The sequence below is a fragment of the Erwinia sp. OLFS4 genome (assembly GCF_002752165.1).
Lineage (GTDB): Bacteria > Pseudomonadota > Gammaproteobacteria > Enterobacterales > Enterobacteriaceae > Izhakiella.
The window spans coordinates 1-57,671 of the sequence record NZ_MOMB01000047.1 but is presented as its reverse complement, the minus strand read 5'-3'; the positions used below and the strand labels follow the sequence as shown (position 1 = coordinate 57,671).

Genomic DNA, 57,671 nt, shown 5'->3' with positions numbered 1-57,671 from the left:
GTTTATGCTGCCACATTTGCAAAAACGCGTCGATTTTGTCTCGGTGGGTACCAACGATCTGACGCAATACTTACTGGCGGTTGATCGTAATAACACCCGCGTAGCCAGTCTTTATGATTGTCTGCACCCTTCGGTACTGCGCGCACTGCATATGATTGCCCTGGAAGCAAAACGTGCTGATATTGAGCTGTGCTTGTGTGGCGAAATGGCTGGCGATCCGATGGGAGTGGTATTGCTGATAGGGATGGGTTATTACCATCTCAGTATGAATGGTCGCAACATTCCCCGGGTGAAATATTTGCTGCGTCATATTGATGCGCAGGAGGCGCAGCAACTGGCAGAACGCGGCCTGCAGGCTCAGCTGACCTCAGAGGTGCGTAAACTGGTGTCAGGGTTTATGGAGAGCAAAGGGCTGGGCGGACTGGTTCGTGGCGGGCGTTGATTGCTCGCGCCGCGAGGAGAAACTTTATCATGGCCTGACCACGGCTGTGTTACTATCGGCGGCTAACTTAACCCGCTGCTGTCTGCCGGACAACCCGGTTATAGTCTGTGAATAACGCTGATGTTGATAATGGTGAACGATGAATAACGGTTATCTGACCTTCCCGCAATTTGATCCGATTATTTTTTCCATCGGGCCGGTTTCGCTTCACTGGTACGGTCTGATGTATCTGGTGGGGTTTGTTTTTGCAATGTGGCTGGCGGTCCGGCGGGCGAATAAACCGGGCAGTGGCTGGAAAAAGGAAGAGGTGGAAAATCTGCTGTATGCCGGTTTTCTCGGGGTTTTTCTCGGTGGCCGCATCGGTTATGTGCTGTTTTATAATCTGCCGCTTTTCCTTGAAAATCCGCTTTATCTGTTCAAAGTCTGGGACGGCGGGATGTCGTTTCACGGTGGCCTGATAGGTGTGATTTGCGTGATGCTGTGGTTTGCCCGTCGCACCAAACGGACTTTTTTCCAGGTGGCAGATTTTATTGCGCCGCTGATCCCTTTCGGCCTCGGAGCCGGCCGGCTGGGTAACTTTATTAATGGTGAACTCTGGGGGCGTGTTGAACCCGGTCTGCCGTGGGCGATGCTGTTTCCCGGTTCGCGTAGTGAAGATCTGGTGCTGGCCGCCGGTAACGCTCAGTACCGGGCGCTGATGGCCAGTGATACCTACGGCGTGCTGCCACGGCATCCTTCACAGCTTTATGAACTGATCCTCGAAGGCGTGGTGCTTTTCATCATTCTCAACTTGTTTATTCGCAAACCGCGTCCGGTGGGGAGCGTTTCCGGCCTGTTCCTGATTTGCTATGGCTGTTTTCGTTTTATCGTCGAGTTTTTCCGCCAGCCGGACCAGCAGCTGGGTTTATTTCTCGACAACTATATCTCGATGGGGCAGCTGCTCTCTTTACCGATGATTCTGGCGGGCCTGATTATTTTTATCTGGGCTTATCGCCAGCGGCCTGCGGCACAGCTGGGTGAACAAAAATGAAACAGTATCTGGCCTTAATGCAACACGTCCTGGACCAGGGTACAGAGAAAAGCGATCGTACCGGTACCGGTACCCTGTCGGTTTTCGGTTATCAGATGCGCTTTAATCTGCGCGAGGGTTTTCCGCTGGTGACCACCAAGAAATGCCATATCCGTTCAATCATTCACGAGCTGTTGTGGTTTCTCAACGGCGATACCAATATCGGTTATCTGAAAGACAACAAGGTTTCCATCTGGGATGAATGGGCGGATGAGAACGGCGATCTTGGTCCGGTTTACGGCAAACAGTGGCGTAGCTGGAGTGCGCCGGACGGCCAGCAAATTGATCAGCTGAGCAAGGTGCTTGAGCAACTTCGTCGCGATCCGGATTCACGGCGTATGATCGTTTCTGCCTGGAATGTCGGCGAACTGGATCATATGGCACTGGCGCCCTGCCACGCCTTTTTCCAGTTTTATGTTGCCGAAGGCCGCTTATCCTGTCAGCTTTATCAGCGTTCCTGCGATATCTTCCTCGGGTTACCGTTTAATATTGCCAGCTATGCATTACTGGTGCATATGGTGGCCCAGCAGTGCAATCTCGAAGTCGGTGATTTTGTCTGGACCGGCGGGGATACTCATCTTTACAGCAACCATCTTGAGCAGGCCCGGTTACAGCTTAGTCGCCAGCCACGCGGGCTGCCGCAGTTGCGCATCAAGCGTAAACCCGCATCATTGTTTGATTACCAGTTTGATGATTTTGCGATTGAAGGTTATGACCCCCATCCGGCGATAAAAGCACCGGTTGCCATATAATAAGGGCTGGCTGCCATTGCAGTAAAAACCCCGGCTGATAGCCGGGGTTGTGAGATGCCTGGGCAATCTTCCCATGTGTGGCAGAGTGACTGCAATCAGATAAAGCTGTCATCATAGAAATTGTTGTCATCACCGCCGGCAAAGTCGTTATCGTTATTGCTATCAAAACCGTTAAAATCGCTGCCATCATAGCCGGTATTCTGCCAGTCTGCGCCCGGCTGCTGGTCAGAAAACGGGCTATCTGCTGCATCAAAATCCTGCTGCGGTAACGAAGGTTCATTGATGATATTGACGATTTCCTGCGGCTGTGAGTGATGGAACATGCTGGTCAGCATGTCGGCCATCACTACCCCGCCGGCAACGCCAACCGCAGTTTGCAGCGCACCGCCCAGAAAGCCGGTGCCGCGTGGTGCGGCCGGTGCCGCCTGCGGCGCTGGGTTATAGCCGGCTTGCTGCGGGGAATTTCCCCATGCCGGCTGCGCAGCGGCGGTATTCTGCCGGTTTCCACCACCAAATAAGCCTGACAGAAAACTGCCGCTGCTTTGCTGTGGCTGAGACTGGCGCGCCTGTGCCAACTGTGATTCCAGTTCGGCAACGCGGCTGTTCAGCTGCTTCATTGCGGCCTCCTGAATAAGAAGCGCCTGTGCCATATAATAGGGCGCTGCCGGAACCTGCTGAGCCTGCTGCTGAATCAGCTGCTCTGCCGCCGCATCGCGTGGGGCTGATTGTGCCGCAGCTTGTTTCAGACGGGTAAAAAGGCTTTCAATTAACTGCTGTTCATTGCTTTGCATATAAACCTCCGGATCAGGCAGTAGGCAATCTATTTTCAGTATGGCGTGCGGAAAGTAAATTGTCGGCGCGTAAGCAAATGTTGCATGGGCGCCGTCAGCGGTAAAATGCGATTGTAAAGCAAATGAAACAGATATTGCCTTTTGTTTTAAAAAGACTTTTTATAATCTTTGTCCGGAATTGTAAAAAAAACGTTACTGGTGGAGATGCGTCACAAATCCCGGTATCATGCGACGCTCCTCTGGCGGCTGTCACCGCGCGATTGTGTTGAAATACAGGAAGTCACTAACATGGCCTCACCCATTTATCTTATCGGCGCCCGTGGTAGCGGTAAGACAACGACAGGGCAGGCGCTGGCTCAGGCGCTGGGTTACGCTTTTGTCGATACCGACCATTATCTGCAACAGATCACGCAGCGAAGCGTGGCCGATATTGTTGCGGCGGAAGGATGGCAGGGGTTTCGCCGCCGGGAGAGTGAATCGCTGATCGCTGTCACCGCCCCCGACACGGTGATTGCCACCGGTGGCGGTATGGTGCTGGCCGATGGTAACCGCTGTTTCATGCAGCAACAGGGAACGGTAATTTATCTGCGCGCGGCAGCCGGTACTCTGGCGGCACGCCTGCAGGTTGTGCCGCAGGCCGATCAGCGTCCGACCCTGACCGGCCGGCCTGTCAGTGAAGAAATTGAGCAGGTGCTGGCCGAGCGTGAAGCACTGTATCATCATGCAGCACACCATGTGATTGATGCCAGCCAGCCACTGGATAACGTGGTGCGTCAGATTCTCGATTCACTGTCTCCGGCCTGCACAGGCTGAAGTCTGGTAGCGGCCGGTGATGCCGGGAAAAGTAGTGCCACAAAATGAAAAAGTCAGCCATTGTCTATACTTCTTTTCTGTGCCGCCAAAACATCGCGCTTTTGGTGTGGCAAACAGACAGAAAATAACCTGGAGGAGAGACTTATGCCTGGCAGACCCCCTTTACCCTCGTGAAGCGCGTATCGTACCGGTAGAAAAAGGGCCACCGGGCAAAACGGTTACCTGGTATGAGCTGCGTGCCGATCACCCGAAACCGGATGCCCTGATCAGCGAACATCCTTCACAGCAGGAAGCGCAGGATGCTAAAGCGCGTTATGAGGACGCCGATAAAAATTAGCCTGTGTACTGGCAGGGACGCCAGCCCGAGGAGGCAATTGCCGCAGCAGGTGGGAGCGTCTTGCCATAGCAGACTGACGAGTGCGCGGCTACCAGCCGCAAAGGGGAAAAACGGGCCGCGCTAGTCACGATAAGCGTTTTTTAAATCGCTATAATTATTTTAGCGATGAAATATTTTTATAATTTTCCTGTTTTAGATTTTTTAATTTTCATTATTGCTATTTATCAGGATAAAAATCTGAAGTTTAGCTGGACACTTTTTTTGTAAATCATACCAGGATGACATCGCGTACACTGCCTGCAGTTGTTTCGCGTCTTTTAACCCGGTTGGCTGCATCCGATTATGGAATCCTGGAAAGTTAACCTCATTTCCATCTGGTTTGGCTGTTTTTTCACCGGTCTGGCAATCAGCCAGATAATCCCCTTTTTGCCTTTGTATATTGAACAGCTGGGCGTTACCGATCCTCAGGCGTTGCCGCTGTGGTCCGGGCTGATTTTTAGCGTTACCTTCATTGTTTCGGCCATTGTTTCACCACTGTGGGGCAGCATGGCTGACAGCCGGGGACGTAAGCTGATGCTGTTGCGCGCGGCCCTGGGCATGGGGGTGGTGATTTTTCTGCAGGCCTTCGTCAATCACGTCTGGCAGCTTTTGGCGCTGCGCGCCTTAATGGGGCTTACGTCCGGTTATATCCCTAATGCCATGGCACTGGTTGCCTCTCAGGTGCCGCGCGATCGCAGTAACTGGGCGCTCAGTACCGTCTCTACCGGTCAGATTTGTGGCGTGATCATAGGCCCGCTGCTAGGGGGGCTGCTGGCTGACTGGGTCGGGTTGCGGGCCGTATTTATCGTGACGTCGGCGCTGCTGATGATCACCTTCCTCGTCACGCTTCTCCTGATTAAAGAGAATAACTTCCGTCCGTTAAAGAAAGGCGAAAAGCTCAGCGGGCGCGCGCTGTTTCGGTCATTAAGTAATCCGGCACTGATGATGAGTTTATTCTTCAGTACCCTGGTGATTCAGCTATGTAATGGTTCGGTCAGCCCGGTACTGACGCTGTTTGTGCGCCAGCTGGAGCCTGATGTCGACAATATTGCGTTTGTCAGCGGGGTAATCGCTGCTGTCCCTGGTGTGGCGGCGCTGCTTTCAGCTTCCCGGCTGGGGCGGGTTGGTGACAGAATTGGCGCGCAGCGTATTCTGATTACCGCGATGGTAATAACGGTTGTGTTGTTCATGGCGATGTCACAGGTGAAGAGTGCCTGGCAACTGGGGATACTGCGTTTTCTGCTTGGCTTCGCTGACGGCGCGATGATGCCCGCCGTCCAGGCACTGTTGCTGCGTTTTTCCAGCGATAAAGTGACCGGACGTATCTTTGGCTATAACCAGTCATTTATGTATCTCGGCAATGTGGTGGGGCCGCTGATAGGGTCGGCGGTTTCTGCTGTGGGCGGTTTTCGCTGGGTATTTCTTGCGACGGCAGTGGTGGTGCTGATAAACCTTATTCAGCTGGTGATAAGCTGGCGCCGGCGTAGGCCAGCGCCATTACGCGCCGATTAATCCTGCGGACGTTTGAGGGTGACGCAATAGTGGTAATGTGGCGCGCTTAACTGGAAATCGGCGTGCACTGAAGGACTCCAGGAATCATCGCCGCCAAGTCCCATATGATAGCCGTCGATATGTAGCCAGCAGCCTGGTTCCTCGCTGAGCAGGTGACGATGGCTGACCTCTCTTAAGTGTTCGAGACTGAAACGACTAAGGGAAAAATGAAAGGCCCCGTCAATCTGCCAGCCGGCAAAGCTAAGTTGCTGAACGTCACAGCGCAGACCGTTTTCGCAAGGAAAAACGTAAGGGGTATACAGATCGGACAGCGGCCGCTGCCAGCGCGAAAAGCGGGCGGCCAGTTTTCGGTCCGGATAGTTTTCTTCCGGACCAAATCCCAGCCAGCTGACAGACGGGGCCGTCTCCCTTAGCTGGCAGCGCAGACCAATACGAGCCGGCGGCGGCTGGTCGGTGGACCGGCTGATATCCACCTCAATCCGGACGCTTCCCTGGCCGTCAATAAACCAGCGTTTACGGCTCAGAAAGCATGTTTTTCCGGCAGATTGCCAGAGCTGGCTGGTGTGAATCTGCACGCCGTGACAGGTTTGTTCGCTGTCAATGTGCAGCAGCTGGCACTGCAGTGCGTTATAGCCCGCCATTTTCCAGCGTTCCACCCAGGCATTAGGGTCAATGTTTTCTACTTCGCTGATACCAATATCATTATCAATTGGTGCACGGACAAAGCAGTCGCGTAGTGCAGTGAGTAGCTGCGGTTGGTCATGGTGGAACCACTGCAGCAGATCGCCACTCTGACGACAGAAATGCCAGCGTTGTCCGGCGGCTTCAACCACCAGTAGCTCGGGATGGCGGCTCAGCACTGGCGCCAGAGTCAGCGCTGAGGGCGACTCATCCGCAATTGACAGCGGCGCGGGCAGCTGCCATTGATCCCAGGCTACACAGTGGCCGGCATCGGACCAGTCGGTGGCGGCAGGCTGAATAATCTGCACCTGTAACCACATTCCGTGCTTAACGGGCGGCAGGTCTGTCAGGGTCAGAGTACAGGTTTGCTGGGGGGCCAGATCCAGGGCTATGGTGCCACAGGTAACCGCTTCTCCATGGTGTTCAATCTGCCAGTGCAGTAATTCGTTATCACTCTGTCTGAACAGGAATTCACTGGTAATACGGATAGTCAGGGGGACAGTGCTGACCAGCGTAAACTGAAAGAATTGCTGGGCACGCTGTGCTTCATACAGTACCGGATGCGGTGAGCGGTCGGCAAACAGCAGGCCATTCATGCAAAACTGACGATCGTTCGGCGTGTCACCAAAGTCACCGCCGTAGGCCTGCCAGCCGGTGCCAGTACTGTCGTAACGAGTCAGGCTTTGATCGACCCAGTCCCAGATAAAACCACCTTGTAAGCGCGGAAAGGCGCGGAACGCTTGCCAGTAACGCTCAAATCCGCCGAGGCTGTTACCCATTGCATGGGCGTATTCACATAAGATCAGCGGGCGGGTTTCTCCGGGTAAACCGATCCACTTTTTTATCGCCCATTTAGGCACGGCTTCAAAAGGTTGATCCTGATCCACCCTGGCGTACATGGGACAGATAATATCACTGGCGGCACTATCGCCCCCGCCGCCTTCATATTGCACCGGGCGGCTGGGATCCTGGCTTTTTACCCAGCGATAAAGCGCATCATGATGACTGCCGTGACCCGACTCATTGCCCAGTGACCAGATAATAATACAGGGGTGATTGCGGTCGCGTTGTACCATCCGGGTGACCCGTTCACTGAATGCGGGCAGCCACTGCGGATCATCAGCCAGGCGGCCCATGGGTTGCATTCCATGGGTTTCAATATTGGCCTCATCCACCACATAAAGTCCGTAGCGGTCACAAAGTTTGTACCAGAGTGGATGGTTAGGATAGTGTGAGCAACGTACGGCATTAAAGTTATGCTGCTTCATCAGGCGGATATCCGCCACCATGGTTGCCTCGTCCATCACCTGGCCGTGTTGCGGATGATGTTCATGGCGATTCACGCCGCGAATCAGCAGCGGCTGACCGTTGAGTTTCAGCAGGCCATGTTCAATCGTTATCTGGCGAAAACCGACATCATAGGCTTCGGCTTCAATCAGCTGCTGGCGCTCATCCAGCAGTGCGATCACCGCGCGATAGAGCGTCGGGGTTTCAGCACTCCACAGATGAGGGCAGCTGACCGGCAGGGAGAGCGTGGTTCTGTCGTCGTAACGTCCGCGTTCGTCAATAATGGCACTCCCCAGCGGTTGCTGAAGGCTGGCAATCGGTGTTTCCTGATGCCAGAGGGTGACCTTAATCTGCCAGTCTGCGGGGGCAGGGGCTGAGCAACAGGCCAGTACCCGCAGCTGTGCGCTGCTCATTTCCGCACTGAGTACGGTGTCAATTTCGATATGACTCAGGTGCAGCGCAGGTTTATGGAGTAGCGTGACATCGCGAAAAATACCGCTCATGCGCCACATATCCTGATCTTCCAGATAACTGCCATCACACCAGCGTAATACCATTACCGCCAGGCGATTAGTGCCGGCCTGCAGCCAGGGACTGAGGTCGAATTCAGCAGGTAGCCGGCTGTCCTGTGAATAACCAATAAAATGGCCACTACACCACAGATAAAAAGCGGCATTCACACCATCAAAAATAACGCGTGTCTGACCGGAGATTCGCCAGCTGTCTGGCAGGATAAATTCGCGGCTGTAACACCCGGTTGGATTGAGCGCCGGAACCCGGGGCGGGTTTACGGCAAAAGGATAGCGGACATTACTGTAAATGGGCTGGTCATATCCGTACAGCTGCCAGTTGCCCGGCACCTCAATCAGCTGCGCTTGTTGTTGATCTTTCACTGGCCATTCATCAGCAACCGCCTCTGGACGCGGATACCATAAAAAGTGCCATTTACCATTAAGCGTGTACCGGCGGTCGCTGACCTCATCCCGCAGTGCCTGTGTTTCATCACGCCAGCTGGAAAACGGGGGGTGGCTGGCCAGGCGGCCAATATGTAAAACGCCTGGGTTTTCCCAGTCGCGACGGGCAAGACACTGTTGCAGGGTCAGGCTAGGGGAAACCGCCATAGGCATATCCTCATGATGTGTTGCGCTAACATTGCAGCGAACGCCTGATACAGTAAAGTTAATTCCGTAGCTGCCGGCCGTTATTTTGCGATCAACTGACAGTTTGCCTGCGGTTTTATCGCAGGAAAATGTTAAGCGTGGTTACCTTTAATGAATGGTGCGCAATCTCAGCGTATTCTGCATTGTCGCCTTTGATAGCGCTCCTTACACTCAGCGCAGGTTCTCCCGTTGAAGGTCATTGATATGCGTAAGACAGTACAAGCAGTAATTCTGGTAGCGCTGGTGACAGCGCTAAGCGGCTGCCTTTTCCCACCTCCGGGCGGCGGTGGCGGTGGCGGCGGACCGGGTGGACCGGGTGGCGGTCCCCATGGTTTCTTTATGGGCCCGCGCTGACGGCGCTTTGATTACAGCGTCCTCAGCCAGCGTATCCGTGCCGGTACTCCCGAAGCGAGTCGGCAATGGGCAAACCGGGCAGTATGTTGCCCCGCTGCAATCAGCGGGGCTATTTTTTGGCCGGTCTGTGCCGGCATGAATACTGCGCTCACCAGCATTTTTTCACTCACTTACTTGCAAAATTGACGATTCCAGCCTGGAATTAACGGTGCTTTATCTCAATTACAGGAAAACATGTGATGAAAACGAAGTTACTGGCAATGGTGGCGTTGTGTGCGCTGATGGCTGCAGGCAGCGCAGGGGCAGCAGAGAAAACTGCTCAGCAGCAAAAAATGACCCAATGTAATGCCACGGCGGCGAAACAATCGTTAAAAGGGGATGCACGTAAAAGTTTTATGAGCAACTGCCTGAAAAAAGACAGCAATACGGCGGGTATGACGCCTCAGCAAATGAAAATGAAAAACTGTAATGCAGAAGCAGGGCAAAAAGCGCTGAAAGGTGACGCCCGTAAAACCTTTATGAGCAGCTGCCTGAAAAAAAGTTAATTTTATCCTGTGGCCTGCTGTCCGGCAGGCCCGGTTTGTGTTTCGTAACCAGATAATCTCTTCCTGTCGCCTTATTCTCTGATACGGGCGCCCGGTAAAGTACGGTCGGTTAAAGTGTGTTGGCAACTCTGCGCTGCCGCCAGCGGTGATCCGCGACGATTCCGTGCTGTAACCCTCTTTGCTGAGTTGGCTGAACGCGTTTTTACCTGCGGTGATATGGCGCTGGGCACAGGCTGTCAATCATTGGGTTGGCGCCATCTTATTCGCTGCCGCCCGTTCAGCGAATCATGAGTATGATCCTGCCGCTGTGATTAACCGCACTTTTAAATCGCGCAATGCCTATGTGATGCCGGACAGCCGCTTAAAAAACGCAATCGTACGCGGTATTACTGGCTCAGACTCGCGATTACTGGCGTCATTTTTACCTTGATCATTCGCCCCGGCGTTTTTCTGTAAAAGTCACTTTTCCGCCGGATAACCGGCAACTGAACCGGTAAATCCAGCGTAGCGAAAGGGCATTTTGGGGCGATCCATTATCAGATTAATCGCTTTTTTTCGTTAATCGTTGCGAATACCCCTATTAATGCCAGGCTTAATGGTGAGCAAACGCGGCTGACCGCTGCCCCGCCGGTAATCAGGAAACAGGAGTGACATTGTGAGTTTTCAACAGGTGATGGCCTTGAATGCCCTGCCGGAAGGCCAGCCAGTCAAACAACAGCTGGGTAAAACCGCCTTTATTTTGTTACGTGATGGCGACCACGTGAGCGCTTTTCAGGACAAATGTCCCCATGCCGGGGCGCCAATGGATGAGGGGGCGGTATGCGAGGGTAAACTCATTTGTCCGTGGCACAAAGCCATGTTCAACAGCCGCAGCGGTAAGCTGCTGGAACCGCTGGCATTGAGCGATCTGCAACGTTATCCGGTGCAGCTTGAAGCAGGACAGATTGCGGTGGATACTGCGGCAATAACGCAAAGCGATCAGCTGACTGCACCCGGTGAGCAACCGGTCTGGGTTATTCTTGGCGCCGGTGCGGCTGGCAGTGCCGCCGCCTGGACCTTACGCAACGAGGGGTTTGACGGCAAACTGATCCTGATTGATAAAGAGCAGCAGGCCCCCTATGACCGAACCGCGCTGACCAAGTTTGTTCCTGCCGGTAAAATGACACTGGATGAGGTGCCATCACCGCTGGCGCCTGATTTTTCGCGTTTTGTTGAGCGCCGTTTTGCGCAGGTAGTCCGGCTGGATGCCAGACAAAAAACGCTGTGGTTCAGTGACCAGCAATCGCTAAAATTTGACCGTCTGCTGATTGCCAGCGGCGGCTGTCCGCTACGTCCCGATATACCAGGAATCGGCCTGTCTGGCGTACATGTATTACGCAGTATTGATCAGGCGGCAGCGTTACTGCGCGAGGTGGAAAAGACTCAGCATCTGGTAATTATCGGCAACAGTTTTATTGGCATGGAGCTGGCATCTGCATTACGAAACCAGGGTATCCGGGTACAGATTATCGCCCGGGATGCGTTGCCATTTAAAAAAGTATTTGGCGAAACGATTGCCGGCTATTTTTATGATCTGCATAAACAAAATGGCGTCGGCTTTGTCACCGGAGAGGTAGTTGCCCTTGACGGCGACGATCAACAGCTCAGGGCCGTACGCCTGGCAAACGGTAAAACCATTGAAGCGAAGACCCTGTTGATAGCCACCGGCGTCGTACCGGCCTGTGGCTTTGTGCATGATTTGCCACAGCAGTATGACGGTAGCCTGCTGGCTGACCATTTTCTGCAAGTTGCGCCCGACATTTGGGCGGTGGGTGATTGTGTCAGTTGGGCTGATTCACAGGGAACAAAACACATTGAACACTGGCGGGTTGCTCAGCAACAGGGGCGGATTGCGGCGCTTAATATGCTCGGACATCAGCAGGTTTTTGATCGGGTGCCGTTCTTCTGGACGACACAATTCGGTACGCGCTATGAATATCTTGGTCACGGTGGCGACTGGGATGAATACCAATTGTTTGGTTGTTTGCAGGATAAGGACTTTATCGCTCTTTACGGGCGACAGGGACGGTTGCGTGCGCTGGCCTCGTGCGGACGCTACCGGCTGACGGCGGAAATGATTCAGCGTATGCAGCGTCCGATGACGATGGCGGAAGCCAAAGCACAGGTTTTATCATGCTAACGCCCGCGGGTTACGCGGGTATTGGCAGTCTAACCGCCCTGACTGCGGCTCATCGCTTGCGATTTGGCCATGCAACTTTGCATCGCTTCAATAATGGCTGAACGGAAGCCTTTTTCTTCCAGGACTCTGACGGCTTCAATGGTGGTACCGCCGGGGGAGCAGACCATATCTTTCAGTTCTGCCGGATGTTTATCGCTTGCCAGTACCATCTCTGCCGCGCCTTTAACCGCCTGAGCGGCGAACTGGTAGGCCTGGACGCGCGGTAACCCACCGAGTACCGCACCATCCGCCATGGCTTCAATCAGCATAAAGAGATAGGCCGGGGCGGAGCCACTGGCCGCGACCACCGCATGAATTTGGTATTCGGGGACCACGGCAGCTTTACCAAAACTGCTGAATATCTCCTGTACCTGCTGCATTTCATGCTGACTGACATGGGCGTTTGGCGTCAGGGAGGTCATCCCTTCCCCTACCAGCGCCGGCGTATTAGGCATGGCTCGCACGATTTTACGCCTGTCGCCCAGGACCGATGTCAGAGTGGCAATGGTGATACCGGCCGCAATAGAAACAAACAATGCATCGGGTTTCATTGCCGGTGCCAGATCGCTTATTACAGGCAGCATCACATTTGGTTTTACCGCGCCGATCAGAATGTCCGCTTCCGCTGCTAGCTGGGCGGCGTTTTCTGCTGGCGTAATGCCAAACTGCTGGTGCATTTGTTGGTTGGTGGTGGCTTTGTGGTCAAACACCAGAATCTGTTGAGCCGCCATCCGGCCGCTATTGACCAGACCGGCGATAATCGCCTTTGACATATTGCCACAGCCAATAAAACCGATTTTCTTTTCCACAGCCAGGTTCCCTGTCATATTCAGTATTGTCAGACAGCTTACGTCATTCTGCGCTGGATGCCAGCGTTGGCTACACTTAGACAACCGCACAGGGGAGTGACCATGAAGCAAAACCAGCCCGATGAACAGCGCAGCCGTACGTTTCCGGTAAAAGAGAATATGTCCTGGCAACGCCTTGAATGGCGGATACAGCGGCTCGGGGCGGCATGGTTGTTTATTATGGTGATTGCCGGTGCCTGCGGGCTGTTCTCTAAAGGGTGGCTGAGTCACCAGACGCTGATTTCAGCTGATGGCCGCCTGCAGGTGGAATATGAGCGTTTTGGTCTGTTTGACAGTGATATGACGATGACCATCCGCGAACGTCAGCGTGGGCGCGGGCCGTTAGTCATCACCTTAAGTAGCCAGGCGATGGATAACTTTCAGTTGCAGACGTTGCAACCCCAGCCGCTGCGGGCTGTTAGTTCACAGCACCAGATGACGCTAAGCTGGTCACGTGACAGTCTGCAAAATGGGGCATCGGTATGGCTGGGCTTGCAACCGCAAAAGCCCGGACGTTATCCCGTGACGATAAGCACGCCTGAAGGTTCCCGCTTACAGTTCACTCAGTGGATTTATCCTTAGGAGCAGCGATGGAAACGGTACTACGCGCGGCCAGCATCTACCTTGTGCTGATGATTGTTCTGAAGATAGCCGGTCGGCGCACCCTGCTGGAAATGACGTCATTTGATTTAGTCCTGTTGCTGATTATCAGTGAAGCTACCCAGCAGGCGCTGCTCGGCGATGATTTTTCCGTGACCGGTGCGTCATTGACGATTATTACCCTGATCACTATTGATATTGCTTTTGGCCGGCTGAAAGACTGGTTTCCTCGTCTGGAGTTACTTATCGATGGCAGCGCCCTGATTCTGGTTGAACACGGTAAGCTGTTACCGCAACGCGCGCGGCGGGCAGGCATTAGCGCGGAGGATATTCTGCATACGGCCCGTAGCACCCAGGGACTGGAACGACTGGATCAGATTAAATTTGCCATTCTGGAAAAGAACGGCAAAATCTCCATTATTCCCACCCGTACGCAGTAAAGGAAAAGTCATGTCGATCTGGGTTGATGCTGACGCCTGTCCGAAAGTTATCAAAGAGGTATTGTACCGCGCAGCAGAACGTGAACAGGTTATGGTGACGTTTGTCGCTAATCAGCCTCTGACGGTACCGGCCTCGCGTTTTTTGCGCACTCTGCGCGTGGCATCCGGTTTTGACGTGGCCGACAATGAAATTGTTCGTCGGGTTGAAACCGGCGATCTGGTCATCACTGCCGATATTCCACTGGCCGCCGAGGTACTGGAGAAAGGCGCGGTGGCACTGAATCCACGTGGTGAGCGTTATAGTGAAGCCACCATTCGCGAGCGTCTGACGATGCGTGATTTTATGGATACCCTGCGCGCCAGCGGCATTCAGACTGGCGGTCCGGCTTCACTCAGTCAGCGCGATCGTCAGCTGTTTGCCGCCGGCCTTGATAACTGGCTGCGCCAGCGGCGCTAAGTTATGGCGTCAGTGGGTAGCAGTCAAAGTGGTCGCTAAGCAGTGGATAACGTGCGGCGTCAGGTAGTTCAAAATGCCACCATTCGGTGGCCAGACCGACAAAACCGGCACCGAACATAATGGCATTCAGCAGCAGCCGGTTGCGTTGGGCCTTGACCGGCACGTCGCCATGATAGGCATGGGACAGCGCGCGCATGTCATCAAAGCCGGCACCCATATCCAGCGCGTTGCCGCTGTCATCAAGCAGCGTGAGATCCACCGCTGTGCCGCGGCTATGGTTTGAGCCGGTTTCAACCGGCATTACAAACTGTGGATTGGGGCAGGCACGCCAGAGATGAAGCTGTGCCAGCTGGGGGCGATAGACGTCATAGACCAGCAGAGTAAACCCCGCCAGACTGGCTATTTCGGCGCTGCGGGCTAATTTTTCCGCAGCCAGCGGGTGCAGTAACGGGCAGGGATTACGGTATATGGGCTTGCCGGTAATATTATCGTGGCTGGCATATTTCAGTTCAATACGGGCCGTGGGCACGTACTGACGGATGTCGACCAGCTGGGTTTCATGCAACATGGTTTTTCCTGTGATGGTGTGGTGCAGGGTGTGAAGCGCACCGGACTGTTGCTATACAAATGCGGTCATTCTGTTTTGTGGCAGCCGCCAAAAAACAGACCGTTATCATCGGGCTGTCCACACATCGCCGGCAGAGTGTCCTTACGTTATACGCTGTTTCAGGCTATTGTCCCACTGACAGAGGGAAAAATTCCGCGTTTAGCGACGCAGCCCGGCGCGACGGTTGCCTTTTTCATCGCGGGCCACTCTCCCTGCGGCCATCCTCATAAAAACCAACTTTCCTGCTGGGCTTCTGCTGCCGGGCTGCCATTATCGTGCCATGAAAAAATTCACCAGCGGCGGATTCTCTCTGCCGGAAATGATGATTGTGGTGCTGATAACCAGCGTACTGGCAAGCGGCGGGATGCAAGGATGGCAACGCTGGCAACAGCAGTGGCATTTGCAGGATAGCGCCAGCCAGTTGCGTCATTTTTTGCTGCAGTTACGTGATGCCGCGGGCTGGTACAATGCTGATGCGATTATCCACGTGCAAGCCGGTGCCGGCTGGTGCCTGCAAAGCGTCCGCCGCCATGATTTTTCCAGCGAGCTGCGATTATGCGCCCCGTGGCGGGACGTCCATCTGCAGGCGGTTTCTGCCGGCGTCGGTTTTTATGGGCGGCGTGATGTTGCCCGTCCGGGAAGTTTCACCCTGCACAATGCCGCCGGTGCCCTGCGTGTTGTGGTGGCATCGCGCGGGCGTATCCGGATTTGTCCGCTAAACGATGGCAGGTGCAGCGGATAATGCAACGGGGCTATACCCTGTCTGAAATGCTGATAGTGATGGCGCTGCTGGCGCTCATATTGCCGATTGCTGGCCGCATTATGTCTGCGCTGACGGCCGCTAACCTGCAACAGGCGGTGCGGGCACAGCTGCACGATGATGCCTATCATCTGGCATTTTCGCTGGAAAAAGCCATTCGTCGGGCAGGTTATTGCCATGGGGAATGCCGCGGGGCCGGATTACGTATTGGCCCGGCACATTGTCTGCTGGTCCGCTGGGATGAGAACAGTCGCGGCCGCTGGCAACCACCTCCATCCGCCAGCAGTGACTATTATGGCTATCGCCTGCGCGACGGCAATCTGGAAACGCAGCGTGGGGTCGCAGACTGCGATGGCCGCGGTTGGGAAAAAATGAATGATCCGCAGCATGTGCGTATCACTGTATTTACGCTGCGCTTATCCGGTGAACGATTGTGGTTCAGACTTGTTATGCAGTCGCTGCGCTGGCCGGCGCTGAAGGTTGAGATTATCAGAGGGATAACCCGGGAGAACCGTGATGTGGCAACAACAGGGCAGTAGTGCACTCAGTATGGTCATGTTACTGCTGCTGGCAACGGTAATGGTGATGCAAAGCAATCTGCAACAGCTTAGCGCCGGTTGGTTCAGCGTTGCCACAGAACACCGCTTTATTCATCAGCAGGCCGATGCCAGTTCAGCGCTGGCATGGGGAATCAGACGACAATGGCAAACCGGGCCTGACTGGCATTGCCAGACCTTTCGCCGCTATCGCTGGCGAGCCTGTCTGCTGATGATCGGCAAAGATGAAGGCATCATGCGCGGGGATGGCGGCCCGGGAACGCTCAGTCTCTGGCGCTGGGTCGACGTCCGGCAGGGGCAATTGCGGCCACAGCCTCGTGGCTGGATTGATTACTGCCCGCTGGCCGATCACTGTACGCCATGAGCCAGCTTCAGCGTGGGTTTACCTTGCCAGAAGTGTTACTGGCATTGTTGCTGATGACGATGACGCTTTGCCTGTTACTGCGCAGTCAGCTGATGATTACCCAGGGATTTAGCTGGCAGTGGCAGCAGCGGGAACAGTGGCAGGCATTGCGTCAGCGGCTGCAAGGCCCGCTGGCTGAGTCTGGCCGGATTGAACTTCAACGCCGACCTGTTGCGCAAGGCTGCCAGCTTTATCTGGCGACAACCCACTGGCAGCAAAAAGAAATGCGCCTTAAGCAGCTGATTTGTACCCATGTCACACCCTGAGCAGTAAATAGATATCGTGCTTCTCTGCCTCGCCTGCCACCGATATACTTCAGACAACAACGAACGGAAGGTGGGGGGGGAAATGGGGGAAAACATTGTCTGGTGGGCGTGGATTATTGTCGGTGGATTATTTTTGCTGGTGGAGCTAACGACAACCACCTTTTTTGGTTTATGGATGGCGATAGCCGCGCTGGTGCCTGCGTTGACCGCATTAATCTGGCCTCATTTCTCTCTGCAATGGCAGCTGACGCTCTGGATCGTTGCCATGTTGCTTTGCGGCTGGTTGTGGTCACGATATAACCGCAAATACCTCTCCCCCGTGGCACAGGAGGATTCGCTAGCGGGACAGATTGGCGTCCTGGCGCGCGAGTGTTCTGCAAGTCGTCCGGGACTTTTGCTTTTACAAAAACCGGTTATGGGTGCCAGTGAATGGCGCTGTATTTCCGATGAACCGCTACCGGCTGATACGCGGGTGGTGGTGGTTGCACAGCCTGAACCTTATCTGGTGCGTGTTGAACGCACACAATCAATACATCAAAAAACTGGAGGTGCGTAATGCAAACCGGATTATTTGCCATCGTCATTTTATTAATTGTGGTGCTGGTAACGCTGTTTAAATGCGTGCGCATTGTGCCACAAGGGCAGCAGTGGATCGTCGAACGTCTCGGGAAGTATCGTGTCACATTAAATGCCGGACTGAATATCCTCATTCCTTATATAGATAATGTTGCCTATAAACTGTCCACCAAAGATCAAATGTTTGATATCCCGACCCAGGAAGTGATTACCCGTGATAACGCCGTTGTCAGCGTCAACGCCATTTGTTTTGTAAAAATCGCCGATCCGCAGAAGGCGGCTTATGGCGTAGAAAATTTTGAAATTGCTACGGTGAATCTCGGTATGACTTCACTGCGTGCGACAATTGGTAAAATGGACCTGGATGAAAGTCTCTCTTCACGGGATGTTATTAAAGGCGAACTGCTGATGGCAATGGCTGACCAAATGACGGACTGGGGGCTGATTATGCGCTCAATCGAGATTCAGGACATTAATCCTTCCGCCTCAATGCAGGTCGCCATGGAACAGCAGGCTGCGGCCGAGCGTGAAAGAAAAGCCATTGAAACCCGCGCAGCCGGTAACAAACGCGCGGCAATCCTCGAAGCAGAGGGGGTGAAACAGTCAACAATCCTGAAAGCGGAAGCTGAACAGGAGGCTGCAACCCGTCAGGCCGCCGCAGCGATATCACTGGCTGAAGGCACCAGACAAGCCAACCAGCTGCTGGCTGACAGCGTCAGCATAGCAGGGGGACAATCTGCACTGAATTATCAGCTCGCTGCACGCTATGTTGATGCACTTTCGGCGTTATCCACCAGCAATAACAGCAAAATTATTGCTATGCCAGCCGACCTGGCAGCCTCAATAGGCGGATTGGTTAACGCGGGTGCTGCTCTGGGCAGTGGTTCAGAGCTGGCGGCGCAGCCGCCCCGGCATCAATAAGTTAATCCGGGAAAAAGCATGTTTACCGTTTACCATTCTAATCAGCTTGATGTGCTGAAAACGCTGATTGCCAGAATCATGGCTGCCCGACCGCTGGCGGATGTGCTGGCGGACGAAGTTGTGCTGGTACAAAGTCCGGGTATGGCTCAGTGGTTACAGATGTCGCTGGCGGAAGAGCTGGATATTGCGGCAAACATGACTTTTCCTCTGCCAGCGACCTTTATCTGGGATCTGTTTACCCGTGTCCTGCCTGATATTCCCCCCGAGAGCGCTTTTAGCAAGTCAGGCATGAGCTGGAAACTGATGACGATTTTGCCAGAAATGCTGACAGACCCGGCATTCAGTCAGTTACAGCATTACCTGCAAGACGATAATGACCAGCGCAAACTGTTTCAGCTGGCACAACGGGTCGCTGATTTATTTGACCAGTATCTGGTTTATCGTCCGGACTGGCTTAACCTCTGGGAAAAAGGGCAGCAGGTAAGCACACTGACGGATCAGAACCAGTCGTGGCAGGCTTGCCTGTGGCGCCGGCTGGTAGCTTATACCGCCGAACTGGGACAGTCAGGCTGGCACCGGGCTAATTTGTATCAGCGCTTTATCCAGCGGCTGGCCGCCGATGCTCCACGGCCAGCGGGATTGCCCGACAGGGTATTTATCTGCGGTATTTCTGCACTGCCGCCGGTTTATCTGCAGGCGCTGCAGGCGCTGGGCAATCACATCGATGTTCACCTGATGTTTACCCACCCTTGCCGCCATTACTGGGGCGACATTCAGGATTATGCTTTTTTGTCGCGCCTGCAGCAGCGACATCGCCGTCACTACCTGACTCAGCAGCCGCTACCGCAGTTCCGCCATCCGCAATCAGCCGCCACGTTGTTTAATGAGGCCGGTGAACAAAACCTGAGTAATCCGTTGCTGGCGTCCTGGGGAAAACATGGTCGGGATAATCTGTATCTGCTGGCCGCTCTGGACGCCAACGAGGTCTCCGCTTTCGTTGATATTGACGCCACAGACTTACTGAGCCATTTGCACCACGACCTGCTGGAACTGGAAGATAAAGCCGTGATTGGTATGGATGCTGACTCGCTGAAGAACAGTGCAAACAAACGCATTTTACAGCCAGATGACAACTCCTTTTCGCTGCATGTTTGTCACAGTCCGCAGCGGGAAGTTGAGGTACTACAGGATTATCTGCTGCAGCTGCTGGACAGCGACCCGTCGCTTACGCCGCGGGACATTATCGTCATGGTGGCCGACATCGATAGCTATGCACCCTTTATTCAGGCTGTGTTTGGCAATGCCCCTGGCACGCGCTATCTGCCTTTTGCTATCTCCGACCGGCGTGCGCGGCATGCCCATCCCATTATTCCGGCGTTTCTGACGCTACTGAGCCTGGCAGACAGCCGCTTTTGCAGCGAAGAAATTCTGGCCTTACTGGAGGTTCCGGCGCTGGCGGCACGCTTTTCTATTGAGGAAGCGGATCGGCGGCGTTTACGTTTGTGGGTGGAAGAGTCGGGGATCCGCTGGGGACTTGATGATAGCAGCGTTGCCGATTTGCAGCTGCCGCCAGGGGGGCATCATACCTGGCAGTCAGGCCTGATGCGTATGTTGTTAGGTTATGCCATGGAGAGTGAAACCGGCCAGTGGCAGGGGGTATTGCCTTATGATGAATCCAGTGGACTGGTGGCGGAACTGGCGGGAAATCTGGCCTGTTTACTGGAGACGCTCAGCCTGTGGCGCGCGCGGCTGAAAGAGGCACGTTCACTGAGCGACTGGCTGCCGTTATGTCATGCGCTGCTGGCCGATTTCTTTGTGGCGGAGAGCGACAGTGAAGCGGCGCTGACGCTGATTGAAGCACAATGGCAGCAGGTGGTGACTTGTGGCCTGCAGGCTGGTTTTTCCACGGAGATAACCATAACGCTGCTGCGTGATGATATTACCAACCGGCTGGATAACGAACGTATCAGCCAGCGTTTTCTGGCCGGGCCAATCAACTTTTGTACTCTGATGCCGATGCGTTCCATTCCGTTCAGGGTGGTCTGTTTATTAGGCATGAACGACGGTGTTTATCCGCGTAATTTGCCGGCGCTGGGCTTTGACCTGATGAGCCAGCAGAGCCGGCGAGGCGATCGTAGCCGTCGTGATGACGACCGCTACTTGTTTCTTGAAGCGTTGTTTTCAGCACGTCAGCGGCTTTATATCAGCTATATCGGTCGGGCGATTCAGGATAACAGTGAGCGCCTGCCGTCAGTGTTGCTTAGTGAACTGATGGAGTATATTGCGCAAAGTTTTGTGCTGGCAGGCGATAGCGAGCTGGAGCCGGATGTCAGCGCTCGCAGGGTTAAACAACATCTGCAATATTTGCACGGACGAACGCCTTTTGCTCTGCAAAATTTCCTGCCAGATAGTCGCTGGCGCAGCTATGCCAGCGAGTGGCTTCCCGCAGCAACCGGCAGCGGAGCCGCCCATCCGCCCTTTATCCAGCCGCTGTCTGCGTTCACGCCTGACAGCGTGGTACTGGAAAATTTCCTGCGTTTCTGGCGCCATCCGGTGCGGGCGTTTTTTAATCAGCGGTTGGGCGTCAGTTTTTTTCTGGAAGAAACTCGCTTGCCTGATGCCGAACCTTTTACTCTCGACAGTTTGAGCCGTTACCAGCTTAATACCGCGTTGCTGAATACCCTGGTCAGAGAAGGGGATGCCAGTCAGTTGCTGTCGCGTTACCGGGCGGCGGGTCAGCTGCCATACGGGGCCTTTGGTGAATTGATCTGGCAGCAACAGCTCGAAGAAATGCAGCCGCTGGCGGAACGGATAACAAACCAGCTGCAACCGGTTTCACAACAGGAAATTATCCTGACGTTCGGGCAGATCCAGCTGAATGGCTGGCTGAGCCAGATTCAGCCCGATGGTCTGTTACGCTGGCGCCCAGGGGTGCTGAATATCAGCGACGGGTTACAGCTCTGGCTGGAACATCTGGCGTGGTGTGCCAGTGGCGGTGACGGCGTAAGCCGTATGCTGGGACGCAATGATAGCCAGTGGTATTTTGCCCCGGTTGCGGCCGCGCGCGCACATCAGCTGTTAGCGCATTATATGAGCGGTTATTTGTCCGGCATGCAGCAGCCCCTGCTGTTGGCGCGCTCAGCGGGCGTCTGGCTGGAAGCGCTGTTCGATAGCCAGACCGCAACGTTGAATCGTGCTGAAGTCAGCCTGGAACGGGCGCGTGGTAAATTTATGCAAAGCTGGCAGGGTGGGTTTCAGACGCCGGGTGAAGGCAGTGACGTTTATCTGCAACGACTGATGCGCACGCTTGATGAAGCCCATTTTACTGAGATGGTGCGACAGGCCGAAATCTGGTTGTTACCGTTATTGGAAGCGCGTATTGACCCACCGGGAAGCGCAAGCTCTGCCGGTCGGCCAGGCGAAGCTTAAGGAGACGTCATGCGCAGGTATCGCCGGTGGCTGGATCCTTTACTACTGACGCCGCGTCAGTTTACTGATGATTTCCACCAGCGGGTGATTGCACCACAAGGCCGGCCAGGTTTGACACAAATAGTCAGTTATCTGCAGCAGCCACTTGTAAGCAAAGGTCATGATCATGATTGAATCTAAGCCACAACGGCTGGATCCCTTTCGGCTGCCGTTACATGCAGAGCGACTTATTGAGGCCTCTGCCGGTACCGGAAAAACCTTTACCATCGGCGTTCTTTATCTGCGGCTGCTGTTAGGTTTGGGCGGCGAGGCTGCCTATTCCCGTCCGCTGGCGGTAGATGAAATTCTGGTGGTGACCTTTACCGAGGCGGCGACCGCCGAGCTGCGGGGACGTATTCGTGAGAATATTCATCAGCTGCGGCTGGCCTGTGTACGTGGCCACAGTGACAATCCGGTACTGGCAACGCTGCTTGCGGCGCTGCCGTCTCCTGAGGCAGCGGCCGACTGGCTGCTGGCGGCTGAGCGTCAGATGGACGAAGCGGCAATTTTTACCATTCACGGTTTTTGTCAGCGCATGCTGAACCTGAATGCGTTTGAATCCGGTATGCCATTTGAACAAACGCTGCTTGAAGATGAACAGCTGCTGCGCCGGCAGGCCACCGCCGATTTCTGGCGGCGCCACTGTTATTCACTTCCCCTGCCGGTTGCCCGGGCAGTAGCCGAAATCTGGCGCGGACCCGATCAGCTGCTTGCCACTCTCTCACCCTGGCTGGGAGGGGAAGCTCCGCGCTTTAAAACCGCGCCGGATGCGGCAGAAACCCTTAGTGGCCGTCATGCCAGGATTATTGCGCGTATTGATGCAATGAAAGCATTATGGCGGGCACAGGGGGCAAACGTGGCGGCGCTGATAGGTGCCTCCGGGGTGGATAAACGCAGTTACAGTAACCGCTATCTGCCGGAATGGCTGAAAAAAATTGACTTGTGGGCCGCAACGACCACTGAAAATTATGAGGTAGTCAAAGAGCTGGAGCGCTTTAGCCAGCGCGTGCTGGAAGAGAAGACCAAAAAAGGTGACGTACCGCGTCATGGGTTGTTTACTGCAATAGATGATTTTCTTGCGCAGCCTCGCTCGTTGCGCGATTTGCTGATTGCGCTGGCGCTGAAAGAGGTGCGACAAACTATTCGTCAGGAGAAGCGGCAGCGTGCACAGCTAGGTTTTGACGATCTGTTAAGCCGGCTGGATGATGCGCTGTGTAGTGAGTCAGGAGACAGTCTGGCTCAGGCAATTCGCCAGCGCTTTCCGGTGGCTCTGATTGACGAGTTTCAGGATACCGATCCTCAGCAGTATCGTATTTTCCACCGGTTGTACGCTGGCAGACAGGACAATGCCTTATTGTTGATTGGCGATCCAAAGCAGGCGATTTATGCCTTTCGTGGTGCCGATATTTTCACCTATATGAAAGCACGTGCTGAAGTGAAAGCACACTATACCCTTGAAACAAACTGGCGCTCATCTCCGGCAATGGTCAGCAGTGTAAACCGGCTGTTTGCCAGCGTGTCTCAGCCGTTCTTATTTCAGCAGATCCCCTTTATTCCGGTGCAGCCGGCAGCGGCCAATCAGGCACTGCGCTTGATGCTGGCTGGCAAAGAGCAGCCGGCGCTGCGTTTCTGGTTACAGCCCGGTGAGGGGGTAAGTCGTCGCGATTACCTCGATTATATGGCCGGATTGTGCGCCGCTGATATTTGTCGCTGGCTGCAGGCCGGACAACAGGGCGAAGCGCTGCTGGTGGCTGACGGCAATCAGCGACCGGTGCAGGCTTCGGACATTACGGTGCTGGTGCGCAGCCGTCATGAAGCCGTACTGATACGTGATGCGCTGGCGGATTTTGCTATTCCATCGGTATATCTTTCGAACCGGGAGAGCGTATTTGCCACGCCTGAAGCCAGGGAGATACTCTGGTTGCTGCAGGCAGTGCTGGCGCCGGAGCACGAACGGACGCTACGCAGCGCGCTGGCAACATCGCTGTTTGGTTTTGATGCACCGACGCTGGATGCGCTGGCGCAGAATGAACAGCAGTGGGATGCGCTGGTGGATGAGTTCAGTGAATACCGTGAATGCTGGCTAAGCCGCGGCGTGCTACCGATGCTGCGTGACTGGATGATGCGCCGATCAATTGCTGAAAATCTGCTGGCATCTGAAGCCGGAGAACGCCGGCTAACAGACGTGATGCATCTGGGGGAATTATTACAGGAAGCCTCGGCTTCACTTGACAGTGAACACGCGCTGGTGCGCTGGCTGGCGCAGTCAGTTGCGGAACCAGACAGTAATGCGGCCAGTCAGCAGATGAGGCTGGAGAGCGATCGCCATCTGGTGCAAATCGTTACTGTCCATAAATCAAAAGGACTGGAGTATCCGCTGGTCTGGCTGCCATTTATCGCCGGCTTCAGAGAGAGTGAACAGGGGCTTTATCACGACCGTCAGAGCTATGAACCGCTGCTTGATCTGCAGGATGATGCCGCCAGTCTGGCACTGGCGGATCAGGAAAGGCTGGCAGAGGATTTACGTCTGCTTTATGTGGCGCTGACCCGTGCAAAATGGCATTGCAGCATCGGCGTGGCGGCGCTGATAAAAGGCCAGCGTAAGAAAGAGGGGGTAAGCGATCTGCATAAAGGTGCGCTTGGCTGGCTGTTGCAACGCGGTGAGGCACTGGATGCGGCGGGGTTGCGTCGTGCCCTGGAAGCACTTTGTCACCACGAGATCGCCTTAGCGACGTTGGCGCAGGATGAACCCGTTTGCTGGCAGCCGGCAAACCAACCGATCGGCCGGCTTAGCAGCCTGCATTTTAGCCGGGTGCTGTCCGATCGCTGGCGGGTGACCAGTTATTCTGGTTTACAACAGCATGGTCAGACGCCGGCGCTGGATTTGTTGCCCCATCTCGACATTGATGCCGCAGGCGAAGGGGGGGAAATGGCGCAACCCGTACTCTCACCCCACAGTTTTCCCCGCGGCGCGGCACCGGGAACTTTCCTGCATAGCCTGTTTGAGCAGCTCGATTTCACCCAGCCAGTTGATGCTGACTGGCTGGCGCAGGCCATACAGACAGCAGGATATCAGCCGCACTGGTTGCCGGTGATACAGCAGTGGATGGAGACCGTATTACAGGCTCCGCTGATGGATAATGGGTTGCGTCTGCAGCAGCTTGATAAGGCCAGTAAACGCGCAGAAATGGCTTTTTATCTGCCAATCAATCGCCTGCTGAATGCGGCAACGCTGGACAGGCTGATACGACGTTTCGATCCCCTGTCACAGCAGACGCCACCGCTGCATTTTCATCAGGTACAGGGAATGCTGAAAGGATTTATCGATCTGGTATTTTGCTGGCAGGGACGCTATTACCTGCTGGATTATAAATCTAACTGGCTGGGGGAAGATGCGGCGGCTTACACCCGCGAGGCGATGGAAGAAGCGATGTGCAGTCATCGTTACGATTTACAGTACCAGCTGTATAGCCTGGCCCTTCATCGCTACCTGCGTCAGCGAATCAAAGATTATGACTATGAAGCGCACTTCGGCGGGGTCATCTACCTGTTTCTGCGCGGAGTGGATGGTAGTGGTAATGGCATTTTTACTACCCGCCCGGATGTCAGGCTGCTGGCCGAACTGGACCGCTGCTTTGCCGGTAGCGAAGAGGAAACGCTATGAAACATCACGCCATGAGTTTGTTACTGCAACAGGCTTGTGAACAGGGGATGTTGCGCCCGCTGGACCTGCAATTTGCGCGCTATATTGGTGGTGAGGATCCGCAGCTCATGCTGGCTGCCGCATGGGTCAGCGCGGAAGCTGGTGCCGGCCATGTCTGTCTGCCACTGGCACGTATGACCCCCGGCTATCTGTTTACCCGTCGCGATCCTGAACTTACGCAGGCGCTCTGGCAGGCGGCCGCTGCGCCTGAAAACTGGCTGATGCTGTTACATTGTCAGGCGGTCAGCGAGGGGCAGCTGGCGACACCGCTGGTACTCAGCCAGCAGCGGCTTTATCTCAACCGCTTGTGGCGCGCAGAGGGGCAGGTAGCCGCCTTTCTCTCTGACGGACCGATACCGTTGGCATTCCCCGCTGAACGTATACGCCAGGTACTTGATCACCATTTTGGCCAGCAGCCGCACAATGGACAAAAGATTGCGGCGGCAGTGGCACTGACGCGTCGGGTGGCGATTATTTCCGGTGGTCCTGGAACCGGAAAGACCACCACGGTTGCAAAGCTGCTGGCGGCGCTGATTCAGCTTTCCCCGACGCCGTTACGTATTCAGCTGGCGGCCCCTACCGGCAAAGCAGCGGCACGTCTGACCGAATCGTTGGGTAACGCCCTGAGCGCGCTGGACCTCAGCGCGCGGCAAAAGCAAGGTTTTCCTCAGGAGGCGACTACGCTGCATCGTCTGCTGGGCGCCAGACCTGACAGTCAGCGGATGTATCATAATGCAGAGAATCCGCTGCACCTGGATGTGCTGGTGGTTGATGAAGCCTCGATGGTGGACCTGCCAATGATGGCGAATCTGATCGCTGCATTGCCCGGCGAGGCGCGAGTGATCCTGCTGGGTGACCGTGACCAGCTGGCATCGGTGGAAGCCGGTGCGGTGTTGGGGGATATTTGTAGCTGTGCCGTGCAGGGATACAGCCCGCCGCGCGCCCGTGAGCTACAGGCCCTGACCGGTTGTGAACTGCATGGCAGGGATGTTGCTGACGCCGTTGCATTACGTGACAGCCTCTGTTTGCTGAGTGAAAGTTACCGTTTTGATCGCCATTCAGGCATTGGTCAACTGGCTCTGGCAGTGAATCGGGGGGATATCAACCAGGCAGAAGCGGTCTGGCATCATGGCTATGCGGATATCAGTCTGCAGCCGCTGACCACTCAGCCGCACTATCAGCGAATGCTGGATGATGCGATAACCGGCTATCGCGCTTATCTGACGGCGTTGCAAAGCGGCGCGACGCCGGAGAGCGTGCTGCGTCAGTTCAGTGATTATCAAATACTCTGTGCGCTGCGGGAAGGACCGTTTGGTGTTGAGGGACTCAATGAGCGTATTGCTCAGGTTTTGCAGCGTGCCGGATTAATTCAACGGCCAGCAGGAAATCGCTGGTTTGCCGGCCGGCCAGTTATGGTGGCCCGCAACGACAGCGCGCTGGGTTTATATAATGGGGATGTTGGTATTGCCATGGCCGATGAACAGGGGCAGCTGAAAGTATTTTTTATGCTGCCGGATGGCAGTGTTAAAGCGGTTCAGCCTGGCCGCCTGCCGCCTCATGAAACCGCCTGGGCGATGACGGTGCATAAATCCCAGGGGTCGGAATTTGCTCATACTGCGCTGGTGTTACCAGGCCAGGTGTTGCCGGTTCTGAGCCGTGAGCTGGTTTACACTGCGATTACCCGGGCCAGGCAGCGTCTGTCGCTGTATGCCGACAGCCAGGTCTTACAGGCGGCGATCCGTTCGCCGACTGAACGGCGCAGCGGGCTGATTGCGCGCTTAACCTGAGCGGCGGGCCGTCGGCTAAGGCACGGCCCGCCGGCGGTTAATTGAGATCGGCCATCAGCACTTTTGATTTACGCTGGAAGTTATAGAGCTTTTTCTTTGATTCCGGTAGCTGTTCAATATCAACCGGCGTGAAGCCTCGCTCCTGGAACCAGTGAATACTGCGGGTGGTGAGGACGAACAGCTTTTGCAGTCCCAGTTGTCGTGCCTGTAGCGCGATACGCTCCAGCAGGGCCTCACCGCGCGACGAGCTGCGGTAGTCCGGGTGTACGGCAACGCAGGCCATTTCACCAATTTTCTCTTCGGGAAAAGGGTAAAGGGCGGCGCAGCCAATAGTCAGGTTATCGCGTTCGATAATCGTGAATTTATCAATCTCCATTTCCAGCTGTTCACGCGATCGGCGCACCAGAATGCCCTGTTCTTCAAGCGGACGAATCAGCGCCAGAATGCCACCAATATCGTGAATGGTCGCGCGCCGAATCCGTTCAGCACTTTCCATGACAATCTGTGTGCCGATACCATCACGGGAAAACAGCTCCTGCACCAGCGCACCGTCTTCCTGGTAACTGATGAGATGGCAACGCCGGACCCCACTGCGACAGGCGTTGATAGCCCCGCGCAGGAAGCGTACGGTGCCGGATAAATAGTCGCCACTGTTCTCACGCTGGTCCAGATAAGTCTGCGCATCGTTGGGAAAAAGCTCAGAAACAATGTTGCCTTCTGCATTGCTAACCCCCTGGATGGCGCAGAAACCAATCATTTTTTCAGCACGTAATTTTATCGCCAGCTGGGTCGCCACTTCTTCTGAGGTCAGGTTAAAGCTTTCGCCGGTCACCGATACCGCGACCGGCCCGAGCAGGACGATGGCTCCGCCATCAAGCTGGCGGTGAATCGCGTCTTCGTCAATACGCCGGATGCGGCCGCTGTGGCAGTAATCGACGCCATCATCCACCCCAAGAGGCTGGGCAATAATAAAATTGCCGCTGACCACGTCAATATGTGCGCCCTGCAGTGGCGAGTTGCTCAGGCTCATTGATAGCCGGGCGGTAATATCCAGCTGTAGCCGTCCGGCTGCCTGTTTTACCAGTTCCAGCGACTGGGCATCGGTGACCCGAATATGTTTATGATAGACCGGTTCAAGGCCGTGACTGGCCAGGTTTGCATCTATCTGCGGGCGGGCGCCATACACCAGCACCAGACGGATACCCAGACTGTGAATTAAACCTATGTCATTGACAATATTGGCAAAATTTTCATGCTCGATAGCTTCTCCACCCAGCATAATGACAAAGGTTTTACCCCGGTGGGCATTGACGTAGGGGACGGTATGGCGGAAACCATGGACCAGCTCTGTACTACGTTCCTTCACGATGAACCCTCATGAGTGCATTTTTATTCGTAAAAAATGTATTTTTATTCTTTTGTTGTTGCTGTGCAAGCGGAATCCCGGCGCCGGAGGACAGTCAACCTGTGTAAATGTGCTAATCTGTTGCATTTTATCGCTTTTTTTAGGGTGACACCGACGGATGGATTGGTTAAAGTTTTGCCCCAAAACATTTATTGGCTTAATTTTATACAACACAGCAAAGCGGAGCTGCATGTCTCATTCTGATTTTAATCTGAGCCGCCGTCGCTTGTTACAAGGTGCCGGTGCCGTCTGGTTGCTGAGCGTCAGCAAGGTCGGACTGGCAGCTGGCAGCCACGTTGTGGCAGTACGTATCTGGCCTTCTACTACCTATTCACGCGTGACGATTGAGTCCAGTACGCCTCTTAAGTATAAACAGTTTGCGCTGACAAACCCTGACAGACTGGTAATAGATATTGAAAATATTCAGCTTAATCAGGTGATGAAAGGGGTCGGTGAATTAGTCCGCGGTGACGATCCCTATATCAAAAATGCCCGTGTCGGTCAGTTTGATACCAGTACGGTGCGACTGGTGCTGGAGTTAAAGCAAAACGTCTCACCGCATCTGTTCACGCTGGCACCGGTGGCCGGAATTAAAAATCGTCTGGTGCTGGATCTGTATCCGGTGAAACCTATCCCGGACGATCCGCTGCTGGCGTTACTGGAAGATTACAATAACGGCAGGCTGGAGCAGGATCAGCCGCCGGAAGCGCCGTTGCCGGGTAAAGCGGGGAAAGATCGGCCGATTGTCATCATGATTGATCCAGGCCATGGCGGGGAAGATCCGGGCGCACACGGTAAAATGAAAACCCGGGAAAAAGATATTGTGCTGAAAATGGCACATTTTCTGAAGGCGCTGATCGATAAAGAACCGAACATGCGGGCGCACATGACGCGCAGTGATGATGTATTTATTCCGTTAAAAGTGCGGGTGGCAAAAGCGCGTCGGGTGCGGGCCGATCTGTTTGTTTCCATTCATGCCGATGCTTTTACCAGCCGGGCGGCCCGCGGATCATCGGTGTTTGCGCTCTCTACCCACGGTGCAACCAGCGCGGCGGCGCGGTTTCTGGCGCATACGCAAAACGAATCGGATTTAATTGGCGGTGTCAGTAAGAGTGGCGATCGTTACCTTGATCATGCCATGTTTGATATGGTGCAACGCCAGACCATCAGCGACAGTCTGAAATTTGGCAAGGAAGTGTTGTCGCGCATGGGCAGGATTAATCATTTACATAAACGCACCATTGATCAGGCCGGATTTGCCGTGCTGAAGGCACCGGATATTCCGTCAATTCTGGTAGAAACGGCGTTTATCAGTAATGTTGAAGAAGAGCGGAAATTGCGGACTTTACGCTATCAGCGCCAGGTAGCGCGCGCGATTCTCGCCGGCATCAAGGCCTATTTCGCTAGCGGAGCGGTGCTCGCCAGTCATCGCTAACGTTGCCAGCTCTGCAGCAGAACCACGCCGGATAACCGGCATACAGCAGGCATAAAAAAAAACCCGAAAGGGTGTTATGTAATGTGGTTGCGGGGGCCGGATTTGAACCGACGACCTTCGGGTTATGAGCCCGACGAGCTACCAGGCTGCTCCACCCCGCGTCCGTCTACTGCCTGTTGTGACCCGTTTGCGCATGGCGCCGGGTGTGCGAAGTGTTTGTGCATCGCGATTGATTGGTTGCGGGGGCCGGATTTGAACCGACGACCTTCGGGTTATGAGCCCGACGAGCTACCAGGCTGCTCCACCCCGCGTCCGTGGATGCGCACTATACGCTGCCATGAATTGTATGCAACCCTTTTTTTGCCGGAAATCGCTGACTGTCGCTTTGTTGAACAATTATGCACTTGTCGTTGGTCACTCTGTGGCTTTCTGTCTCTGCCACATTTCTTTCTGTCGATGCCTTTGTTATCTTTCGTTGAAAATCAGCATGGGGTGGCGGCGGTAAATGAAAGGATTGGCCATTAAATATTATCTGATAGTGATACTTGCCATATTGCTGGCGGCCTGCTCTTCCAGGCCAACCGATCGCGGCCAGCAATATATTGATGGTAAACTCGACCAGCCTTTTGCTCTGGTGAATCAGCCGAATGCAAAAGGTAGTCCGGTTAATGCAAGAGACTTTTCCGATCAGCTGGTTGAGATTCAGTATGCTTCTCCTTCCATGTATAACCGTCAGCAGGCCACTTATAGCGCGATTAAAAGCTGGCTGATGGCCGGTGGTGATACCCGTCAGCTAAGTCAGTATGGTCTCAACGCCTTCCAGATGGAGGGGATGGATAATTATGGTAACGTCCAGTTCACCGGCTACTACACCCCGGTGATACAAGCGCGCTATACGCGTCAGGGCGAGTTTCAGTATCCGCTTTACCGCATGCCAGCAAAACATAACCGTCGGCTGCCAAGCCGGGCAGAAATTTACCGCGGTGCGCTGAGCGACAAGTATGTCGTCGCTTACAGCAACTCATTGATGGATAATTTTATTATGGACGTGCAGGGGAGCGGTTATGTCGATTATGGTGATGGCAGACCGCTGACCTTCTTTGGCTATGGCGGTAAAAATGGTCATAGTTATCGCAGTATTGGCAAGGTGTTGATCGATCGTGGAGAAGTCAAACGCGAAGATATGTCGATGCAGGCGATCCGTGACTGGGGCGAGCGCCATTCTGAGGCGGAAGTTCGTGAACTGCTGGAACAAAATGCGTCTTTTGTTTTTTTCAAGCCGGAACCCTTTACGCCGGTACGCGGTGCCAGTGCGGTGCCGCTGGTGGCGAAAGCATCGGTGGCGGCAGATCGGGCGCTGATCCCGCCGGGTACCGCGCTGCTGGCTGAGATTCCTTTGCTCGACGACAAGGGAAAATTCAGCGGCAAATATGAAATGCGCGTGATGGTTTCACTGGACGTTGGCGGTGCGATTAAAGGCCAGCATTTTGATATTTATCAGGGCATCGGCCAGCAGGCGGCCCATCTTGCCGGTTGGTATAATCATTATGGACGGGTTTGGCTGCTGCGTGCGGCGCCAGGTTCTGGTTTATTCACCCAGAACCTCACGGTGGCTAACGGCCGGGGTTAAGCGCTAACAATGGCGTGGCTTCGTGCTGCGCCTTATATCCTTTTGTTTTTCGAGGTAGTCATGATTTTGCTTTCCGACGCCTGGCTGCAACGCTTTGGCGGGATCGCCCGATTGTACGGTCAGCCGGCGCTCAGGCTGTTTGCCGGGGCGCATATCTGCGTGGTGGGAATTGGCGGCGTCGGCAGCTGGGCTGCTGAAGCGCTGGCTCGTACCGGCATTGGTGCCATTACGCTGATCGACCTGGATGACGTGTGCATGACGAATACCAATCGCCAGATTCATGCGCTGAAAGAGAATATTGGTAAATCGAAAGTTGCCGTTATGGCTGAACGTCTGCTGGCAATTAACCCAGAGTGCCGGGTGACCGGCATCGACGATTTCATTACGCCCGACAACACCGCCGCCATGATGGCTGGTGGCTTTGATTATGTGATTGATGCCATTGATAGCGTGCGGCCGAAAGCCGCGCTGATTGCCTGGTGCCGACGGAATAAAATCCCGTTAATTACTGTTGGTGCAGCCGGAGGTCAAATCGACCCGACTCAGATTCAGGTGGCCGATCTGGCAAAAACGATACAGGACCCGCTGGCCGCGAAACTGCGTGAAAGGCTGAAACAGCACTACGGCGTCAGAAAAAACAGTAAGGGCCGGCTGGGGATAGATTGTGTTTTTTCCAGCGAAGCCCTGCGGTATCCGCAGGCAGACGGCAGCGTGTGTGCTTCCCGGGCTACGGCGGAGGGCGTAAAGAAAATGGATTGTGAATCCGGCTTCGGCGCGGCGGTGATGGTTACCGCAACGTTTGCTTTTGTTGCGGTGTCGCATTTGCTGAAAAAGTTACAGGCGAAAGCCGGCAGGATGCAGGTGCCGCCGGCGTGATCAGCGCGGGTCGGCTGCACGCCTGACGGCATCCGCCAGTGCGTTCAGTCCTGCACTGCGCGACGCGCTCAGTTGCTGACTTAATCCCAGCCGGGCAAACAGTGCCAGCGGATCGCTGCGGCGCAGGGTGTCTGGCTGCTGGCCTTCAATAGCGGTCAGCAGCACCGCCAGCAGTCCACGCACGATACGTCCTTCACTGTCGCCGTAAAAATGCAGTGTGCCATTATCAGTTTGCTGCCAGCCCAGCCAGACGCGGTTCTCACAGCCCGCAAGTTCAATAGCGGGCTGTTTCAGTGCCTCATCCAGCGCCGGCAGCTGCTTACCGAGTAAAATCAGCTGACGGTAACGATCTTCCCAGTGCTGAAAAGCGCTGAACTGATCTTGCAGTGCTCCGGCGGTGATCTGTGTACCAAATGGATGTGGTGCCAGTAGGATTTTATTCATCAGGCCTCTCCCAGCAGTCTGACTGCCAGACGCAAAGCGTCGACCAGTGCTGTGACGTCCTGCTGGTTATTATAAGGTGCAAACGATGCCCGCAGGGTCCCGCTAACGCCAAGCGCCTGCATCAGCGGTTGAGCACAGTGCTGTCCGGCACGCAGCGCAATGCTGTTTTCTGCCAGCAACGTGACGACATCCTGGTGGTGCAGTCCGGCGAGTTCAAACGACAGCAGGCTGGTATTGCCGCTACGAAAGCTGCGAAAGCCGGGCAGTGAGGCCAGCTGCTGTTCAGCGCTGTCCGCCAGCTGGCAGCTCCAGCGTTCAGCCGCCACCATATCAATTTCTGCCAGCCAGTCAAATATGACGCTCAGGCCAATCACGCCGGCAACGTTCGGCGTACCCGCTTCAAAACGCCATGGAACGGGTTGGGGGGTGAAGCCATCAAAATCCACCTGCGTGAGCATTTTGCCACCGCCATGCCAGGGAGACATCGCGTCCAGCAGTTCCGGTTTGCCATACAGCACCCCGGTGCCCATTGGTCCATAGAATTTGTGGCCGGAAAACGCATAGAAATCGATATCCAGTGCCTGAACGTCGGTGAGGTGATGGACAATGCCCTGGGCCCCATCAATCATCACGCGGGCACCGACCTGATGCGCCAGGTCAATTGCCTGCGCCAGCGCCGGACACCCGCCGGTAACATTGGACATCTGCCCTAATGCCAGCAGGCGTGTTTTGCTGTTAAGTCGCTGTGGCAGCTGTGTCAGGTCAGGCAGCCGGTCGCTACCCAGCGGTAATTTCACCAGGCGCGCACCCTGACTCTGTGCCAGCATGAGCCAGGGCACCAGATTTGCGTGGTGTTCCGCTTCCGACACCACGATTTCATCACCTGCTTTTAATCGTGGTCGCAACCAGCTCTGTGCCACCAGATTGATGGCTTCGGTGGTGCCGCGCGTCCAGATAATCTGGTGAGAATGCGCGGCGTTAATCCAGCGGGCCACCTGTTCTCTTGCCCGTTCGTAACGGGCAGTAAGAGCCTGGGCCGCTGCGTAATGGCTGCGATGAACCGTCCCGGCGCTGAGGGAATAAAAGCGGGCGCTGGCATCAATCAGACACCGGGGTTTTAAGGTTGTCGCAGCGCTATCAAGATAGACCCCTGCATCCTGCAGGGCAGGGAACTGCTGACGAAAATCTGCAGGGTGAAACGTTTGCATGGCGCCTCTTTGGTTGGTTGGCGGTGGTAACATTTTTAGGACCAGGCTGATTTTAACCTGGTTAGCTGGCAAAGCCAGCAAAGCGAGTTATGCTAGAACATGCAAGGTTTAAACTATTACCCGCATGTAACTGCCACTTTGCCAGGTGATTTTTCTGATGATTAGACGAGTGGCAAGCGTGGAAGTTTATTGCATTACTATCTGCAAGGAGATGAGAAAATGAAAAAATTAGCGGCTTTGCTGGCCACCACGGCCATGGTTTTTACGCTTGCTGCCTGTTCAAGCAACTATGTGATGCACACAAATGACGGACGCACTATCGTTGCCAACGGTAAGCCAACCGTGGATGATGAAACCGGATTGATCAAGTATAAAGACGCCAACGGGGTTAAACAGCAAATCAACCGTTCAGACGTAAAAGAGATGGTTGAGCTGGATCAGTAACCCGCTGGGGTAGTGCAAAAAAAAGCACCGCATTTGCGGTGCTATTAAAATTTTGGACAGACAGGGTAAATCTACAGGAATTAAGTACGATCTGAAAAAAGGTCAGATCAAATTGCAAACACAACATCACGACCACAAGCCAAAAGCCTGCTAACACGCTACGATTCCTCGCAAAATCTTAACCTGCTTTTCGTTCCGGCTCGGGAAGTGCGGCAACTATAGGGATTTGCTGGTAGTTCCTCAACGGACAATTTATAATGTCTCGGATAAAAAAATCTAATACGTAACTCTTTCGATAGAGTCGTGACTGTTTATGTCATTGCGGATAGCCTGGAATCATGTCAAAACGTTTACCGCCACTGAATGCCCTGCGGGTTTTTGATGCAGCGGCCAGGCATCTGAGCTTCACCAAAGCTGCCGAAGAGCTGTTTGTGACCCAGGCAGCCGTCAGTCATCAAATAAAATCACTTGAAGATTTTCTCGGTCTGAAATTGTTCCGTCGCCGTAATCGCTCTTTGCTGCTGACGGAAGAGGGGCAAAGTTATTACCTCGATATTAAAGAAATTTTTTCCGCGCTTAATGATGCAACCCGCAAGCTGCAGGCGCGTAGCGCTAAAGGGGCGCTGACCGTCAGCCTGTTGCCAAGTTTTGCTATTCAGTGGCTGGTGCCGCGTCTTTCCAGCTTTAATTCAGCTTATCCGGGTATTGATGTGCGGATTCAGGCGGTGGACCGTGACGAAGAGAAACTGGCGGACGATGTTGACGTGGCTATTTTTTATGGCCGCGGCAACTGGCCCGGTCTGCGGGTGGAAAAACTCTATGCGGAGTATCTGCTGCCGGTTTGTTCGCCACAGCTGCTGACCAGCGAACCGGCATTGAAAGCGCCCGGTGATTTGAATCATCATACGTTATTGCATGACGCCTCCCGGCGTGACTGGCAGTCATATGTGCGCCAGCTGGGACTGACGCATATTAACGTCCAGCAGGGCCCGATTTTCAGCCACAGTGCCATGGTATTACAGGCAGCGATTCATGGTCAGGGAATTGCACTGGCCAATAACGTGATGGCGCAAACCGAAATTGAGGCTGGCCGCCTGGTCTGTCCGTTTAACGATGTGTTAGTCAGTAAAAATGCGTTTTATCTGGTTTGTCATGACAGTCAGGCAGAACTGGGTAAAATAGCCGCCTTTCGTCAGTGGATTCTGGCGAAGGCCGCCAGCGAACAAGAAAAATTTCGTTTCCGTTATGACCATTAATTGTCTTACTGCGTGCCAGCGGCTGGTGCGTTAACAATCAGAGGAACCTGGGATGAGTAGCCGTGCAATGCTGATTTTTGCTGCTATCAGCGGTTTTGTTTTTGTCGCGATAGGGGCATTCGGCGCCCATGTGCTTAGAAATAGCCTGAGCGCGGCCGAGATGGGCTGGCTGAAAACCGGGCTGGAATATCAGGCCATTCATACGCTGGCCATTATGGGGCTGGCTGCGGCTATGCTGCGTCGGGCCAATATCTGTTTTTACTGGAGCAGTGCTTTTCTGGCGCTGGGGATCGTTTTATTCAGTGGCAGCCTTTATTGCCTGACTCTGTCGCATTTGCGTTTCTGGGTTTACATCACCCCGTTTGGTGGCACCTGCTTCCTGATTGGCTGGGCACTGATGCTGGTTGGTGCGCTGCGTCTGAAAAAGCGGGGAGGGCGCTCGTGAATAAAGTGCTGCTCTATTGTCGTCAGGGATTTGAAAAAGAGTGTGCGGCGGAGATCGCTGATAAAGCAGCGGCGCTCGGCATTTTTGGCTTTCCGCGAGTCAAAGAGCAGGCTGGCTACATTCTGTTTGAAGGCTATCAGCCGGATGACGGTGACCGGCTGCTACGTGAACTGCCTTTCAGTTCACTGATCTTTGCCCGGCAAATGATTGCCGTGGGCGAACTTATCAGTCATTTACCGCCGGCCGATCGGGTATCGCCGCTGGTTGCTGCGTTGCAGTCTGTGGTAAACAAAGGCGGGGAGCTGCGGGTTGAAGTGGCGGACACTAACGAAAGCAAAGAGCTGTTAAAGTTTTGTCGAAAGTTCACCGTGCCGCTGCGCGCCGGATTACGCCAGGCGGGTCTACTGCTCAATCATGAAGATGCTCGCCAGCCGGTGGTGCATGTATTTTTTATTGCCGCCGGCCACTGCTACGTTGGTTATTCGCTAAGCAATAACAATTCTCCTTTCTTTATGGGCATCCCGCGTTTGCGCTTTCCTGCCGATGCGCCCAGCCGCTCAACCTTAAAGCTGGAAGAAGCTTTCCACGTTTTTATTCCGGCCGATGAATGGGAAGAACGACTGGCTGGAGGAATGTATGCGGTGGATCTGGGGGCCTGCCCCGGTGGCTGGACCTATCAGCTGGTTAAGCGCAGCATGATGGTACATGCGGTTGATAATGGCTCCATGGCCCCTGCACTGATGGACAGCGGGCAGGTGATGCATCACCGTGAAGATGGTTTTAAATACCGGCCAACCCGCAATAATATTTACTGGCTGGTATGCGATATGGTGGAAAAACCGGTACGGGTTGCCCGTCTGATGGGGGAATGGCTGGTGAACGGCTGGTGCCGTGAGGCCATTTTTAATCTGAAGCTTCCGATGAAGAAACGTTATGAAGAGGTTTCACAGAATCTGGCTATGCTTGGCACGCTGTTAGCTGAAAACGGGATTAACGCACAGATTCAGGCACGCCATCTTTATCACGATCGTGAAGAGGTGACGGTACACGTGCGGCGTATCTGGAGTGCCGTCGGTGGACGACGCGACGAGCGCTAGTGGTTCCGCGCCAGGCGTAAGCTTTTCAGGTTACCAGAAAGAACAAGGTCGCTTTGTAGCGTCGCCACCTGACGGCAGAGCTGAGCCTGTTGTTGCGTGCCCTGCAGTTTGCGTTGCCATTTTTCCTCAAGCTGTGGCAGTGCCTCATAGAGCGTTTCCAGGCTGCCATACTGATTTAATAAGCTGGCGGCAGTGCGCGCAACGATGCCGGCGACGCCGGCAATTTTGCTGCTACTCATTCCAGCCAGTGCCCAGTAATCGGTAAGTTGCTGTGGCATGACGCCAAAATGTTGTCTGACAAACGGCAGGTCAAGCCAGCGCTTCTGGAAATAGTCGCGAATCTGTATCTGCGGAGCCAGCAGCTGGCAATAGCCTTTATCGGTAGAAACGATGGTTGCCCGATGGCCGCTGGCGGCAACGCGCGTTGCCAGCGTGGCGGCCAGGTCATCCGCCTCGTTGCCTGGCGACACCCAGCAGGCCACACCCGCCTGTTCAAACGCCTGGCGTAGTGCAGGCATTTCCTGCTGCAAATCATCAGGCATGGCGCGTCGGCCTGCTTTATAAGCGGGTAATAACCGGTGACGCCAGCTTTGATGGCGTTGCTCATCATCAAAAACGGCCACCGCATGGCTGGGCTGACTGTGATGAATCAGCTGATGGAGTGCGCTGAGACAGGCATCCCGACAGGGGCTTCCCTGTACCGCGTGCAACCGGCGAATCAGGTTGAGAGCGTCAACAATCAGTAAATGGTGTGTCATAGAAAAAAAGAGCGACCTGCGGCCGCTCACTGTCCTTAACGGATAATTTCATAACAGGGAATATAAGTCGTTCCCGGTAATTTCATGCGATGCTGAGCAACAAATCCCTGCAGCAGATCGTCCATGCGATGCATCAACTCAGTGTCGCCGTGAAGCTTGTAGGGACCATTGCGTTCGATTGATTTAATCGCAAACTCTTTAACGTTGCCGGCGACAATACCGGAAAACGCTTTACGCAGCGTCGCCGCCAGTTTTTCAGCCGGCTGATTAGGATAAAGATTCAGTGCTGCCATATTGTCATGATCCGGATGAAAGGGGAGCTGCAGATCCTGCTCAATGTGTAGCGCCCAGTTGAAGCTGTAGGCATCGCCGGTTTCACGCCGGTGCTCTTTTACCTTCGGCATCGCCTTTTTCATCAGTCTGGCCACTTCAGCCGGATCGTTAATAATTATCTGGTAGTGACGTCGGGCTTTTTCGCCGAGGGTGCTGACAATAAAGTCATCCAGTACTTTAAAATAGTCTGCGCTTTCTTGCGGGCCGGTCAGAATCAGCGGGAGTACCTGATTATTATTTTGCGGATCCAGCAGAATACCCAGCAAATAAAGCAGTTCTTCAGCGGTACCGACGCCGCCGGGGAAGATGATAATGCCGTGAGCAATGCGGACAAACGCCTCCAGCCTTTTTTCAATGTCTGGCATGATGATCAGTTCATTTACCAGCGGGTTGGGCGGCTCGGCGGCGATAATTGACGGCTCGGTCAGACCAATAAAACGGGCATCTTTATAACGTTGCTGGGCATGGCCCACTGCGGCACCCTTCATAGGGGCTTCCATGACGCCGGGGCCACAACCGGTACAGATATTTAGCTCGCGTAAACCTAACTGGGCACCGACGCTGCGACAATACTGATACTCTGTGGCATTGATTGAGTGACCGCCCCAGCACACCACGGTGTTGGGTTCTTCTCCGACATGCAGGGCGCGCGCATTGCGAAGAATGGAAAATACCTGATTGGTGATATGGACTGAATTTTCGCTCTGCGGATGTCGCAAGCGACTGGCATTTTCGAGCTGCCCATTTACGAACAGAATGTCGCGCAGTACTGCAAACAGGTTAGCCTGCAGTGAGCGAATTAAGCGGCCATCGACAAAAGCGTCTTCCGGAGGATTAATCAGTTCAAGTTTGACACCGCGCTCACGGCGCATCACGTTAATGTCAAAATCCTGAAAACGCGAAAGCAGTTCGTGGCTGTTATCGGTCTGACTGCCGGAGTTCAGTACCGCGAGGGAGCAGTTGCGAAATAGCTGATAAAGATCGCTGCTGGCGGTGCGTTTTAGCATATCAACTTCAAGCTGTGAAAGCAGATCCATTGAGCCAAGTGGGCTAATTTGTGTAATCAAAATGACTCCTTTGCACCCGTAAGGGTGAACAATTCCCCGTCGACGGGTTTACAAACCGCTGGCGGGACGAAAATCCCTGATAATATAGCGAAGGCTATTACCCCTCAGACTAACGCTAGCAGCGAGGCGTTCACAACCGAACGACCGGTGGAAAAGCACCGGATATCCCGTATTGTTTACTGACGCGCCAGTCGTGAATGAGAAGGCCGGAAATCACCGTTACTGCGCCAGGGATTGATATCCAGACCCCCACGCCGGGTGTAACGGGCGTAAACGCTAAGCTTATCCGGACGACAGAAGCGTTGTATATCGTTAAAAATGCGCTCCACGCACTGCTCGTGAAACTCATTGTGCTGGCGAAATGATACCAGATAGCGTAACAACGCTTCGCGATTGATGCGTGGACCACGGTAGCTTATCTGTACCGATCCCCAGTCCGGCTGGTGGGTAATCAGGCAATTGGATTTCAGTAAATGGCTGACCAGCTGTTCTTCGACAATATCGGCTGCCGTCGCGTTTTCCAGATAGCCAGCATTAAACTGATAATTATCAATGGTGATAGCCTGTTCATCAATGTAGATGCCGCTAAAATGGCCGAGCGGCTGACCTGCCATTTCCTGCATGCTGGCCAGCATAACGCTGATATCGCCCTGCGCGCAGGCGCTGAGATCGCGTTTAAGGGTAGCGATTACCGCTTCACGGCTGTCAAATTTCGTCTGGTTAAAGCTATTGAGGTACAGTTTAAAGCTCTTTGATTCAATCAGGTTTACGCTGCCAGCATCCAGGGTGACTTCACCGATGGCGACTTGCGGCAGACCGCGTGCGTTAAGCCAGGACAATTCATACAGTGTCCAGATGTCAGCACCGTGAAAGGGTAATGAAAGCGCCTGTATCCCCAGCGGATCGCGTTTCATGGCGCGCGGCACCGCCTGGAGTAAAGTCGGATCATAATGATCCTGATAGGCCGTAGGTTTACCTAACGTCAGGTTTTCCAGTGCCTGGTGCTGTTGATAAGAAGCCATAGTGTTATCCGGATAGCGTACGATATTACTTAGCGATACAGCCGCGTAGTTTAACGCAGGCTGTTGGGAGTGAGAAAAAATAATGTCTGAAGATACGACTCAGGCCCTGAAAATTTTTACCGCCAGCTGGTGTCAGCACTGGCTGGATACCCGAGGACACGATCCGCTCAGTGCAGATTTGTACGGCATTGCATCGCCCTGTATTACCGCTAGCTGTGGCGAACAAGTGTACTGGCGGCCACAGCCTTTTCAACCGCCTGCCGATCTCAGTGCCGTTGGCCGGGCACTGGATATTCTGGTTCATCCTGCCGTTAACGCATTTTACACCACACAATATGCCGGGGAGATGAGTGCGCGCGCAGGCACGCTGAATGTGCAGTTATCGCAAGTCTGGAGCCCGGACGATTTTGATCGTACACAGGAAAATTTGATCGGGCATCTGCTGATGAAACGGCGGCTCAGACAATCGCCGACGCTGTTTATAGCCACCACCGATAACGAGCTGGATATTGTATCGGTCTGTAATTTGACCGGCGCTGTGTTTCTGGAAAGTCTGGGCACGCGTCAGCAGCAGAAACTGGCCGAATCGCTGGCGGATTTTCTTTCAAAATTACAAGTGGTTATCTGATAATTTGAGACAATGCCCGGTTTTATTGTAAGAGATATCTCGCAATCAATGTGAGATATCCTTATGGAGTGAAGGGTAATTTATCGTGCAATAGGTTGTGAAAAGTATGTAAATCATTAACTTGCGAAATATATGCCTCAAAGTTAATTTTTTTTTGCTTCTGCCCGAACGATTGTCGGGTTGTTTAATTAAGTGAAACGGTCAGAATGGCTACAACGGCAAGGAAGTCGGGGCCAGAATAACGTCGGAGAGTGTTATTCTGGTCAGGGAACCACATCAGGACGATGTTACACGGACAGGCTTCAGGAATGAAGGTAGGATCAACTCAGGATGAGTTAAGGGACACCTCCAGGAAGGAGAATGTGAGCTTGCAGGGCTGCAGGCGGGTCAAGGATGCTCAGGGATCACGGCCAGATGCCGTTTCAGGATGATGTGGAAAAGTTTTCAAGGATGAGCAGGGAGCACTAATGTAGCGGGATTGCTGCTAAACGAACCGGGAGCACTGTTATTGCAGTGCTCCCTTTTTTTGATCTAAACAGCAGATTCCCCCCTGACAGCAGGAAATGGTATTCTTAGCGCCGCTTTATTATGCTGCCGGGAGAAAATCTGATGAATCAGCAAATTCGTTGTCATCTGCACGATATTGAAAATCTGCTGCGAGAGGCAGATCTCTGGCAGCATCAGCCACCCAGTGAACAGGCGCTGGCAAGCAGCGCGCCTTTTGCTGTCGACACCCTGACGCCATTGCAGTGGCTGCAATGGGTGCTGTTGCCGCGAATGCATGCGCTGCTTGACCGTCAGGGCGCACTGCCGGAAAACTTTGCGGTTGCACCTTATTATGAAGTCGCGCTGGCAGATGATCTGCCGGTGCGTGCACCTCTGCTCAATCTGCTCAATCAGCTCGATGCGCACTGGGCGGCGTTGTAATGATTGAGGTTATTTATCAGGACGAATGGCTGGTGGCAGTAAATAAACCGTCCGGCTGGCTGGTGCACCGTAGCTGGCTTGACAGTAAAGCAACCCAGTTCGTGATGCAAACCGTGCGCGACCAGATTGGTCAGCATGTATTTACCGCTCACCGTCTTGACAGGCCGACTTCCGGCGTTTTACTGATGGGGCTCTCCAGCGAGGTAGGTCGCCTGCTGGCAGAGCAGTTTGCCAGTCATCAGATTGAAAAAACCTATCATGCCGTTGTGCGTGGCTGGTTGCAGGGGCAAGGGCGGCTGGATTACCCGCTGGTTGAAGAGCGAGATAAAATTGCCGATAAATTCAGTCAACAGGAGCGGCCAGCTCAGCAGGCGGTAACCGACTGGCGCGCACTGGCAGAGACTGAAGTAGCCATTGCCGTCGGGCGCTATCCTGCCGCCCGTTATGGACTGGTGGAGCTGCGGCCGCATACCGGGCGCAAACATCAGCTACGCCGGCATCTGGCACATTTACGTCATCCTATTATTGGTGACAGTAAGCACGGTGATCTGCGCCAGAATCGTGCTGCGGCGCAACATCTGGCGATTCATCGCTTGATGCTGCATGCCAGCAGAGTCAGCTTCAATCATCCTGTCACCGGCGAGAAATTACAGCTTAGCGCCATGCCCGATCCCTGCTGGCAGCAGGCAATGGAACGTTTTAACTGGCAACATTTTTTCCCCTGTTAACCCCAGGGTTGCGTTTATTACCCGTAATACGGATAGTGACTTTGATCAATCTGCCACCCGGAAAGGAGAAGAATCGATGGCCGAAATTGGCATTTTTGTGGGTACCGTTTATGGCAATGCGTTGCTGGTAGCGGAAGAGGCGCAGACTCTGCTACAGGAAAAAGGACACCAGGTCGCGTTGTTTGAAGATCCGGCACTTACCGACTGGCAGGCCTATCAGGACAAAATTGCCTTAGTGGTGACCTCAACCACCGGTCAGGGCGATCTGCCCGACAGCATTGCTCCGTTATTTCATGAGATTAAGCAGCAGCTGGGATATCAACCCGGTTTGCGTTATGGCGTGATTGCACTGGGTGACAGCAGCTACGATCATTTTTGCGGCGCTGGCAGGCAGTTTGATGCACTGCTGCAGGAACAGGGTGCACAGCGGCTGGCAGAGGTGCTGACCATTGATGCTGCTGAATACCCTGAACCGGAAGTGGTTTCACAACCCTGGCTGGAAAGCTGGAGCGCCCTGATTTAAAACTTTTCGCTTCAGCGGGCGCGCCTTCTGAGCAGGCGGCTACGCAATCAGCAGCACAGCGCTGCTGATTGATTTTTAGCGCCACGCTTTTCATCTGCATGGTGTACGGGTCTTACTATCACCCTATCGTGTCTTCCCCTTCAATTCGTGACCTTTCCCCCATTATGTTGGGCAATTATCCAGGTAATAACGTTTATTAGCGCTTCGACCTGGGCATCTGTCCAATGTTAACGTTACCGACCATTTTTATACTTAAGCCTTGTCCGGGAAGATGCCGGCAACGAATGCGTTGAGCGACGCGAAAAGACCACATGACAACAGCTCAACCGTTAACAGGTATTTCTTTGTTTAATCCAACATCATTCTGATACCCGACACGATCTGTATGCAGTTCAGAGTGAAAGTAGCTAACCGCTATATTTCAGGAGTGCATCATGAATTCATTCAGCCAAAGCCAGGTTACCGCCAGCGTGCAGAAAAAAACCAATGCACGCTACTGGATTGTGGTGATGCTGTTCATCGTCACCTCTTTTAACTACGGCGATCGGGCAACATTGTCGATTGCAGGCTCCTCCATGGCGAAAGAAATTGGACTTGATCCGGTGGGGATGGGCTATATCTTTTCGGCATTTTCATGGGCTTATGTCATTGGTCAGATCCCCGGTGGCTGGCTGCTCGATCGCTTTGGCTCAAAAAAAGTCTATTTTTTCAGCATTTTTACCTGGTCGCTGTTTACCCTGTTGCAGGGATTTGTCGATCTGTTCAGCGGCTTTGGCATTATCGCCGCCCTGTTTTTTCTGCGTTTTTGTGTTGGCCTGGCGGAAGCCCCTTCATTTCCAGGCAACAGTCGTATTGTGGCGGCCTGGTTCCCGGCACAGGAACGCGGTACGGCTGTGGCTATTTTCAACTCAGCACAATATTTCGCCACGGTCATTTTTGCCCCGATTATGGGCTGGCTGACGGCCAGCGTGGGCTGGGCACACGTATTCTGGTTTATGGGCGGGCTGGGCATCATCATCAGTGTGATATGGCTGCGGGTAATCCACGATCCCAATGATCATCCCGGTGTCAATAAAGCCGAGCTGGCCTACATGGAGCAGGGTGGCGCACTGATCAATATGGACGCAAAGCAGCAGGTTCATAAGGTCAGTTTTCAGGAAAAGTGGCATCAGATTAAACAGCTGCTCTCATCGCGCATGATGCTTGGCATCTACCTTGGCCAGTATTGTATTAACGCGCTGACTTACTTTTTTATTACCTGGTTTCCGGTTTATCTGGTGCAGGCGCGCGGGATGTCGATCCTGAAAGCAGGCTTTGTCGCCTCCGTGCCCGCGGTGTGTGGTTTTCTTGGCGGCGTACTCGGTGGCGTGATTTCTGACTATCTGATGCGGCGCACCGGATCGCTCAATATCGCCCGTAAAACGCCAATTGTGGTGGGCACGTTGCTGTCGGTTTCCATGGTGGTGTGTAACTACGTCGAAACGGAATGGGTGGTGGTGTTCTTTATGGCCATGGCCTTTTTTGGCAAGGGCATTGGTGCACTGGGATGGGCGGTAATGGCCGATACGGCGCCAAAGGAAATTAGCGGGCTGAGTGGCGGTTTATTCAATATGTTTGGCAACTTTTCCGGCATTGTGACCCCGATTGCTATTGGCTACATCATTGCGGTGACCGGCTCATATAACGGCGCGTTAGTGTATGTCGGCATTCATGCTGTGGTGACGGTGATCAGTTTCCTGGTGATCGTCAAAGATATTAAACGTATTGAACTCAGTCCCCTGAACTAAGGAGTGATGATGACGACACAAAGTACACCGGTAATCACGGAAATGCGGGTGATTCCGGTTGCCGGTTACGACAGTATGCTGCTGAATATCGGGGGCGCACACGGCGCCTGCTTTACCCGCAATATCGTGGTACTGACCGACAGCGCCGGACATTGCGGCGTCGGTGAAGCGCCCGGTGGTGAAACAATCCTGAAAACCCTTCAGGCCAGTATTGACCAGGTTGTGGGGCAGCAGGTAGCACGCCTTAACCGCATTGTCCGCCAGGTGCATCTTGGTAATCAGGCTGAAGACTTCGCCACCTTTGGCCGGGGAGCCTGGACCTTTGAACTTAAAGTTAATGCGGTTGCTGCGCTGGAGGCGGCTCTGCTGGACCTGCTGGGACAGTATCTCGGGGTGCCGGTGGCTGAGCTGCTGGGATTTGGCAAACAACGCGATGAGGTCCAGGTGCTCGGCTACCTGTTTTATATTGGTGATCGCTTAAAAACCGATCTGCCATATCAGCAGGGCACGTCAGGCGGCCATGACTGGTATCACCTGCGTCATCAGAAAGCGTTAGACAGCCACGCAATTGTCAGACTGGCAGAGGCCGCCCAGGATCGTTACGGCTTTAAAGATTTTAAACTCAAAGGCGGAGTGTTGCCGGGAGAGCAGGAGATTGATGCCGCTTGTGCACTGAAAAAACGTTTTCCCGATGCCCGTATTACCGTTGATCCAAACGGGGCATGGTTTCTCGATGAGGCCATTGGCTTGTGCAAGGGGCTGAACGAGGTTCTGGCTTATGCTGAGGATCCCTGTGGCGCTGAACAGGGATACTCCGGACGTGAGGTGATGGCTGAATTCCGTCGTGCCACCGGTTTGCCGGTAGCGACAAATATGATTGCGACCAACTGGCGCGAGATGAATCATGCCCTTCAGCTCAATGCGGTCGATATTCCGCTGGCGGATCCGCATTTCTGGACGCTGAGTGGTGCGGTGCGGGTGGCACAGTTATGTGATGACTGGGGGCTGACCTGGGGTTGCCATTCGAATAACCATTTTGATATCTCGCTGGCGATGTTCAGCCATGTCGGTGCCGCCGCGCCCGGTTCACCCACTGCGCTGGATACCCACTGGATCTGGCAGGAGGGCGACCAGCGGCTGAGCAAAAATCCACTGCAAATTGTTGATGGCAAAATCAATATTGGCGACGTCCCCGGATTCGGTATTGAACTGGACTGGGAGCGAATCGAACAGGCTAATGCCCTGTATAAATCACTGCCTGCCGGTGCACGCAATGATGCCAGTGCCATGCAGTACCTGATCCCCGGCTGGCAGTTCGATCGCAAACGCCCGGCTTTTGGCCGCTGAGCTAACCTGAATAAAGGAGTACTCTGATGCCTCAACAAAGCGCCACACCAACAGTGAAAACCATGCGGGTTATCCCGGTTGCCGGCCAGGACAGCATGCTACTTAATCTCAGTGGTGCCCACGCCCCTTTCTTTACCCGAAATATTGTCATTATTGAAGACAATGCTGGCCACTACGGCGTGGGTGAAGTGCCTGGCGGTGAAAAAATTCGCCGCACCCTGGAGGAGGCCATTCCCTTACTACAGGGTAAAAATATTGGTCAGTATAAAAACGTGCTGCATCTGGTCCGGCAGACTTTTGGCGATCGTGACAAGGCCGGACGCGGTAATCAGACCTTTGATTTACGCACCACTATCCACGTTGTTACGGCGATTGAAGCGGCCCTGCTTGACCTGCTGGGACAGCATTTGCAGGTCAATGTAGCCAGTCTGCTGGGCGAAGGGCAGCAGCGCGATCGCGTCGAAATGCTGGGCTATCTGTTTTATATCGGCGATCGCCGTAAAACGCCTTTAGCGTATCAGAGCCAGCCGGATGATCCTTGTGACTGGTACCGGCTGCGCCATGAAGAAGCCCTGACCCCCGACAAAATTGTGCAGCTGGCACAGGCGGCGCGGGAAAAGTACGGCTTCAATGATTTTAAGCTAAAAGGGGGCGTGCTGGCCGGTGCGGAGGAGGCCGAAGCGGTAACCGCGCTGGCACAGCATTTCCCTGATGCACGCATCACCCTTGATCCCAACGGTGCCTGGTCGCTGAATGAAGCTATTTTGCTCGGTAAACAGCTAAAAAACGTGCTGGCCTATGCAGAGGACCCTTGTGGTGCGGAGCAAGGCTATTCGGGACGTGAGGTGATGGCAGAATTCCGTCGTGCCACCGGTTTGCCAACGGCCACCAATATGATAGCCACCGACTGGCGGCAGATGGGGCATACCCTTGCATTGCAGTCTGTGGATATTCCGCTGGCCGATCCGCATTTCTGGACGATGCAGGGATCGGTGCGGGTAGCGCAATTGTGCCATGACATGGGGCTGACCTGGGGGTCGCACTCAAATAACCATTTTGATATCTCACTGGCAATGTTCACCCATGTTGCGGCGGCGGCACCCGGCCAGATCACCGCCATTGATACCCACTGGATCTGGCAGGAAGGTCATCAGCGTTTAAGCAAAAATCCGCTGCAAATCAAAAACGGGATGGTACAGGTACCTCAGACGCCGGGATTGGGTATTGAACTGGATATGGAACGTGTCATGAAAGCGAATGCGCTTTATCAGCAGCATGGTCTGGGGGCACGTAATGATGCTGATGCTATGCAGTATCTGGTTACTGACTGGACTTTTGATAACAAACGCCCGTGTCTGGTGCGCGGAAACAAGGAGTGACTATGAGTGGTACAGATTATCCTAATCGTTTCCGTCAGCGTCTGCTGGCTGGAGAAAGATTAATTGGCAGCTGGTGTGCGCTGGCAAATCCGATCACCACGGAAATTCTTGGGCTGGCGGGTTTTGACTGGCTGGTGCTGGATGGTGAACATGCGCCAAACGATGTGACTACTTTTGTGCCGCAGTTAATGGCACTGAAAGGATCGCCCAGTGCGCCGGTGGTGCGTCCCCCCAGCAATGAGTCGGTCATTATCAAACGGCTGCTGGATATTGGTTTCTACAATTTTCTTATTCCGCTGGTTGGCACTGCAGACGAAGCTATCCAGGCTGTAGCTTCAACCCGTTATCCCCCGGCCGGTATTCGCGGCGTCTCGGTGTCTCATCGCAGTAACCTGTATGGCAGCCTGGCCGATTACAACGCCACGGTTAATGACAATATCTCGCTGCTGGTGCAAATCGAAACCCGTCAGGGGGTCGAAAATATTGATGCTATTGCCGCGGTTGATGGTGTGGATGGCATTTTTGTCGGTCCGGGGGATCTTTCGGCCGCGCTTGGCTATCTCGGCGAGCCCGCGCACCCTGACGTGCAGGAGGTGATCAGGCATCTGTTTGCCCGGGCCAAAGCTGCCGGCAAACCAAGCGGTATTCTGGCACCGGTGGAAGCCGATGCACGACGTTACCTCGCGTGGGGAGCCAGTTTCGTTGCCGTTGGTAGCGATCTCGGGGTATTCCGTCAGGGCACACAGTCTTTGTGTGACAAATTCAAAAATTCACCTTAACTCCGGAGGAAGAGATGAAAATCGGCTTTATTGGTCTGGGTATTATGGGCAAACCAATGAGTAAGAACCTGATCAAAGCAGGTTACTCGCTGGTGGTGCTCGATCATCACGCAGAAAACGAAGCGGAACTTAAGGCCGTAGGTGCGATAACCGCGGAGACGCCAAAAGCGCTTGCCAGCCAGTGCGAGGTGATAATCACCATGTTGCCAAATTCCCCCAACGTTCGTGAAGCGCTGCTGGGAGATGACGGTGTTATTCACGGCGCAAAGGCGGGCACCATTGTGATTGATATGAGTTCAATTGCGCCGCTGGCCAGCCGGGAAATTCATGCCGAACTGGCTAAACAGCACATCGGACTGCTGGATGCACCGGTCAGCGGCGGTGAACCTAAAGCCATTGACGGCACGTTATCGGTGATGGTTGGTGGTGATAAGGCGCTGTTTGAACAGTGTTATGACCTGATGAAGTCAATGGCAGGTTCGGTTGTGCATACCGGTGACATCGGTGCCGGTAACGTTACTAAACTGGCTAATCAGGTTATTGTGGCACTGAATATTGCCGCTATGTCGGAAGCCCTGACGCTGGCGACTAAAGCCGGCGTTAATCCGCAACAGGTTTATCAGGCTATTCGTGGCGGTCTTGCCGGCAGTACCGTACTGGATGCCAAAGCGCCCATGGTATTGGATCGTAACTTTAAGCCGGGTTTTCGCATTGATCTGCATATTAAAGATTTAATTAATGCGCTGGATACCTCGCATGACATTGGTGCTCAGCTGCCGCTAACCGCCGCTGTCATGGAGATGATGCAGGCTTTGCGCGGGGAAGGTATGGGTAGTGCCGACCACAGTGCGCTGCCCTGTTATTATGAAAAGCTGGCTCACGTTGAAGTCACGCGTTAAGACGCACGCGGAACCAGAATCGGGTGCTCTGGTTCCGTTTGACCGTCTTGTTTATCGTGCCTGAGGTGTTTATGAAAATTGTTATTGCACCGGATTCTTATAAAGAAAGTCTGTCGGCACAGCAGGTGGCCATTGAAATTGAAGCGGGATTTCGCGACATTTTTCCCGAGGCGGAATACCTGAAATTACCCGTTGCTGATGGTGGTGAAGGTACGGTGGATGCTATGGTTGCCGCCACCCAGGGCACGTTAGTTCGATTAACGGTTACCGGGCCGCTGGGCAGACCGGTAGAGGCTTTTTACGGACTTTCTGGTGACAAAAGCTGCGCCTTTATTGAGATGGCGGCTGCCAGCGGCCTGGCGCTGGTACCGAGCGCCGAGCGAGACCCGCTGGTGACAACCTCATATGGCACTGGCGAGCTGATCCGGGATGCGTTGGATCGCGGCGTGGCACATTTTATCATTGGCATTGGCGGCAGTGCGACCAATGATGGTGGTGCGGGTATGGTACAGGCATTGGGGGCAAAGCTGCTTGATGATCAGCAACAGCAAATTGGCGCCGGCGGCGCGGCGTTATCAGCACTGAAGCGGATTGATTTGAGCGAATTTGATGCGCGCATTGCCGGCTGCCGTTTTGAGGTAGCCTGTGATGTCACTAATCCGTTGCTGGGACCAGAAGGTGCATCGGCAGTTTTTGGCCCGCAAAAAGGGGCTACGCCCGCACGGGTAAAGCAGCTGGACAGTGCCCTGCAACACTATGCGCAGATTATCCAGCGCGATCTGGATAAAGACGTATTAACCCTGCCTGGTGGCGGTGCTGCCGGAGGAATGGGCGCCGCGCTGCATGCTTTCTGTAATGCCCAGCTGCGCCGCGGAATAGAGATTGTTACCGAGGCGCTGGGACTGGATGCCCTGGTCAGAGATGCCAGCCTGGTGATAACCGGTGAAGGCCGTATTGATAGCCAGACGGTGCACGGTAAGGTACCGGTAGGGGTCGCGCAGATTGCCAAACGCTATAATAAGCCGGTTATTGCTATTGCCGGCAGCCTGAGCGCTGACGCTGGCATTGTGCATCAGCATGGACTGGATGCGGTATTCAGCGTGATTTATACCATTTGCACCCTGGATGATGCCTTGCAGAGTGCTGCGATGAACGTGCGTATTGCCGCACGCAACGTGGCGGCGGCGGTGGCAATTGGTCAGCGTCTGTGATTAATGCTTCAGGTGCGCAGCGGCCAGGCGCGCCACGTTTTTCATTTCATCGAGCAGCTCAAACAATTCCGGCTCAATATCCTCAATGCGGCCGTTACTGCGCAGGCTGTGTTCAATCTGCTGGCAAAGCTGTTTTAGTCGGGGAACGCCGCTGTAGCTGGCGCTACCGTGAAGTTTGTGGATGATATCCCGCAGGCTTATGGGATCATTTTGCGCCATAGAGGCTTCTACCTGACAGCGTACTTCAGGTAAAAATTCCAGCAGCATTTGCAGCAGGTCGCAGGCCAGTCCCGGTTTATTGGCTGCCTGCTGCAAGGCCAGCTGCCAGTCGAGGGAAGCTGGCGGTTCTGCTATCTTCTGAGCTGCACCTGGCGCATAGTGGGCCAGCAGCTGGCTAAGCTCCGCTTCATTGATGGGTTTAGCAAGATAATCGTTCATGCCGGCGGCAATCAGCTCTTCACGCTCGCCTTCCAGTGCATGCGCGGTGACCGCCACAATCGGGGTATGCTGATATCCCGGCAAGGCACGGATCATCTTACTGGCACGAATACCGTCAATATCCGGCATCTGAATATCCATCAGAATAATATCTGGCCGCTGAAGCTGAGCCTCGCGCACTGCGGCTTTACCGCTTTCACACAGCAACGTGTGTTCAACCTGTTCTTCCAGCAAGGCACCAATCAGTTTCAGGTTTGCCGGATTATCATCCACGGCCATCACCGTGAGCGGCAGACGAGCACTGGGAAGATGGCCGTTATTTTGTCGGGTATGACTCTCAATAAGTACCGGGATAAGCCGGGTAAGGGTAATGGGCTTGATCAGGCAGGCCGAGGCACCGGCGCTTTTCAACTCTTCTGCATAAATTTGCAGCGGGCAGGGCAGTGCCAGAATAACGCTTCTGGCGCGGGTCGTTGCGGTGGTAAGCATATCGCACAGTTGTTGCAGGCTGAAATCCCGTCCGGACGGCAGGCTAAGCAATAACGTATCGTAGTCGGCGGTTTTTAGCGTGCTCAGCGAAGCGCTGTAACTGACTGACAGCGGTGTGCCGCCTAACATATCAAGAACCGCTTCTGCAGCATGGCTGTTGGCTTCAACATAAGCCAGGGTTTTGCCGCTGACGCAGCTTAACGGCTGTGCATTAGCAAGGGCATTGGGGTTTAATGCCAGATTAATATGGAACCAGAAGGTCGAGCCCTGATTAAGCCGGCTGTGGAAGCCAATTTCGCCGCCCATTTCTTTTATCAGATGCTGGGTAATCACCAGCCCCAGTCCGGTTCCGCCATGCCGGCGCGAGGTGCTGGCATCGGCCTGACGAAAGGCCTGAAACAGTTGCGACTGTTGTTTTTCCGCAATGCCAATACCGCTGTCGCAAACCTGTATTTCCAGTTCAATACGATGATCATTCTGTAACCGTTTTGCCACCCGGACGTCAATATTGCCACGTTCGGTAAACTTAATTGCATTACCAATCAGATTGACGATGATCTGTTGCAGCCGCAGCGGATCGCCGATGGTATTATCCGGCACATCAGGATGAATACCGAGTGTCAGCTCCAGCCCTTTATCATGGGCTGATTGCGCCATCAGCACGATGACTTCATCAAGGGTATTGCGCAGCGGAAATGGAATGTTTTCCAGCACCAGTTTGCCGGCTTCCAGTTTGGAAAAGTCCAGCACATCGCTGATGATATTCAGCAGATTGTTGGCCGAACGCTCAATAGTATGTAAATAATCGCGCTGGGTTGCATTCAACGGTGTTTTCAGGGTCTGCCGGGTAAATCCGATCACACCGTTCAGCGGTGTACGCAGTTCGTGAGACATATTGGCAAGGAATTCAGATTTGATGCGTGCCGCTTCCTGTGCGCGTTTTTTCGCCAGGTCCAGTTCGACGTTCTGAATTTCCATCTGTTCCAGCGTTTCACGCAGATCTGAGGTTGCCTGATCAATATTCTGCTGCATTTCTTCATGATATGCCGTCAGTGACATAGCCATTGAATTGATACCGTTTTTCAGCACATCCAGTTCACCGAGCATATGGCCTTCCACCCGACTGTCGAGCTGACCACGCCGGATGCGGTCGACGGCATTTACCATGCGCCGGATAGGACCGGTGACGTCACGCATCAGCCGGTAAGCAAACAGAACGGCGATGGCCAGGCAGAACAGCAACAGCAGGGTGGAGATAAACACTTCTTTATATTGCTGCAGGCGCACTGATTGCAGATCGAGCTCGATCGCGACGTAACCGAGTGGATTACCCGTCGGTTTAGCATCCTGACCGGGAGATTCATCCGGATAATAACTTTCGGAGACAATGGGTGTACGTAATATAATGAAGTTACCCTGATGGGCGAAAGTTAGCCGGTCTGGTAGCGCACTGTGTGCTGGCAGCCGCAAAAAATCAGGTGAAAGCTGGTAATTAGATGTCACAAAGAGCTGATTTTTATCATCAAATACCGAAATCGCACGTACGATATCTGAGTGACGGCGATGCAACAGACTCACCAGCTGACGCACGGACTCTTTGCTGTGAAACGTCATCCCGTATTCGCTGGACACGGCCAGTGGCTCGATGATATTGGCACCGGCGTCTACCAGCTGATGGCGCAGCTCGTTGTAACGATGAACCACGAAGAAAATACTAAGTAGCAGGCCAATGAGCAGTGTGGGTGCCAGTATCAGAATCATCATTCGCGCCCGCAGGCTATATTTGGTCATAATATTCCATTCGCTGACCGCCGTAGCCTTTGCCCGGCGCGATCCACCTATTCTGATGTGTTGCCTTAACAGCACCAGAACAGGAAAACAGTAAGAGAAAGAACAGCAAGATGGCGCAATTCTACTCCGCAAAACGACGCGTGACGACCGCTGAAAGCCTGGTTGTGACCGTCAGTGACCTCAGTCCCCAGGGCCAGGGGATTGCCCGCCATAAGGGCAAGGCAATTTTTATTGCCCAGGCGCTGCCGGGTGAGGAAGTGGAAATTACCCTCACTGAAGAAAAAAAGCAGTTTGCCCGTGGCAGGTTAACGCATATCCGGGTGGCATCAGACCAGCGGCAGACACCGCGCTGTCGCTATTTTACCACCTGCGGTGGCTGTCAACAGCAGCATGCTTCTGAGGCACTACAACAGCAGAGTAAAGCCAGTGCGCTTAGCCACTTATTATGGCGTGAAACCGGCATCACGCCACCCAGGCCCTCTATCCTTGCCGGAGAGCGCTGGCAATACCGGCGGCGCGCCAGGCTAGGGCTGCAGTTTAATCACCGCCAGCGCCAGCTGGTGATGGGATTTCGTCAGGAAAACAGCCACCAGCTGGTGGCTATCGACCATTGCCCTGTTTTGAGGCCCGAACTTGATGCACTGCTGTTACCGTTGCAGCAATGTCTGAGCGCCCTGCAGGCGGTCTCACGATTGGGGCATGTCGAACTGGTGCTGGCGGATAACGGTCCGCTGCTGGTTTTGCGTCATCTTGATCGTCTGACTGATGGCGATCGCCACAAGCTGGAACGGTTTTCGCAAGAGCATCAGATTGCAGTCTGGCTGGCGCCAGACAGCACCACGCTGGAGATGCTGAACGGCGACTGGCCGTGGTATCAGCTGGATGGCCTCCGGCTTACGTTCAGCCCACGTGATTTTATTCAGGTCAATGGCGCGCTCAATCAGCGTATGGTTGCCCAGGCACTGCACTGGCTGGACGTGCAGCCGCAGGACCGGGTGCTCGATTTATTCTGCGGAATGGGCAATTTTTCATTGCCGCTCGCAAAACGGGTACAAAGTGTTACCGGGGTGGAAGGTGTTACAGCATTAGTTGAAAAGGCCGCGTATAATGCAGTGCAGAACAATCTAAGCAACGCCAGCTTCTTTGTGCATAATCTGGAGGAGCCGGTAGTAAATCAGCCCTGGGCGGCTCAGGGATTTAATAAGGTGTTGCTGGACCCGGCACGGGCTGGTGCGGCGGGGGTAATGGGACACGTGGCGCAACTTCGTCCTTCACACGTGGTCTACGTTTCCTGTAATCCAACTACGCTGGCCCGGGATAGTCAGGCGTTATTGTCTGGCGGCTATCAGCTGGAAAAAATCGCGATGCTTGATATGTTTCCGCATACTGCGCATCTCGAATCCATGGCGTTGTTCCGTCGAAAATAGCTCGCCATCACGGGAGCGCTATCAGGAGAGGATATGGTTGCGGTAAGAAGTGCACATATGAACACCGCTGGTGAATTCGACCCCGAAAAGTGGATAGCCAGCCTGGGGATTGCTAATCAGCAAGCATGTGAGCGACTGACCGCAACCTGGCGCTATTGTGAAGCCGCGACGAAAAATCATGATAACGCCCCGCGGCTGCTGTGGCGTGGCGTTGAAATGGTGGAAATCCTCTCCATGCTCAGCATGGATAATGACACGCTGCGTGCGGCGTTATTGTTTCCTCTGGCCAATGCAGACGTTGTCAGTGAGCCGGCGCTGGAAGAGCGTTTCGGTAAAGAGATTGTCTCACTGGTTCATGGCGTGCGCGATATGGACGCCATCCGGCAGCTGAAAGCCATTCACACCGACGCCGTCGGTTCTGAACAGGTCGATAACGTCCGCCGCATGCTGCTGGCCATGGTGGAGGATTTTCGCTGCGTTGTTATCAAACTTGCTGAGCGTATTGCCCATCTGCGGGAAGTGAAAGATGCACCGGAAGATGAACGGGTGCTGGCGGCGAAAGAGTGCACCAATATCTATGCACCGTTAGCAAACCGCCTCGGGATCGGCCAGCTGAAATGGGAACTGGAAGATTACTGCTTCCGTTACCTGCACCCCGATGAATACAAACGCATCGCCAGGCTGTTGCATGAACGGCGTATTGACCGCGAACAGTACATTGATACCTTTGTTACCAGCCTGCGTGATGCCATTAAACGGGAAGGGGTAAAGGCTGAAGTTTATGGCCGCCCTAAGCATATCTACAGTATCTGGCGCAAAATGCAAAAAAAGGCGCTGGCGTTTGATGAGCTGTTTGATGTGCGCGCGGTGCGCATTGTCGCTGAACGTTTGCAGGATTGCTATGCGGCACTGGGCATTGTCCATACTCTGTATCGCCATCTGCCCAGCGAGTTTGATGACTATGTGGCAAACCCTAAGCCTAACGGTTATCAGTCCATTCATACCGTGGTGCTGGGTCCGCGCGGCAAAACCGTTGAAATTCAGATTCGTACCCGCCAGATGCATGAAGATGCCGAGCTTGGCGTTGCCGCACACTGGAAATATAAGGAAGGCGGTAGCGGTGGGAGCGCGCGCGGTGCTTCGGGCCATGAAGAACGTATTGCCTGGCTGCGTAAACTGATAGCCTGGCAGGAGGAAATGGCCGACAGCGGCGAGATGCTCGACGAAGTGCGCAGCCAGGTGTTTGACGATCGGGTTTATGTTTTTACGCCGAAAGGGGACGTGATCGACCTGCCTGCCGGATCAACACCGCTGGATTTTGCTTACCATATTCACAGTGATATTGGTCACCGCTGTATTGGCGCTAAAATCGGCGGTCGCATTGTGCCTTTCACCTATCAGCTGCAGATGGGCGACCAGGTGGAAGTGATTACTCAAAAGCAGCCAAATCCGAGCCGTGACTGGCTGAATCCCAATCTCGGTTATATTGCCACCAGCCGCGGGCGTTCAAAAATTCATGCCTGGTTCCGTAAACAGGACCGTGATAAAAATATTGTCGCCGGACGCCAGATCCTTGATGCTGAGCTGGAACGCCTTGACATTAGCCTGCGTGAAGCCGAGAAGCTTTTACTACCGCGTTATAACGTTAACAGTCTCGATGAGCTGCTGGCGGCAATCGGCGGCGGGGATGTCCGTCTTAACCAGATGGTCAACTTCCTGCAGGCTAAACTTAATAAGCCTAGTGCTGAAGAAGAGGATCGCCAGGCGCTGCGTCAGCTGACGCAGAAAAGTTACCATCCACCGGCCAGTGCTAAGAAAGAAAGCGGCAGGGTGGTGGTGGAAGGCGTCGGAAACCTGCTGCATCATATTGCCCGTTGCTGCCAGCCGATCCCCGGTGACGACATTGTCGGTTTTATCACCCAGGGACGCGGCATCTCGATTCACCGGGCTGACTGTGACCAGCTGTCAGAACTGATGTCACATGCGCCGGAACGTATTGTTGATGCGGTCTGGGGTGAAAGCTATTCCAGCGGCTATTCGCTGGTGGTGCGGGTAATGGCAAACGATCGTAGCGGCCTGCTACGGGATATCACTACGATTCTTGCCAATGAAAAGGTTAACGTTCTCGGTGTGTCCAGCCGTAGCGATACCAAAAAGCAGCTGGCGACTATCGATATGGATATTGAAATCTATAATCAGCAGGCATTAGGACGGGTACTGGCCAGGCTCAATCAGGTACCGGACATCATCGATGCCCGCAGACTGCACTAACTTCGTTTGTTTTTTATTGCCGGCATAAGGGGAATGAGCGCTCCGATGCCGGCGTTGGTGATGCCTCCAATTAGTAGAACATGTGTTTCTCGATAAACGCTCCAATGACTTTTTCGTGGATCTCAACTGAGCGCGAAAAGCAGATTGTTTTACGAGCCAACCGTTTAATGCGGGTGCGGAGCGTCAGGTTATTACGTTCAATGCGTTGGGTGAAAATTTTGCCCGTCAGATGCT

Annotated in this window: 52 protein-coding genes, 2 tRNA genes and 1 pseudogene (1 of these 55 running past the window's edge); 41 read left to right on the top strand and 14 right to left on the bottom strand. The window is 54.1% G+C overall.

Annotation, left to right across the window (positions count from 1 at the left end):
• The 3 genes from ptsP to thyA all read left to right on the top strand — a co-directional run.
• Positions 1 to 442, top strand: the 3' end of a protein-coding gene (gene ptsP, locus BL249_RS08895) for a phosphoenolpyruvate--protein phosphotransferase (RefSeq protein ID WP_099707261.1). It extends 1,805 nt beyond the left edge of the window; the window shows 442 of its 2,247 coding nt (coding positions 1,806-2,247); the start codon falls outside the window, past its left edge; its stop codon occupies positions 440 to 442.
• A 139-nt stretch (positions 443 to 581) separates the two neighbouring features.
• Positions 582 to 1,472, top strand: coding sequence for a prolipoprotein diacylglyceryl transferase (gene lgt / locus BL249_RS08890; protein WP_099707262.1), 891 nt, complete (start codon positions 582 to 584; stop codon positions 1,470 to 1,472).
• A complete protein-coding gene (gene thyA / locus BL249_RS08885; protein ID WP_099707263.1) occupies positions 1,469 to 2,263 on the top strand; it encodes a thymidylate synthase in 795 nt (264 codons plus the stop codon). The genes lgt and thyA overlap by 4 nt, the downstream gene beginning before the upstream one ends.
• Positions 2,264 to 2,358: 95 nt before the next feature.
• On the opposite strand, the gene BL249_RS08880 is transcribed toward thyA, so the two are convergent.
• Positions 2,359 to 3,054: a DUF2076 domain-containing protein gene (locus BL249_RS08880; RefSeq protein WP_099707264.1), complete on the bottom strand. Its 696-nt coding sequence runs from the start codon at positions 3,052 to 3,054 to the stop codon at positions 2,359 to 2,361.
• A 288-nt stretch (positions 3,055 to 3,342) separates the two neighbouring features.
• On the opposite strand from BL249_RS08880, the gene aroL reads away from it, so the two are divergent.
• The 3 genes and pseudogenes from aroL (at position 3,343) to BL249_RS08865 (ending at position 5,755) form a co-directional block, all read left to right on the top strand.
• Complete coding sequence (gene aroL, locus BL249_RS08875; RefSeq protein ID WP_099707265.1) at positions 3,343 to 3,867, top strand: shikimate kinase AroL; 525 nt, start codon at positions 3,343 to 3,345, stop codon at positions 3,865 to 3,867.
• 144 nt (positions 3,868 to 4,011) lie between these two features.
• Positions 4,012 to 4,204 (top strand): annotated as a pseudogene (locus tag BL249_RS19235) (YaiA family protein).
• A gap of 342 nt (positions 4,205 to 4,546) precedes the next feature.
• The gene (locus BL249_RS08865; RefSeq protein WP_199073463.1) at positions 4,547 to 5,755 is read left to right on the top strand and encodes a multidrug efflux MFS transporter; all 1,209 of its coding nucleotides are present in this window, start codon (positions 4,547 to 4,549) and stop codon (positions 5,753 to 5,755) included.
• On the opposite strand, the gene BL249_RS08860 is transcribed toward BL249_RS08865, so the two are convergent.
• Positions 5,752 to 8,844 carry a beta-galactosidase gene (locus BL249_RS08860; protein ID WP_099707268.1) on the bottom strand — a complete coding sequence of 1,031 codons (3,093 nt, stop codon included), beginning with the start codon at positions 8,842 to 8,844 and terminating at the stop codon, positions 5,752 to 5,754. The two genes, BL249_RS08865 and BL249_RS08860, sit on opposite strands and share 4 nt — an antisense overlap.
• 243 nt (positions 8,845 to 9,087) lie before the next feature.
• On the opposite strand from BL249_RS08860, the gene BL249_RS19130 reads away from it, so the two are divergent.
• The 3 genes from BL249_RS19130 to BL249_RS08845 all read left to right on the top strand — a co-directional run bounded on the left by BL249_RS19130 (position 9,088) and on the right by BL249_RS08845 (position 11,961).
• Entirely contained in the window at positions 9,088 to 9,237 is a 150-nt protein-coding gene (locus BL249_RS19130) for a hypothetical protein (protein WP_168174304.1), read from the top strand.
• 239 nt (positions 9,238 to 9,476) lie between these two features.
• Positions 9,477 to 9,782 (top strand): PsiF family protein, encoded by a 306-nt coding sequence (locus BL249_RS08855; RefSeq protein WP_099707269.1) that lies wholly within the window; start codon positions 9,477 to 9,479, stop codon positions 9,780 to 9,782.
• A gap of 655 nt (positions 9,783 to 10,437) precedes the next feature.
• Positions 10,438 to 11,961, top strand: coding sequence for an FAD-dependent oxidoreductase (locus tag BL249_RS08845; protein ID WP_099707271.1), 1,524 nt, complete (start codon positions 10,438 to 10,440; stop codon positions 11,959 to 11,961).
• Between the two features lie 29 nt (positions 11,962 to 11,990).
• Here BL249_RS08845 and proC read toward each other — a convergent pair whose 3' ends face one another.
• Positions 11,991 to 12,809, bottom strand: coding sequence for a pyrroline-5-carboxylate reductase (gene proC, locus BL249_RS08840; protein ID WP_256385446.1), 819 nt, complete (start codon positions 12,807 to 12,809; stop codon positions 11,991 to 11,993).
• 102 nt (positions 12,810 to 12,911) lie between these two features.
• Between proC and BL249_RS08835 the strand changes: the two genes are divergently transcribed.
• From BL249_RS08835 to BL249_RS08825, 3 genes are read left to right on the top strand one after another with little or no spacing between them, the layout of a single operon-like run.
• Positions 12,912 to 13,430: a hypothetical protein gene (locus BL249_RS08835; RefSeq protein WP_099707273.1), complete on the top strand. Its 519-nt coding sequence runs from the start codon at positions 12,912 to 12,914 to the stop codon at positions 13,428 to 13,430.
• 8 nt (positions 13,431 to 13,438) lie between these two features.
• Entirely contained in the window at positions 13,439 to 13,888 is a 450-nt protein-coding gene (locus tag BL249_RS08830) for a DUF421 domain-containing protein (protein WP_099707274.1), read from the top strand.
• Positions 13,889 to 13,898: 10 nt separating this feature from the next.
• Positions 13,899 to 14,345, top strand: a complete 447-nt coding sequence (locus BL249_RS08825) for a YaiI/YqxD family protein (protein WP_099707275.1) — start codon at positions 13,899 to 13,901, stop codon at positions 14,343 to 14,345.
• A 1-nt stretch (position 14,346) separates the two neighbouring features.
• Here BL249_RS08825 and ddpX read toward each other — a convergent pair whose 3' ends face one another.
• Entirely contained in the window at positions 14,347 to 14,913 is a 567-nt protein-coding gene (gene ddpX / locus BL249_RS08820) for a D-alanyl-D-alanine dipeptidase (RefSeq protein WP_099707276.1), read from the bottom strand.
• Positions 14,914 to 15,232: 319 nt separating this feature from the next.
• On the opposite strand from ddpX, the gene BL249_RS08815 reads away from it, so the two are divergent.
• The 10 genes from BL249_RS08815 to recD all read left to right on the top strand — a co-directional run bounded on the left by BL249_RS08815 (position 15,233) and on the right by recD (position 27,393).
• A complete protein-coding gene (locus BL249_RS08815; protein WP_143354814.1) occupies positions 15,233 to 15,694 on the top strand; it encodes a prepilin-type N-terminal cleavage/methylation domain-containing protein in 462 nt (153 codons plus the stop codon).
• Positions 15,694 to 16,251 (top strand): prepilin peptidase-dependent protein, encoded by a 558-nt coding sequence (locus tag BL249_RS08810; RefSeq protein ID WP_099707278.1) that lies wholly within the window; start codon positions 15,694 to 15,696, stop codon positions 16,249 to 16,251. Before BL249_RS08815 ends, BL249_RS08810 begins: the two co-directional genes overlap by 1 nt.
• Complete coding sequence (locus BL249_RS08805; protein WP_099707279.1) at positions 16,229 to 16,633, top strand: DUF2509 family protein; 405 nt, start codon at positions 16,229 to 16,231, stop codon at positions 16,631 to 16,633. Before BL249_RS08810 ends, BL249_RS08805 begins: the two co-directional genes overlap by 23 nt.
• On the top strand, positions 16,630 to 16,938 hold the full coding sequence (locus BL249_RS08800; RefSeq protein ID WP_099707280.1) for a prepilin-type N-terminal cleavage/methylation domain-containing protein: 309 nt from the start codon (positions 16,630 to 16,632) through the stop codon (positions 16,936 to 16,938). The genes BL249_RS08805 and BL249_RS08800 overlap by 4 nt, the downstream gene beginning before the upstream one ends.
• Before the next feature lie 82 nt (positions 16,939 to 17,020).
• Positions 17,021 to 17,494, top strand: a complete 474-nt coding sequence (locus tag BL249_RS08795; RefSeq protein ID WP_099707281.1) for an NfeD family protein — start codon at positions 17,021 to 17,023, stop codon at positions 17,492 to 17,494.
• Positions 17,494 to 18,435, top strand: a complete 942-nt coding sequence (locus BL249_RS08790) for an SPFH domain-containing protein (RefSeq protein WP_099707282.1) — start codon at positions 17,494 to 17,496, stop codon at positions 18,433 to 18,435. Before BL249_RS08795 ends, BL249_RS08790 begins: the two co-directional genes overlap by 1 nt.
• A gap of 18 nt (positions 18,436 to 18,453) precedes the next feature.
• Entirely contained in the window at positions 18,454 to 21,864 is a 3,411-nt protein-coding gene (gene recC, locus BL249_RS08785; RefSeq protein ID WP_099707283.1) for an exodeoxyribonuclease V subunit gamma, read from the top strand.
• A 9-nt stretch (positions 21,865 to 21,873) separates the two neighbouring features.
• Positions 21,874 to 22,038 carry a hypothetical protein gene (locus BL249_RS18965; protein ID WP_158233112.1) on the top strand — a complete coding sequence of 55 codons (165 nt, stop codon included), beginning with the start codon at positions 21,874 to 21,876 and terminating at the stop codon, positions 22,036 to 22,038.
• Positions 22,031 to 25,567: an exodeoxyribonuclease V subunit beta gene (gene recB, locus BL249_RS08780; RefSeq protein ID WP_099707323.1), complete on the top strand. Its 3,537-nt coding sequence runs from the start codon at positions 22,031 to 22,033 to the stop codon at positions 25,565 to 25,567. Before BL249_RS18965 ends, recB begins: the two co-directional genes overlap by 8 nt.
• Complete coding sequence (gene recD / locus BL249_RS08775; protein ID WP_241898869.1) at positions 25,564 to 27,393, top strand: exodeoxyribonuclease V subunit alpha; 1,830 nt, start codon at positions 25,564 to 25,566, stop codon at positions 27,391 to 27,393. Before recB ends, recD begins: the two co-directional genes overlap by 4 nt.
• 37 nt (positions 27,394 to 27,430) lie before the next feature.
• Here the strand turns inward: recD and argA are convergent, their stop codons facing one another.
• Entirely contained in the window at positions 27,431 to 28,762 is a 1,332-nt protein-coding gene (gene argA / locus BL249_RS08770) for an amino-acid N-acetyltransferase (RefSeq protein WP_099707284.1), read from the bottom strand.
• A gap of 226 nt (positions 28,763 to 28,988) precedes the next feature.
• Here argA and amiC point away from each other — a divergent pair, with 226 nt between their 5' ends.
• Entirely contained in the window at positions 28,989 to 30,233 is a 1,245-nt protein-coding gene (gene amiC / locus BL249_RS08765; protein WP_099707285.1) for an N-acetylmuramoyl-L-alanine amidase AmiC, read from the top strand.
• Between the two features lie 84 nt (positions 30,234 to 30,317).
• Here amiC and BL249_RS08760 read toward each other — a convergent pair.
• Together BL249_RS08760 and BL249_RS08755 are read right to left on the bottom strand one after the other, a co-directional pair.
• Positions 30,318 to 30,394, bottom strand: a tRNA-Met gene (locus BL249_RS08760).
• Positions 30,395 to 30,467: 73 nt separating this feature from the next.
• Positions 30,468 to 30,544 (bottom strand) — tRNA-Met (locus BL249_RS08755).
• A gap of 194 nt (positions 30,545 to 30,738) precedes the next feature.
• On the opposite strand from BL249_RS08755, the gene mltA reads away from it, so the two are divergent.
• Complete coding sequence (gene mltA / locus BL249_RS08750) at positions 30,739 to 31,863, top strand: murein transglycosylase A (RefSeq protein ID WP_099707286.1); 1,125 nt, start codon at positions 30,739 to 30,741, stop codon at positions 31,861 to 31,863.
• Between the two features lie 60 nt (positions 31,864 to 31,923).
• A complete protein-coding gene (gene tcdA / locus BL249_RS08745) occupies positions 31,924 to 32,739 on the top strand; it encodes a tRNA cyclic N6-threonylcarbamoyladenosine(37) synthase TcdA (RefSeq protein ID WP_099707325.1) in 816 nt (271 codons plus the stop codon).
• Here the strand turns inward: tcdA and csdE are convergent, their stop codons facing one another.
• A complete protein-coding gene (gene csdE / locus BL249_RS08740) occupies positions 32,740 to 33,183 on the bottom strand; it encodes a cysteine desulfurase sulfur acceptor subunit CsdE (protein ID WP_099707287.1) in 444 nt (147 codons plus the stop codon).
• Entirely contained in the window at positions 33,183 to 34,391 is a 1,209-nt protein-coding gene (csdA, locus tag BL249_RS08735) for a cysteine desulfurase CsdA (protein WP_099707288.1), read from the bottom strand. The genes csdE and csdA overlap by 1 nt, the downstream gene beginning before the upstream one ends.
• Positions 34,392 to 34,610: 219 nt before the next feature.
• On the opposite strand from csdA, the gene BL249_RS08730 reads away from it, so the two are divergent.
• The 4 genes from BL249_RS08730 to rlmM all read left to right on the top strand — a co-directional run bounded on the left by BL249_RS08730 (position 34,611) and on the right by rlmM (position 37,633).
• A complete protein-coding gene (locus BL249_RS08730) occupies positions 34,611 to 34,835 on the top strand; it encodes a YgdI/YgdR family lipoprotein (RefSeq protein ID WP_099707289.1) in 225 nt (74 codons plus the stop codon).
• Between the two features lie 338 nt (positions 34,836 to 35,173).
• Positions 35,174 to 36,091 carry a transcriptional regulator GcvA gene (locus tag BL249_RS08725; protein WP_099707290.1) on the top strand — a complete coding sequence of 306 codons (918 nt, stop codon included), beginning with the start codon at positions 35,174 to 35,176 and terminating at the stop codon, positions 36,089 to 36,091.
• 52 nt (positions 36,092 to 36,143) lie between these two features.
• On the top strand, positions 36,144 to 36,536 hold the full coding sequence (locus BL249_RS08720) for a DUF423 domain-containing protein (protein ID WP_099707291.1): 393 nt from the start codon (positions 36,144 to 36,146) through the stop codon (positions 36,534 to 36,536).
• Positions 36,533 to 37,633: a 23S rRNA (cytidine(2498)-2'-O)-methyltransferase RlmM gene (gene rlmM, locus BL249_RS08715; RefSeq protein ID WP_099707292.1), complete on the top strand. Its 1,101-nt coding sequence runs from the start codon at positions 36,533 to 36,535 to the stop codon at positions 37,631 to 37,633. The genes BL249_RS08720 and rlmM overlap by 4 nt, the downstream gene beginning before the upstream one ends.
• Here rlmM and xni read toward each other — a convergent pair.
• From xni to queF, 3 genes are all read right to left on the bottom strand, one after another.
• Positions 37,630 to 38,391 (bottom strand): flap endonuclease Xni, encoded by a 762-nt coding sequence (xni, locus tag BL249_RS08710; RefSeq protein ID WP_099707293.1) that lies wholly within the window; start codon positions 38,389 to 38,391, stop codon positions 37,630 to 37,632. The genes rlmM and xni overlap by 4 nt on opposite strands.
• Positions 38,392 to 38,426: 35 nt before the next feature.
• Entirely contained in the window at positions 38,427 to 39,791 is a 1,365-nt protein-coding gene (ppnN, locus tag BL249_RS08705; RefSeq protein ID WP_099707294.1) for a nucleotide 5'-monophosphate nucleosidase PpnN, read from the bottom strand.
• Positions 39,792 to 39,967: 176 nt separating this feature from the next.
• On the bottom strand, positions 39,968 to 40,813 hold the full coding sequence (queF, locus tag BL249_RS08700; protein ID WP_099707295.1) for an NADPH-dependent 7-cyano-7-deazaguanine reductase QueF: 846 nt from the start codon (positions 40,811 to 40,813) through the stop codon (positions 39,968 to 39,970).
• An 82-nt stretch (positions 40,814 to 40,895) separates the two neighbouring features.
• Here queF and syd point away from each other — a divergent pair, with 82 nt between their 5' ends.
• The 10 genes from syd to BL249_RS08650 all read left to right on the top strand — a co-directional run bounded on the left by syd (position 40,896) and on the right by BL249_RS08650 (position 51,021).
• Positions 40,896 to 41,441: a SecY-interacting protein gene (syd, locus tag BL249_RS08695; RefSeq protein ID WP_099707296.1), complete on the top strand. Its 546-nt coding sequence runs from the start codon at positions 40,896 to 40,898 to the stop codon at positions 41,439 to 41,441.
• 609 nt (positions 41,442 to 42,050) lie between these two features.
• The gene (locus BL249_RS08690) at positions 42,051 to 42,368 is read left to right on the top strand and encodes a YqcC family protein (RefSeq protein ID WP_241898867.1); all 318 of its coding nucleotides are present in this window, start codon (positions 42,051 to 42,053) and stop codon (positions 42,366 to 42,368) included.
• The gene (truC, locus tag BL249_RS08685) at positions 42,368 to 43,096 is read left to right on the top strand and encodes a tRNA pseudouridine(65) synthase TruC (protein WP_099707298.1); all 729 of its coding nucleotides are present in this window, start codon (positions 42,368 to 42,370) and stop codon (positions 43,094 to 43,096) included. The genes BL249_RS08690 and truC overlap by 1 nt, the downstream gene beginning before the upstream one ends.
• A gap of 76 nt (positions 43,097 to 43,172) precedes the next feature.
• Positions 43,173 to 43,619 carry a flavodoxin gene (locus BL249_RS08680; RefSeq protein WP_099707299.1) on the top strand — a complete coding sequence of 149 codons (447 nt, stop codon included), beginning with the start codon at positions 43,173 to 43,175 and terminating at the stop codon, positions 43,617 to 43,619.
• A 434-nt stretch (positions 43,620 to 44,053) separates the two neighbouring features.
• The gene (locus BL249_RS08675; protein WP_099707300.1) at positions 44,054 to 45,406 is read left to right on the top strand and encodes an MFS transporter; all 1,353 of its coding nucleotides are present in this window, start codon (positions 44,054 to 44,056) and stop codon (positions 45,404 to 45,406) included.
• Between the two features lie 9 nt (positions 45,407 to 45,415).
• Positions 45,416 to 46,753: an enolase C-terminal domain-like protein gene (locus tag BL249_RS08670; protein ID WP_099707301.1), complete on the top strand. Its 1,338-nt coding sequence runs from the start codon at positions 45,416 to 45,418 to the stop codon at positions 46,751 to 46,753.
• Positions 46,754 to 46,779: 26 nt separating this feature from the next.
• The gene (gene gudD, locus BL249_RS08665) at positions 46,780 to 48,132 is read left to right on the top strand and encodes a glucarate dehydratase (RefSeq protein ID WP_099707302.1); all 1,353 of its coding nucleotides are present in this window, start codon (positions 46,780 to 46,782) and stop codon (positions 48,130 to 48,132) included.
• 2 nt (positions 48,133 to 48,134) lie between these two features.
• On the top strand, positions 48,135 to 48,911 hold the full coding sequence (gene garL / locus BL249_RS08660) for a 2-dehydro-3-deoxyglucarate aldolase (protein ID WP_099707303.1): 777 nt from the start codon (positions 48,135 to 48,137) through the stop codon (positions 48,909 to 48,911).
• Between the two features lie 14 nt (positions 48,912 to 48,925).
• Positions 48,926 to 49,810, top strand: a complete 885-nt coding sequence (gene garR, locus BL249_RS08655) for a 2-hydroxy-3-oxopropionate reductase (RefSeq protein ID WP_099707304.1) — start codon at positions 48,926 to 48,928, stop codon at positions 49,808 to 49,810.
• Positions 49,811 to 49,881: 71 nt separating this feature from the next.
• Positions 49,882 to 51,021 carry a glycerate kinase gene (locus BL249_RS08650; RefSeq protein ID WP_099707326.1) on the top strand — a complete coding sequence of 380 codons (1,140 nt, stop codon included), beginning with the start codon at positions 49,882 to 49,884 and terminating at the stop codon, positions 51,019 to 51,021.
• Here BL249_RS08650 and barA read toward each other — a convergent pair whose 3' ends face one another.
• Positions 51,022 to 53,739: a two-component sensor histidine kinase BarA gene (gene barA / locus BL249_RS08645; protein ID WP_099707305.1), complete on the bottom strand. Its 2,718-nt coding sequence runs from the start codon at positions 53,737 to 53,739 to the stop codon at positions 51,022 to 51,024.
• A gap of 110 nt (positions 53,740 to 53,849) precedes the next feature.
• Here barA and rlmD point away from each other — a divergent pair, with 110 nt between their 5' ends.
• Together rlmD and relA are read left to right on the top strand one after the other, a co-directional pair.
• The gene (gene rlmD / locus BL249_RS08640; protein WP_099707306.1) at positions 53,850 to 55,166 is read left to right on the top strand and encodes a 23S rRNA (uracil(1939)-C(5))-methyltransferase RlmD; all 1,317 of its coding nucleotides are present in this window, start codon (positions 53,850 to 53,852) and stop codon (positions 55,164 to 55,166) included.
• A 33-nt stretch (positions 55,167 to 55,199) separates the two neighbouring features.
• Positions 55,200 to 57,437, top strand: a complete 2,238-nt coding sequence (gene relA / locus BL249_RS08635; RefSeq protein ID WP_099707307.1) for a GTP diphosphokinase — start codon at positions 55,200 to 55,202, stop codon at positions 57,435 to 57,437.
• Between the two features lie 70 nt (positions 57,438 to 57,507).
• On the opposite strand, the gene BL249_RS08630 is transcribed toward relA, so the two are convergent.
• Positions 57,508 to 57,671: IS1 family transposase (locus BL249_RS08630; RefSeq protein ID WP_241898819.1), on the bottom strand; the 164-nt coding region annotated here is incomplete at its 5' end.

Coding starts and splice junctions, on each gene's coding strand:
- lgt (WP_099707262.1), top strand. CDS start 582: ATGAATAACGGTTATCTGACCTTCCCGCAATTTGATCCGATTATTTTT.
- thyA (WP_099707263.1), top strand. CDS start 1,469: ATGAAACAGTATCTGGCCTTAATGCAACACGTCCTGGACCAGGGTACA.
- BL249_RS08880 (WP_099707264.1), bottom strand. CDS start 3,054: ATGCAAAGCAATGAACAGCAGTTAATTGAAAGCCTTTTTACCCGTCTG.
- aroL (WP_099707265.1), top strand. CDS start 3,343: ATGGCCTCACCCATTTATCTTATCGGCGCCCGTGGTAGCGGTAAGACA.
- BL249_RS08865 (WP_199073463.1), top strand. CDS start 4,547: ATGGAATCCTGGAAAGTTAACCTCATTTCCATCTGGTTTGGCTGTTTT.
- BL249_RS08860 (WP_099707268.1), bottom strand. CDS start 8,844: ATGGCGGTTTCCCCTAGCCTGACCCTGCAACAGTGTCTTGCCCGTCGC.
- BL249_RS19130 (WP_168174304.1), top strand. CDS start 9,088: ATGCGTAAGACAGTACAAGCAGTAATTCTGGTAGCGCTGGTGACAGCG.
- BL249_RS08855 (WP_099707269.1), top strand. CDS start 9,477: ATGAAAACGAAGTTACTGGCAATGGTGGCGTTGTGTGCGCTGATGGCT.
- BL249_RS08835 (WP_099707273.1), top strand. CDS start 12,912: ATGAAGCAAAACCAGCCCGATGAACAGCGCAGCCGTACGTTTCCGGTA.
- BL249_RS08830 (WP_099707274.1), top strand. CDS start 13,439: ATGGAAACGGTACTACGCGCGGCCAGCATCTACCTTGTGCTGATGATT.
- BL249_RS08825 (WP_099707275.1), top strand. CDS start 13,899: ATGTCGATCTGGGTTGATGCTGACGCCTGTCCGAAAGTTATCAAAGAG.
- ddpX (WP_099707276.1), bottom strand. CDS start 14,913: ATGTTGCATGAAACCCAGCTGGTCGACATCCGTCAGTACGTGCCCACG.
- BL249_RS08815 (WP_143354814.1), top strand. CDS start 15,233: ATGAAAAAATTCACCAGCGGCGGATTCTCTCTGCCGGAAATGATGATT.
- BL249_RS08810 (WP_099707278.1), top strand. CDS start 15,694: ATGCAACGGGGCTATACCCTGTCTGAAATGCTGATAGTGATGGCGCTG.
- BL249_RS08805 (WP_099707279.1), top strand. CDS start 16,229: ATGTGGCAACAACAGGGCAGTAGTGCACTCAGTATGGTCATGTTACTG.
- BL249_RS08800 (WP_099707280.1), top strand. CDS start 16,630: ATGAGCCAGCTTCAGCGTGGGTTTACCTTGCCAGAAGTGTTACTGGCA.
- BL249_RS08795 (WP_099707281.1), top strand. CDS start 17,021: ATGGGGGAAAACATTGTCTGGTGGGCGTGGATTATTGTCGGTGGATTA.
- BL249_RS08790 (WP_099707282.1), top strand. CDS start 17,494: ATGCAAACCGGATTATTTGCCATCGTCATTTTATTAATTGTGGTGCTG.
- recC (WP_099707283.1), top strand. CDS start 18,454: ATGTTTACCGTTTACCATTCTAATCAGCTTGATGTGCTGAAAACGCTG.
- BL249_RS18965 (WP_158233112.1), top strand. CDS start 21,874: ATGCGCAGGTATCGCCGGTGGCTGGATCCTTTACTACTGACGCCGCGT.
- recB (WP_099707323.1), top strand. CDS start 22,031: ATGATTGAATCTAAGCCACAACGGCTGGATCCCTTTCGGCTGCCGTTA.
- recD (WP_241898869.1), top strand. CDS start 25,564: ATGAAACATCACGCCATGAGTTTGTTACTGCAACAGGCTTGTGAACAG.
- amiC (WP_099707285.1), top strand. CDS start 28,989: ATGTCTCATTCTGATTTTAATCTGAGCCGCCGTCGCTTGTTACAAGGT.
- mltA (WP_099707286.1), top strand. CDS start 30,739: ATGAAAGGATTGGCCATTAAATATTATCTGATAGTGATACTTGCCATA.
- tcdA (WP_099707325.1), top strand. CDS start 31,924: ATGATTTTGCTTTCCGACGCCTGGCTGCAACGCTTTGGCGGGATCGCC.
- csdE (WP_099707287.1), bottom strand. CDS start 33,183: ATGAATAAAATCCTACTGGCACCACATCCATTTGGTACACAGATCACC.
- csdA (WP_099707288.1), bottom strand. CDS start 34,391: ATGCAAACGTTTCACCCTGCAGATTTTCGTCAGCAGTTCCCTGCCCTG.
- BL249_RS08730 (WP_099707289.1), top strand. CDS start 34,611: ATGAAAAAATTAGCGGCTTTGCTGGCCACCACGGCCATGGTTTTTACG.
- BL249_RS08725 (WP_099707290.1), top strand. CDS start 35,174: ATGTCAAAACGTTTACCGCCACTGAATGCCCTGCGGGTTTTTGATGCA.
- BL249_RS08720 (WP_099707291.1), top strand. CDS start 36,144: ATGAGTAGCCGTGCAATGCTGATTTTTGCTGCTATCAGCGGTTTTGTT.
- xni (WP_099707293.1), bottom strand. CDS start 38,391: ATGACACACCATTTACTGATTGTTGACGCTCTCAACCTGATTCGCCGG.
- queF (WP_099707295.1), bottom strand. CDS start 40,813: ATGGCTTCTTATCAACAGCACCAGGCACTGGAAAACCTGACGTTAGGT.
- syd (WP_099707296.1), top strand. CDS start 40,896: ATGTCTGAAGATACGACTCAGGCCCTGAAAATTTTTACCGCCAGCTGG.
- BL249_RS08690 (WP_241898867.1), top strand. CDS start 42,051: ATGAATCAGCAAATTCGTTGTCATCTGCACGATATTGAAAATCTGCTG.
- truC (WP_099707298.1), top strand. CDS start 42,368: ATGATTGAGGTTATTTATCAGGACGAATGGCTGGTGGCAGTAAATAAA.
- BL249_RS08680 (WP_099707299.1), top strand. CDS start 43,173: ATGGCCGAAATTGGCATTTTTGTGGGTACCGTTTATGGCAATGCGTTG.
- BL249_RS08675 (WP_099707300.1), top strand. CDS start 44,054: ATGAATTCATTCAGCCAAAGCCAGGTTACCGCCAGCGTGCAGAAAAAA.
- BL249_RS08670 (WP_099707301.1), top strand. CDS start 45,416: ATGACGACACAAAGTACACCGGTAATCACGGAAATGCGGGTGATTCCG.
- gudD (WP_099707302.1), top strand. CDS start 46,780: ATGCCTCAACAAAGCGCCACACCAACAGTGAAAACCATGCGGGTTATC.
- garL (WP_099707303.1), top strand. CDS start 48,135: ATGAGTGGTACAGATTATCCTAATCGTTTCCGTCAGCGTCTGCTGGCT.
- garR (WP_099707304.1), top strand. CDS start 48,926: ATGAAAATCGGCTTTATTGGTCTGGGTATTATGGGCAAACCAATGAGT.
- BL249_RS08650 (WP_099707326.1), top strand. CDS start 49,882: ATGAAAATTGTTATTGCACCGGATTCTTATAAAGAAAGTCTGTCGGCA.
- barA (WP_099707305.1), bottom strand. CDS start 53,739: ATGACCAAATATAGCCTGCGGGCGCGAATGATGATTCTGATACTGGCA.
- rlmD (WP_099707306.1), top strand. CDS start 53,850: ATGGCGCAATTCTACTCCGCAAAACGACGCGTGACGACCGCTGAAAGC.
- relA (WP_099707307.1), top strand. CDS start 55,200: ATGGTTGCGGTAAGAAGTGCACATATGAACACCGCTGGTGAATTCGAC.